This window comes from Micromonospora coerulea, assembly GCF_016598485.1.
Classification (GTDB): Bacteria; Actinomycetota; Actinomycetes; order Mycobacteriales; family Micromonosporaceae; genus Micromonospora; species Micromonospora coerulea.
The window spans coordinates 1-49,568 of the sequence record NZ_JAEMUW010000034.1; the positions used below are offsets into that span (position 1 = coordinate 1).

The window sequence follows — 49,568 nt, forward strand, 5'->3', positions numbered from 1 at the left end:
GACGCGCCCACCCGGCAAGCTTCATCAGACCGACACTAATACTCACAAATTCGCACGTCTGCTCACAGAGGGGTGAACTGCTGACTACCCCTGCACCGTGCCAGCGGCGTACGAGTCGCCGGAGCAGCCGTAGATGCTGCCGTTGTAGTACTGCATGTTCAGCCACCAGAGCCGGCCGTTGTCGACGTACCGCTTGATGATCGGCAGGTATGAACCCCAGATGGACCCGTAGGTGACGCTGCCGCCGGTGACATACGTGGTCTCGGGCGCCATGGTGAGCCCGAAGCCGGCGGGCATCTGGGCGAGCACCCCGTCGATGATGCGAACCAGGTTGGCCTGCGAGGTGGAGCCGGGTGATGTCGCCCCTGCCGGTGAGCCCGGTCTCGATGTCGATGTCGATGCCGTCGAAGTTTTACTTCTTGAGGATCGGCACCACCGTGGCGACGAACCGGTCGGCGACCGCGGCGGAGCTGAGGTCGATGCAGGCGGTCGCGCCGCCGATCGACAGCAGGATGGTCAGGCCGGCGGCCTTGGCCTGGCACATCTCGGCCGGGGTGGGCACCTTGACGCCGGCGTCCATGCCGTCCTCTCTGAGCACCGTGCCGTCGGAGCGGACGACCGGGAAGGCGGCGGTGACCACGTTGTAGCCGTGCCCGGGGATGCGGGAATCGGTGATCGGGATCCAGCCCAGTGGCGGGTGTACCCGTTGGCCGCGCCGTCCCAGCTCTCCCAGTACCCCCGGAGCACCTTGCCGGCCGGGGGCGGCCTGGTCGCGCAGGTGCGTGTGGGGGAGGACGTGGTCGGGTGGGGGACGGGGTGCCAGTGCAGGCGCCGAGGTCCGTCCACAGGGCCGGGGTGGCGGGCGGTGTCCAGCCGGCGCCCACCGGCGGGGTGTGCGTCACGAGCGCCTGGTGGAGGCGGCCGGCGTAGGTGGCCCGGCTGCCCGCGGTCCAGGTGACGCCCTCCGCCTAGGCGGGGGCGGAGCAGGCCGCCAGCGCGGTCTCGCCGGCGCTGGCGGCCAGGCCGGCGGCCCCCCGAGCAGGGCGGTCAGCCCAGGTCGAAGTCGCATCATATGGCTCCTCATCGATGTGTCGGAGGTTATCAGTTAACTTTGTTAAATGTAAACGGTCGATCTGGCTCGACGGCCGCTGTGTGTCGTACTCCGGTTGCCGCCTTTCTGGACGGGGCCTGTCACGATTGGCGCTCGACCGGACATGGGGTGCATGTGAGCTCCGGGACTGAGCACGAGGACCGCTTCCGACGCGTCTACGCCGGCGACTTCGAGCCTCTGCTGGCGTACGCCATGCGGCGCGTTGAGCACCCCGAGGACGCGGCCGACGTCGTCGCCGAGACCTTCCTCGTCGCCTGGCGCCGCAGAGACGAGATGCCGGTCGACGCCGAAGCCCGGCTGTGGCTGTACGGCGTCGCCCGACGCGTGCTCGCCAACCACCACCGCGGCGGCATACGCCGGCAGCGGCTGGGTGAGCGGCTACGGCAACGGATCACGGCTGCGATCGCCGCCGACCCGGGCAGTGAGGTGCCCGAACGGCTCGCCGTTCAGGCCGCGCTGGCCCGTCTCGGCGAGCGGGACCGGGAGGTGCTGATGCTCACCATCTGGGAGGGCTTGGAGCCGCGCGAGGCGGCCGCGGTCCTACAGGTGAGCCCAGCCGCGGTCCGTACCCGCCTTTCCCGCGCCCGAGCCAGGCTGCGCGATCTCGTCGGTGACGACCTCGGCCCACCCGGACATGTACTGGACGTCCTGACCGCACCCGCCCCGAAGGAGGGCAGATGACCGAGGAGCACCTCGAACGGATGGTTCGAGACGCCGACCCCTACCGACCCGATGTCATCGGGCACCTCGACGGGGCGAAGCAGTCCCTCCTGGAGGAGATCATGTCCGAGCCGACGCTCGATCGCGTCGTCGAACCACCGCAAACACGGTCCCGGGCGGGCCGCGGCATGGTTCGCCGCTTCGCCGGCGCGCTGACCGCGGCCGCGGTTCTCATCGGCGTCCTCGCCGTGTCCACCGTCCTTCGCGAGCACCCGGACGACCGCCAGGCCGCTCCCGCAGGTACGGCCAGTGCAGGTACCCCCGTCGCCTACTCGCCGGTGGCCATGAAGGCCGCCGAGGAGAACCCGCGACTGCTGATCGACCAGTCCGGTTGGAAGGTGACCACCGTCTACGGGTTCACCAAGCAGCAGGGCACCATCGCGTTCAGCAACGGCGGGCGGCAGTTGGAGATGAACTGGTACCCGGCTGGCCAGTACAACGGCTACCACGCCGACCGGCTCAACGTCAGCGACCCGGAATCGGTGCAGGTCGACAGCTGGCCGGGTGATCTGTTCCGCTACAGCGCCAACGACTTCGCGGTCATGCTTCGCCCCCGCGACGGTGTCTTCGTCGAACTCCGTGCCGGAGGCTGGACCCGGGACGAGTTCGACCGGGTTCTCGCCGACGTCGTTCGGGTCGACGTGCGCACCTGGCTGGCCGCGCTTCCGGCGGAGATCGTCACGCCGGCGCGGGTGGACGCCGAGGCGGCCAAGGTGCTCGCCGACGTGCCGCTTCCGCCGAACTTCGACGCCGCTGCGCTGAACGACGTGGGCACCAACGATTCCTACCAGTTCGGCGCGGAGGTAACTTCCCGGGTCGGCTGCGCATGGATCGCCGAATGGCTACGCGCGAAGCGGGCCGGCGACGACGCCGCACTCCAGCGGGCCGGCGATGCGTTGCGCAGCAGCCACAAGTGGCGGGTGCTGCACCAGATGAAGGACGAAGGCGGCTGGTCGGAGGTGTTCTGGGAGATCGCCGACAAGGTTGCCGCCGGACACCCGCCGGCCGGGTACGCCCAAGGGTTGGGCTGCGACTGACTGTCTTTGACCACGGCGCCTGCCCAATCAACGCCGGCACTCACCCAGCGTGAGTGCCGGCGTGGCCCACGTCCAGGCCGGCATCGAGCCGTGATTCCAGTGGCGCCGGTTCGTCCGCGAGACCCGGAACTCCGCCCCTGGTGGCGGTCAGGTGGCGGTCGCCGCCGGCGGGCGGGCGTACTGTGCGGCGGCGCCGCGAGCCTCATCGGCCACCCGGTCCCGGATCGCGGCGGGGCGGAGGACCTCGACGGCGGCGCCCAGACTGAGCAGGGCCGAGCACGCCCACGACTCGTTCTCGAACGGGACCGTCAGCTCGACCTCCGCGGTCGCCGTGACCGGGACTAGGGCCTGCCCGTGGACGGGCACCAGGCGGCGCAGCCGCGGCAGAACCCGGGCCGCCACGCGTACCGTGACCTCGACGCCCGGCTCCTCGTCCTCCAGCTCCCGGCGTGCGTCGGCCCAGCAGCGGGCGAGGTCGAACCCGGCCGGGCGCGCCACCGGCTCGTCGAGCAGCTCCACCTCGCGGACTCGAGAGACCCGGTAGGTGCGGCGCCGACCGGCGCGCAGGGCGACCAGGTACCAGTCACCGGCCGTGAGGACGAGCCCGAGGGGGTCGATCTCCCGGGTGGCCGCCCGCCCGTCCCGTACGTACCGCAGCCGCACCCGGCGGTCGCGCCAGACGGCGTCGGCGAGCTGGGTCAGGCACGGTACCGGCTCGGGTGTGCCGAACCAGCGGACCGGGTCCAGGTGGAACCGCTCCACGGTCCGCCCGGCGCGCTTCCGGGCCTCGCCGGTGAGGCTGGCCCAGACCTTGATCCGGGCGCCCTCCAGCAGCTCGCCCAGCCCGAGCTGTTCGGCCGGGCCGGCGAGGCCGAGGAACGCCAACGCCCCGGCCTCGTCCAGGCCGACCCCGGTCAGCCGGGTGCGGTAGCCGCGGTCCAGGCGGTATCCGCCCACCGGCCCGCGGGTCGACCGCACCGGTATCCCGGCCGCGACCAGCGCCTCCACGTCCCGCTGCACGGTCCGCTCGCTGACCTCGAACTGCCGGGCCAGCTCCCGCGCGCTGGCCTGGCCGCGCACCTGGAGCTGGAGCAGCAGGCTCATCATCCGCGCGGCACGCACGGCCCCATCCTGACCCAGATATACGACAGAGGGTGTCGGGAACCCGGGTGATACTGGGCCGCCCGGCGCCCGACGCCGGGCGGCGAGAGGAGTGACATGGCTGAGGTGTCGACGGACCCGACCGAGCGGATCACGCCGCGGCAGTTCCACGAGGCCGACAGGGTCGGGGACTGGCGGGTGCTGGGCGAGGGAGCGTGCGGGTACTTCCGCACCGGATCGTTCGCGGCCGGCGCCCGGTTCGTCCAGGCGATCGGTGAGTTGGCCGGCCTGGACGACCACCATCCGGACGTCGACGTGCGGCAGGCGGGCGTGACCGTCCGCCTGATCACGATCATTCCCGGCTTCTACGGGCTGACCGCGCGCGACGTGGAGCTGGCCCGGCGGATCTCGACGGTGGCGCGGGAGCTGGGCCTGCCCGCGGACCCGTCCGGCCTGCAGAACGTCCAGGTCACCATCGACGCGCTGGTCGGTGCCGACGTGCTGCCGTTCTGGCGTGCCCTGCTCGGCTACCTCGACCGCGGTGACGGCGACCAGGACCTGATCGACCCGCAGGGTCGTGGACCGCTGTTCTGGTTCCAGCAGATGGACGCGCCGCGCCCGCAGCGCAACCGGATGCACATTGACGTCTGGGTGCCGTACGACCGGGCCGAGGCCCGGGTGGCGGCGGCGGTCGCGGCGGGCGGCCGCCTGCTGACCGACGAGTACGCGCCGGCGTACTGGGTGCTGGCCGACGCCGAGGGCAACGAGGCGTGCGTCGGGACCGCCGGTTGGCTGGGGCCGGAGCCGGGCGCCCGGTGACCGGCGGCGGGACGAGCCACGCCCCGGCCCGGGGCGGCGTAGCGGGTCCCGCCGCCCGCGCCGGACGGCCCTATCCTTCGATGCTTGGTTCAACGCATTAATCTGGGTCGGGATGAGCCGCCGCGGGTGGTGACAGGGGAAAGGTGGCGGACATGGACGCCAGACGCACCACCGTGCGCGACATGCGCCGCGCCAACCGTTCGGTGCTGCTCACCCGGATCTGGCTCGACGGTCCGCTCAGCCGCCACGAGCTGGGGCAGAGCACCGCGCTGAGCCTGGCCAGCGTGAGCAACCTGGTCGGCGAGATGATCGCCGAGGGGATCGTCGAGGAGGCCGGCTCGGTGGAGTCCGACGGCGGCCGCCCCCGGGTGCTGCTGCGGGTCGCCCCCGGCTACGGCTACCTGGTCGGCGCCGACGTCGGCGAGACCCGCGTCCAGGTCGAGCTCTTCGACCTGGCGATGACCGCCCTGGCCAAGGCCGAGTATCCGATCGCCGCCGCCGAGCCGGACCCGGACCAGGTGGCGGATCACCTGCTGCACGGGCTGGCCGCGGTGGTCGAGCAGGCGGGCGTCGACCCGGCCGTGGTACTCGGCTTCGGCGTGGCCGTCTCCGGGACGGTGGAGCGGACCGCCGACGCCGTCGTGCACGCCCAGACCCTCGGCTGGGACGGGGTGCCGCTGGGCGCGATGCTGCGCGCCGGCACCGACATCCCGGTGCACATCGACAACGGCGCGAAGACCCTCGGCCAGGCGGAGATGTGGTTCGGCGCCGGGCGGGGCGCCCGGCACGCCGTCATCGCCCTGGTCGGCTCCGGCATCGGCGCCAGCGTGGTCGCCGACGGGGTCGGCTACCGGGGCGCGCACAGCAGCGCCGGCGAGTGGGGCCACACCACGATCGTGTACGGCGGTCGCCGGTGCCGCTGCGGCAACCTCGGCTGCCTGGAGGCGTACGTCGGGGCGGAGGGGGTGCTCGATCGGTTCCGGCAGGCCAACCGGGGTCGCCCCGCGGCCGGCGGCGACGAGGAGAGCGCCTTCGGCGAGCTGCTGCGCTCCCCGACCCGGACGGCGGCGAAGGTGCTCGACGAGACGGTCGGCTACCTGGGCGCGGGCGTGGCCACGCTGGTCAACCTGTTCAACCCGGAGCGGGTGGTGCTCGGCGGGTGGGCCGGCCTGGCGCTGGGGGAGCGGTACCTGCCGCAAATCCGGGAGGCGACCGCGCGGCACGCGCTGCGCCAGCCGTACGCGCAGACCTCGATCGAGCTGTGCCAGCTCGGACCCGACGCGGTCGCGATGGGTGCGGCCACCCTGCCGATGGCCCGGCTGCTGCGCGACGGCGGCGTGCCCCGCGACCCGGCCGCCGCCCGGGTGACCACGGCCCCGCCGCGACCGACCCGCCGTCCGCGCTCGCGCGCCCGCTGAACGGTCGGGCCGGCGGCGGTAGCGCCGCCGGCCCGACCTCGCTCAGGCCGGCAGGGTCCACTTCTGGTTGGCGCCGCCGGTGCAGGACCAGATCTGCACCTTCGTGCCGTCGGCGGAGGTGTTCCCGGTGACGTCGAGGCACTTGTTCGCCTGCGGGTTCACCAGGTCGCGCCCGGCGGTCCAGGTCCACTGCTGGGCGGGTGTGCCGTTGCAGGTCCACAGCTGCACCCTGGTGCCGTCGGCGGTGCCGCCGCCGGAGACGTCGAGGCACTTGCCCAGCGAGCGGAGCGTGCCGTCGGTGCCGCGGGTCCACTGCTGGTTCGGGCCGCCGAAGCAGGTCCAGATCTGCACCGGGGTGCCGTCGGCGCTGCTGTTGTCGGTCACGTCCAGGCACTTGCCACCGAGCCCGGTGATGGTGCCGGTCGGCGCTCCGCCGCCGGACTGGCTGCCGGACCAGGTGAAGGTGGCGGTGGTGCGGGCCGGGAGGGAGTAGGTGAAGGACTGGCCGCCCCAGACCACCTTGACCGACTGGGTGGAGGTGCCGCCGTTGTGCGCGATCAGCGCCTTGGACCCGTCCGGGTTGCGCCAGGCGACGTTCTGGACGGTGCCGTTGGCGGTGGAGGCGATCCGGTACGCCCCGGGCTTGACGAACTTCGTCAGGTGCCCGGTGGTGTAGTACTCAACCGTGTAGTCGACCTGTCCGGCGCGGTCGCCGCCCTCCTGGACGGTGATCAGGCCGGTACAGGTGCCGCAGCCGCCGTTGTGCGGGCCCATGAACTGGTTGACCGCCAGGCTCCACTTGACCACGCTGCGGCTCCAGTTCCGCGCGTAGTTGACGATGTCGGCCATGTCCTCGTTGTGCTGGTTGCCGATCCAGGTGCCGCCGGAGTGCTCGGTGCTGAACTGCGGCACGGCGGGGTAGTCGTTGTGGACCTGGGTGCCGACCGCCGGGTCGCCCCAGTACCCGTGCCAGGCGATGCCGCCGAAGAGCGGGTCGGTGCGCACCGCGCTGTCGGCCAGCAGCCCGGAGCCGATGGTGCCGTAGTCGCCGTAGTTCCAGTCGTGCACCAGGACCTTGGTGGTGATCCCGGCGGCCCGGAACGCCGGGTAGACGAAGTTCTTGGTCAGCTCGACCAGGCCGGAGGAGTTCCAGCTCATCCCGGGATAGTCCATGGCGGTGGGGTTGCCCGACTGGCAGCAGTTCGGCTCGTTCTGGACGGAGAGATAGTCGACCTTGACGCCGCGGGCCGCGTACGCCTGGATGGTCTTGACAAAGTACTGGGCGTAGGTGGCGTAGTACTGGTACTTCAGCCAGCCCATCTGGTCCATCCGGCCGTTGTCCTTCATCCAGCCGGGCGCGCTCCACGGCACCACCATCACCCGCAGCCCCGGGTTGAGCTGCCGGGCCTGCGCGGTGAGCAGCTCGACGTTGGTGTCGTAGCCGTTCGCGCCGAAGTCGTTCAGGTCGCAGCAGGTGTCGTCGAGTGAGACGTTGCCGGGCCGGGACAGGTCGGAGGCGCCGATCGGATTGCGGACGAAGGACAGCCCGATGCCGTCGGTGGGGCTGAACAGCTTGCGCATCACCTCGTCGCGGGTGGCGGCGCTGACCGGCCCGCCGCGCAGCAGGTACGCGGTGGTGTCGGTGATCGACGCGCCGGCGCCTTCGAACTGCTGGTAGCGGGTGTTCTCGTCGACGGTGACGGTGTGCGTGGCGGCCGGGCTGGTGGTGGCGAAGCTGAGCGGGCTCTGCGGTTGCAGGCCCCGGGTGACGGTCCGGCCGCCGGCGTCGGAGCTGGTGGTGAGCCAGACGTTGACGCTCTCCCCGGCGGCCTGGGCCGCCGGGGCGGGGGCGAGGGCGAGGGTGCCGGCGGCCAGGCTGAGCGCCAGGGTGATGCGGGCGGTGGCACGGCGGGCGGTGGTGGGGGGTGCGGGATGCACTGGTGCTCCCTTCGAGTCGACCAACAGATCGATGTTGATGACTGAGAAAACACCTTGTTCCGACTTATGTCAAGGAATGAAAAAAGTAGGGGACGGGCTGGGCGGGCACGGCGCAGCGGCCGCGTGGGAGTACCCGCGCGGCCGCTGCGCCGGTCGGTCAGCGCTCCCCGCGCACCCGCCGGACGGTGTCGCGGTACCAGAGCGCGCTGCGCTTCGGGGTGCGCCGCTGGGTGTCGTAGTCGACCCGCACGATCCCGAATCGCTTGTCGTACCCGTACGCCCACTCGAAGTTGTCCAGCAGCGACCAGGCGAAGTACCCGCGCACGTCCGCCCCGGCCAGCCGGGCCCGGGCCACCGCCCGCAGGTGCTCGGCGAGGTACGCCACCCGGTCGTCGTCGGCGACGAATCCGTCGGCGTCCGGCCGGTCGTCGAACGCCGCCCCGTTCTCGGTGATCACCATCGGCACGCCCGGGTAGTCCTGGCTGAGCCGGACCAGCAGCTCGGTGAAGGACTCCGGGACGATCTCCCAGTCCATCGCGGTGCGCGGCAGCTCCCGCCGGACCACCCGTTGCACCGGCCGGCCGTCGTCGTCCCGGTCCCGCCCCCGCTCGTCCAACCCGGAGAAGACCTGGCCGAAGTAGAAGTTGACCCCGAGCACGTCGAACGGAGTGGAGATCACCGCCAGATCACCGTCCTCGACGGGGATGCGCACCCCCTCGCGGGCCAGGTCGGCCACCACGTCCTCCGGGTAGCGGCCGTGGATCAGCGGGTCGAGGTAGAGCCGGTTGCCCAGCCCGTCGGCCGCCCGGGCGGCGTCCCGGTCGGCCGGGCTGTCGGTGGCCGGGTCGGCGGTGGCCAGGTTGACGGTGATGCCCAGGTCCACCGGCCCACTGGCCGCCGCCCGCAGCCGCTGTACCGCCAGGCCGTGGCCGAGCAGCAGGTGGTGCGCGGCGGCGATCCCGTCGCCCAGGTTCCGCCGGCCCGGGGCGTGCGCGCCGTAGGCGTAGCCGAGCATCGCCGAGCACCACGGCTCGTTCAGCGTGGTCCAGGTCTTCACCCGGTCGCCGAGCGCGTCGAAGACCAGCTCCGCGTAGTCGGCGAACCGGTACGCGGTGTCCCGGACCGGCCAGCCGCCGGCGTCCTCCAGTTCCTGCGGCAGGTCCCAGTGGTAGAGGGTGACCCACGGGTCGACTCCGCGGCCGAGCAGCTCGTCGACGAGGCGGTCGTAGAAGGCCAGCCCGGCCGGGTTGGCCGGGCCGCGCCCGCCCGGCTGCACCCGCGGCCAGGCCACCGAGAAGCGGTACGTGTCCAGGCCCAGGTCCGCGATCAGCGCGACGTCCTGCGGCATCCGGTGGTAGTGGTCGCAGGCCACGTCGCCGTGGTCCCCGTTGGCCACCGCCCCGGGCACCCGGCAGAAGGTGTCCCAGATGGACGGCGTCCGACCGTCCTCGGCGACCGCGCCCTCGATCTGGTACGACGAGGTCGCCACGCCCCAACGGAAGGTCGGCGGGAGGGTGTCGATCGGGTCGGCCTGCCCCATGGTGGTCGGGGCGGTGAGGTCGCTGTCCATGGTTCTCCTTGCGGTGGCGGGTGGATCGGGTACGGGGTGGTCGGGCCGCGTCACCGGGGTGCCGGTGCGGTCGCGGAGTGCAGCCAGCAGGCGACGGCGCGGCGCGGGTCGTCGTCGCCGGGCGGCCCGAGCGGCGGCAGCTCCGCGTCGCAGGGCGTAAAGGCCCGCGGGCAGCGCGGATGGAAGGCGCAGCCGGTAGGCATCGCGCGCAGGTCCGGCGGGGAGCCCGGAATGCCGGTCAGCTCGCGGCGCGGGCCGCGCAGCGCCGGGAAGGAGTGCAGCAACCCGTCGGTGTAGGGGTGCAGGGCCCGTCGGTACAGCTCGGCGGCGGGCGCCTCCTCCACGATCCGGCCGCCGTACATGATGGCGATCCGGTCGGAGAACTCGACCAGCAGCGACAGGTCGTGGGTGATGAACAGCACCGCGAAGCCGAGCCGTTCGCGCAGCTCGGCGAGCTGGCCGAGGATCTGCCGCTGCATCACCACGTCCAGCGCGGTGGTGGGCTCGTCCATGATGACGACCTGCGGTTCCAGCGCCAACGCCATGGCGATCATCACCCGCTGCCGCATCCCACCGGAGAGCTGGTGCGGATAGCTGTGCAGCCGGTCGGCCGAGATGCCGACGAGTTTCAGCAGTTCCCTGGCCCGGGCCAGCCGGCCGGCGGCCGTGCTCCGCGGTTCGTGCGCCCGGATCACGTCGAGCAACTGGGTGGAGACCTTGTGCACCGGGTTGAGGGAGTTCATCGCGCCCTGGAACACGATGGACGCCTCGGCCCAGCGGAACGCCCGCAGCTGCGCCGGCGACAGCGACAGCACGTCGACCGGGGGGCCGTCGACGGGGTGGTAGATCACCTCGCCGCCGCTGACCACGCCGGGCGGCGGGAGGAGCCGGGTCAGCCCGTACGCCAGGGTGGACTTGCCGCTGCCGCTCTCCCCGGCCAGCCCCAGCACCTCGCCCCGGTGCAGGGTCAGGTCGACGTCGCGAACGGCGTGCACCGCCGCGTCGCCGAGCCCGTAGTCGACGCGGAGCCCGCGGATCTCCAGCACCGGATCCCTCACGGGGCAACCTCCTCTCGGGGGGCCGGCACCGGACGAGACGGCGCCAGCACGGGGGTGAAGCCGACCCGCATCCGTACGGTGCGGCCGTCGGCGGTGCGGATCCGGGTCTTGCCGGCGCTGCGCAGCCGAGGGCTGACGAACTCGTCGATGCCGAAGTTGATCAGGGCGAGCGCGGTGCCGAGCAGCGCGATGGCCAGCCCGGCCGGCACGAACCACCACCAGGCGCCCTGCGCGAGGGCCTGCTGGCCCTGTGCCCAGAACAGGATGGTGCCCCAGTTCCAGGACGAGACCGACGAGATGCCGATGAAGGCCAGGGTGATCTCCGACATGACGGCGAAGATGACGGTGCCGACGAAGCCGGACGCGATGATCGCGGTGAGGTTGGGCAGGATCTCGAACAGGATGATGCGCCAGGTCCGTTCGCCGGTGGCCCGGGCCGCCTCGACGTAGTCGCGGCGCCGCAGCGACAACGTCTGTGCGCGCAGCACCCGGGCGCCCCACGCCCACGAGGTGCACCCGATGATGAGCGCGACCAGCGTGTCGCTGGCCTGCTCGACGATCGAGGTCACGATGATGATCAGCGGCAGCGCGGGAATGACCAGGAACACGTTGGACATTGCCGACAGGCCCTCGTCGGCGGCCCCGCCGAGGTAGCCGGCCGTCACGCCGATGAGGATGGACAGGATCGTCGCCAGCACGCCGGCGATCAGGCCCACGACCATGACGCTGCGCGCGCCGACCAGGATCTGGCTGAAGATGTCCTGACCGAGGTGGGTGGTGCCGAACCAGTGCGCCGTCGACGGCGGCTGGAGGACGTCGCCGCTGCGCGCGTCCGGGTTGTGCGGCGCCACCCACGGCCCGATGACCGCGAAGAGGCAGTAGACGCCCAGGATGACCAGGCCGGTCGCAGCTTTGGCGTTGGCGATGAACCGGAACCGGCGCCGTTTCGCCCGGCCCGGCGCGGCCGACGGCTGGGCCATCGCCCCCTGGCCGGGGATGACCTGCTCGATGCTCGACGGTGAGATTGTCATCGCTCAGCTCTTTCGGGTCCGCGGGTCGAGAAGCAGGTACGCGACGTCGGCGAGCAGGTTCGCCACCAGCACGGAGATCGTGATGATCAGGAAAATCCCCTGCATCAGCGGGTAGTCCTTGGCGCCGACCGCCTGGAAGAGCTGGTACCCGAGACCCGGGTAGGAGAAGACGATCTCCACAAGCAGCGTGCCGCCGACGATGAACCCGAGGGACAGGGCGAAGCCCGAGACGTTGGGCAGCAGCGCGTTGCGGGCGGCGTAGCTGAGGGCCACCCGGCGCTCCGACAGCCCCTTCGCGTGGGCGACCGTGATGTAGTCCTCCGACGAGACGGTGACCATCATGTTGCGCATGCTGAGGATCCACCCGCTCATCGAGGAGACCAGGATGGTGGCGGCGGGCAGGATGCTGTGCTGGATCGCGCTCGGGATGAAGTACTGGTCGAACGCCGGCACGAGGCCCGGCTCGTAGCCGCCGGAGGAGGGGAAGAAGCTCCCCGGGCCGGCGAACAGGGCGATGGCGACGAGGCCCAACCAGAAGTACGGGATCGAGGACAGGAACGTCGTGGCCGGCAGCAGCCCGTCGACCCAGGAGCCGCGCCGCCAGCCGGCGCCCACGCCGAGGGCGGTGCCGAGCAGGAAACTGATGATCGTGGTGATGCCGACCAGGCCGACCGTCCACGGCAGGCTGTCGCCGATCACCGTCGACACCGGCGCCGGGAAGAAGGTGAACGACAGCCCCAGGTCACCGTGGATGAGCTGCCGCCAGTAGTCGAGGTACTGCTCCCAGACGTTCTCGTTCTCGTCCAGCCCGAACAGCACGCGCAGCGACTCAATGGCGTCGGCGCTGATCCGGCCCTGGTTGCGGGAAATGAGGGACTGGACCGGGTCGCCCGGGACCAGCCGCGGGATGAAGAAGTTGAGCGTGATCGCCGCCCACGCCGTGAACAGGTAGAAGGCCACGCGCTGCAGGAGGAACCTCATCGTGCCTCCCCCAGGGTGGCGGTGTCTTCCCGCTTGACCAGCGCCGGAGGTGGCGGCACTGCCGGGTCGGCGTCAGGGGCGGCGGAGCCGGGGGCGTCGGCGGCGACGGTGGCCGGATCGTAGAGCCAGCACGCCGTCCAGTGGCCGGGTCGGTCGCCGACGGTCAGCCGCGGCGGCAGATCCGCGGTGCAGCGCCGCATGGCGTGCGGGCACCGGGGGTGGAACCGGCAGCCGGCGGGCGGACTGATCAGGCTCGGCGGCTCACCCTGACCGCGGTCCTTCCCGGCGGCCTCGTCAATGCCGGCACCGGCACCGTCGCCGGTGATCCGCTCGGGATCCGGTGCCGACGCAGTGAGCAGCCGGGTGTACGGGTGGGCCGAGTTCTGGGTGACGATCTCGCTGTCGCCGCCCTCGACCATGCGGCCGGCGTACATGACGATCGTCTCGTCGGCGAAGTAGCGGGCCGAGGCGATGTCGTGCGTGATGTAGAGGATGGCGATGTTGAGCCGTTCCTTGAGGTCCTGCAGCAGGTTGAGCACGCCGAGGCGGATCGAGACGTCGAGCATCGAGACCGGCTCGTCGGCGAGGAGCACCTCCGGGTCGGCGCCGAGCGCCCGGGCGATGGCGACGCGCTGCCGCTGGCCGCCGGAGAGCTCGTGCGGGAAGGCGTCCAGGTAGCGCTCGGGCGGGGTGAGGCTCACCCGGGTGAGCAGCTTGGCGAGGGCCTGCTCCAGGTCCTCGGCGCTGCGCCCGGCGTTGCCGTGGATCCGCAGCGATCGGGTGAGGTGGTAGCGGACGGTGTGCACCGGGTTCAACGACGCGAACGGGTCCTGCAGGATCAGCTGGACCCGCCGCACGTACGACCGGAACGGACGACCGCCGCGCACCCTGGTCGACGTGCCGTGCAGGCGGAGGTCGCCGGCGGTGCGGGGGTAGATCTGGGCCAGCAGCCGGGCCACCGTGGACTTGCCGGAGCCGGACTCCCCGACCAGCGCGGTCACCCGGCCGCGATGCAACGCGAACGATACGTCGTCGACGGCGTGCACGACTGCCGGCGTCCGGGAGAAGAGGTCACGCAGCCGTTTGCGGACGGGGAAGTGCTTGGTCAGGCCGACGGCCTCCAGCACCACCTCGTCGACCGGCGCCGCCGCGCTCTCGCTCAACGTCATGCCGAGTTCCTGTCTGGGATGGCGATGTCACGAACATCGGGTGCCGCCTCCCCGGCCGGCCGGGGCCGACCGGGGAGGCGGTGCGGGGGGTCAGCTACCGGCGGGCTTGAGGTGCAGGACCACGTCCAGCGCGTTGGGCTGGGTGGGCTGCATGGCGCCGTACGGGTTCGAGTCGTCCGGCCAGCCGGTCCAGTTCTTCGTGCTGTACGCGCCGCCGATGTTGTCCGCGCCGACCGGGATCATCGGCATCTGGTCGACGAAGACCTTCTGCAGCGTGTTCATCGCGGCGGTGCGGGCGGCCTCGTCGGTGGCGTTGGCGTAGGCCGTCAGGGCCTCGGTCGCCTGCTGGTTGTTGAGGCGGCCGAAGTTGCCCGCGGGGGAAGCGGTGCCGATCGGCTTGAGCTGCCGGCCGTCCATGATGGTCCGGTAGATGTCGTACGGCGTGGCGCCGCCCTCGGTCCACCGGAAGGTCGCCTCGAAGTTGCCCTGCTCGACGTTGCGGAACCAGGCGTCCTGGTTGGCCTTGTCGATCGTCGCGGCGATGCCGATCTTCGACAGGTTGTCCTTCACGATCTCGAGGCTGGTCTGGTAGTCGGACCACCCGGCCGGGTCGGTCAGCTTGATCGTGACGGCCTTGCCGGTCTTGTCCTTGAGGGTGTTGCCGTCGAGCTTGTAGCCGGCGCCGGTGAGCAACGCCTTGGCGCCCTCGAGGTCGACCTTGTGGTCCTGGCCCTTGAACTCGGGGGCGATGAAGGAGTCACCGGCGGGGCTGGGCAGACCGGTCACGCTCTTGACCAGCGGGTGGAAGTACCCGGCCTCGGCCGTGGTGAAGATGTCCTCGCGGTCGATGACCATGTTCATCGCGCGGCGCAGCGCCGGGTCGTCGAACGGCTTCTTGGTGGTGTTCAGGTAGAGGCCGTGGATGCCCAGGATCGCGGGGGCCCACACCTTGTGGTGTTCCTGGTCCTTGGCGACGAAGACGGTCTGGTAGTTGGGGATGAAGACGAAGCTCCACTCCGACTCGCCGTTGGCGAGGGCGGTGGTCTGCGCGCTGTTGTCCGTGTACGACGTGAAGCGCAGCTCCTTGACCTTCGGCAGGTCCTGCCAGTAGCCGCCGTCGCGCACCGTCAGGGTCGTGCTGGCCGGGGTGAACGACTTCAGGGTGTACGGGCCGCTGCCGACCGGCTGCTTGACGGCGTCGGTCGTCGGGTCGCTGATCTTCTCCCAGAGGTGCTTGGGCACGATCGGCACCCGCCACAGCACCTTCTGCTGGTTGACGAACTGCGGGCTGGCCATCTTGATCGTGACCTCGTTGCCGCTGGCGGTCGCGTCCGTGTAGGGGACGCCCTGGTCGTTGAGCGCCGGGTACTTCTTGACCAGGTTGTAGGTGAACGCGACGTCCTCGGCCGTGAGCTTCTGCCCGTCGGACCAGGTGGCGTTGTCGCGGATGGTGACCTTGACCGAGGTGTAGTCCGCCGACCACTCCGCCTTGGTCGCCAGCCACGGCTTGAACGGGTCGGCCGGCTTCACCGGGTTCCACATCATCAGCGGCTCGAAGATCTGCCAGCGGTAGCCCAGCGAGGCCGCGGCGGACGTGGTGAGGAACGGGTTGTTGTTCTCCGCCTGCGGGCCGTTCGGCATGCCGACGTTCAGCACGGTGGCCGCCTGGCCGTTCTTCTTGTTGGCGTTCGGGCTGTCGCCGCAGGCGGCCAGGGCGGTGGCCATTGCGCCGGCCAGTGCGACGGCGAGTAATTGCCTTGTTCTCATGGAGGTCTCCCTCGGTGTTCCCGCGATCCTCGAGCGGGATGTGGTGGATGGAGGGTGTGCGGTGTTGCCACCGGCGGTCGCGTGCCCCGCCGGTGTGGGTGCTGGATACGGCGGTGGAGGCGTCAGGTGGTGCCGGTCGAGGCGCGGACGGTGAAGCTGGTGGGGATGATGGTCGGCGTGTCGGGCAGGGGTGCGCCGGCGAAGTGGGTGATGAGCGCGCGGGCGGCGGCCGCGCCCATCTCCCGCAACGGCTGGCGCACCGAGGACAGCGGCGGGTGGGTGTGCCCGGCCAGGGGCAGGTCGTCGAAGCCGACCACCGCCACGTCCTGCGGCACCCGGCGGCCCGCGTCGCGCAGCGCTTGGAGGACGCCGGCGGCGGACAGGTCGTTGTGGGCGAACACGGCGTCGAACGGCACGCCGGCGGCGAGCAGGCGTTCCACCGCCGCCCGCCCGCACTCGAAGGTGAAGTCGCCCTCCACCACCAGGGCCGGGTCGATCGGCAGACCCGCCTCGGCGTAGCCGCGGGCGAAGCCGTCGAGCCGCTCCCGGGTGCAGCCGAAGCGGCTCAGGCCGGTGACGACCAGCGGACGTCGTCGTCCAAGCCCCAGCAGGTGCGCCGCGGCGGCGCCGGCGCCGGCCGCGTTGGTGGTGCGGACCGAGGGGAAGCCCGGCTGGTGACCCCGGTCGTCGATGAGCACGACCGGCAGGCCCCGCTCGTGCAGCGCGGTGATGTAGTCCAAGGTGCCCTCGGGCTCGACCACCAGCAGGCCGTCGAAGGACTTCGCCGAGACCTGGGAGGCGAACCGCCGCATCGACTCGTCACCCCGGTTGCAGGTGGACAGCAGCAGGCCGTACCCCTCGGACTCGACCACGTCGACCGCCCCCTGCAACACCTCACCCATCCAGGGCCAGGTGAGGGCGGGTACCAGCATGCCGACCACCCGGGTCCGGCCGCGGGCCAGCCCGACGGCCCGGGCGCTCGGCACGTAACCCAGGTCGGTGATGACGGCGCGGACCCGGTCCGCCGTCCGACCGTTCACTTCACCCTTGCCGTTGAGTACCCGGGAGACGGTCGTCTTGCTCACGCCCGCCCGGGTGGCGACGTCGGCGATGGTGATCGGCACGTGACGCTCCCGGGTCGCAGGGATTGAGGGCGTGTTGCGGAACCGGTTTCGGAAGCGGTTCCGTCGCAGTCAATCGAAGTGACGGCGGACACGTCAATAACGTGGAGGTAACGAAACACGGCTAATTTCAAGTCCTTAACAAAGCGACTGGCCAGGGCGGGTGGCGTCGCGGCCAGTCGAGGCGGCGAACTCCCGGCGAGGAAGGGTCGCTGACCAGGGTCGATGCCGATGTGGGGCCAGCGGCAACCCGCGGTCGACCAGCGGAACCGGTGCCGGTCGACCGGTGCTGGCAGACTCGGGCCCGTGACGCGGCCGGCGCGCCATGGTGGGAGGGGGACCGGATGGAGCAGGCCCGGGACGGTGTCGTGCTGTATTGGCGGCCGATGTGCACGTACTGCCTGAAGCTGTGGGTGAAGTTGCGCTTCGCCCGGCTGCCGTACCGGGCGGTCAACATCTGGCGGGATCCCGACGCCGCCGCGTTCGTCGGTCGGTCGCCGACGGCAACGAGACGGTGCCGACGGTGACGGTGGCCGGGCATCCGCTGGTCAACCCGTCGCTGCGCCGGCTGCGGGCGGCGGTCCGGGAGCACGCCCCGCATCTGTTGGCCTGAGCTAGGGCCACGCCCAAACGACCGTTAAGCTGGGCGGGTGGGAACCGACGAGCTGTACCCGGCCGACCGGCTGGCCGCCGCGCAGCGCGCCACCGCCGCCGCCGGCCTGGACGCGCTGCTGCTCACCCCCGGCTCGGACCTGCGCTACCTGACCGGGTACGACGCCCACGCGGGGGAGCGGCTGACCTGCCTGGTGCTGCCCGCCGAGGGCGAGCCGACGCTGATCGTGCCGGTGCTGGAACGCCCGGCCGCCGAGGCGTCCCCCGCATCGGCCACCGGTGTCCGGATCGTCGACCACGCCGACGGCACCGACCCGTACCCGCTGGTCCGCGCGGCGCTGCCCGGCCCGGCGGCGGCCGTCGGGCTGGCCGACCGGATGTGGGCCGAGCAGGTCCTCGCGCTGCGCGCGGCGCTGCCGGACGCGAGCCAGCGGCTCGCCGGCGAGGTGCTGCGCGAGCTGCGGATCCGCAAGTCGCCGGCCGAGGTGGCCGCCCTCGCCGAGGCGGGCGCGGCGATCGACGCGGTGCACACCCGGATGGGGGAGTGGCTGCGCGCCGGCCGGACCGAGGCCGAGGTGGCCACCGACATCGCCGCCGCGATCCGCGTCGCCGGCCACGTGACCGTCGACTTCGTCATCGTCGCCGCCGGGCCGAACGGCGCCAGCCCGCACCACGGCACCTCCGACCGGCCGATCGGCGCCGGTGAGCCGGTCGTGGTGGACATCGGCGGCACCATGCCGTCCGGCTACCGCTCCGACTGCACCCGCACCTACGTCGCCGGCGGCCCCGCCCCGGCGGAGTTCACCGACTACTACGTGGTGCTGCACGAGGCGCAGCGCGCGGCGGTCGAGGCCGTCCACCCGGGGATCACCGCCGAGGCGGTCGACGCGGTGGCCCGGGACATCATCGCCGCGGCCGGTCACGGCGACGCGTTCCTGCACCGCACCGGCCACGGGATCGGCCTGGACGGCCACGAGGAGCCGTACGTCGTGGCCGGCAACCCCCGGCCGCTGGAGGCCGGCATGGCGTTCTCCATCGAACCCGGCATCTACCTGGCCGGGCGGCACGGCGCCCGGATCGAGGACATCGTCGTCTGCACAACGGACGGCGTGCAACGGCTCAACACCACCCCCACGGAGCTCATCGCGCTATGACTGTCGACCGGATCCTCCCCACCGACGAGGCCCACGACCTGTTGGACCTCGCCACCGAGCTCGCCGACCGGGAGCTCGCGCCGAAGGCCGCCGGCTTCGAGGAGCGCGGCGAGTTCCCCCGCGAGGTGCTGCGCACCCTGGGCCGGGCGGGCCTGCTCGGCCTGCCGTATCCCGAGGAGCACGGCGGCGCCGCCCAGCCGTACGAGGTCTACCTCCAGGTGCTGGAGATCCTCGCCAGCCGCTGGCTCGCCGTCGCCGAGGCGGTCAGCGTGCACACCCTGTCCTGCTACCCGGTCGCCCAGTTCGGCACCGACGAGCAGCGCAAGCTGCTGCCCGACCTGATCGGCGGGGAACTGCTGGGTGCGTACTGCCTCTCCGAGCCGCAGGGCGGCTCCGACGCGGCGGCGCTGACCACGAAGGCCGTCCGCGACGGCGACGATTACGTGGTGTCCGGCACCAAGGCGTGGATCACGCACGCCCGGGTCGCCGACTTCTACAACATCTTCTGCCGCACCGGCGGCCCCGGCCCGAAGGGCATCTCCTGCCTGCTCGCGGATCGGAACACGCCGGGCGTCCACCCGCAGGCCGCCGAGCGGACCATGGGGTTGCACTCCTCCCCGATCGCGCAGATCGCCTTCGACGACGCCCGGGTGCCCGCCGACCGGTTGATCGGCGGCGAGGGGATGGGCTTCACCATCGCCATGTCCGCGCTGGACTCCGGCCGGCTCGGCATCGCCGCCTGCGCGGTCGGGCTGGCCCAGGCCGCGCTCGACTACGCGGTCGGCTACGCCAAGGAGCGGCAGCAGTTCGGCCGCGCGATCATCGACTTCCAGGGGCTGGGGTTCACCCTCGCCGACGCGGCCACCCAGATCTCCGCCGCGCGGGCGCTGACCCTCGCGGCCGCGCGGCTGCGCGACGCCGGCCGGCCGTACTCCACCGAGGCGGCGAAGGCGAAGCTCTTCGCCACCGACATGGCGATGCGGGTGACCACCGACGCGGTGCAGGTACTCGGCGGCGCCGGGTACGTCGCCGACCACCCGGTCGAGCGGTACATGCGGGAGGCGAAGGTGCTGCAGATCGTCGAGGGCACCAATCAGATCCAGCGGCTGGTCATCTCCCGCGCGCTCGCGAAGGACTAGCCTGTCGCGGTGACCTTCCCCCGGATCACCGTCGACGCCGAGGTCATGGGCGGCGCGCCCTGCGTGCGCCAGTCCCGGATCCCGGTCGCCACCCTGCTGGCCATGATGGCCGAGGGCATGTCCGTCACCGACATCCTGACCGACCTGCCGTTCCTCGACGAGGAGGACATGGCGGAGGTGCTGAACTACGCGGCGGACGCGGTGCGCGACCGCACGGCCCGCTGAGCGTCGCGCCCGGCGGGCCGGGTGCGGCGGTGCCGCAGTTTTCCAGGTAGGTTGCACCGCGTGGAGGAGATCGACCGCGCCATCGTCGCCGCGCTGACCGGGGACGGTCGGCTGTCGTACACGGACCTCGCCGAGAAGGTGGGGCTGTCGGTGTCGGCTGTGCACCAGCGGGTCCGCCGGCTGGAGCAGCGCGGCGTCATCAAGGGGTACGCCGCCCGCGTCTCGTTCGAGGCGCTGGACCTGCCGCTGACCGCGTTCGTGGCGATCCGGCCGTTCGATCCGTCCCAGCCGGACGACGCGCCGGAGCGGCTGGCCCACCTGCCGGAGATCGACTCCTGCTACTCGGTGGCGGGGGAGGACTTCTACCTGCTGCTGGTGCGGGTGGCCAGCCCGGCGGACCTGGAGCGGGTGCTCCAGGAGATTCGCACGTCGGCGAACGTCACCACCCGCACCACCGTGGTGCTCTCCACGCCGTACGAGAACCGGCCGCCGAAGATCAGTGCCGAACTCCCGGGCCGGGGTCGGTCCCGGGCGGCGGCGGAGACGGCTGGTTCCAACGCAGGATGACCTGCCGCCCGTGCTCGTGGCCGAGCACGCTGACGGTGGCGGTGTCCAGCCGCAGTCGGGCGCCGGCCGACGGCGGCAGGCCGATCCAGCGGGCGCCGAGCACCCGCAGGCTGTGGCCGTGGGCGACCAGGGCGACGTTGCCCCGGTCGAGCAGGGGAGCGACCCGGGCGAGCACCCGGTCCAGGCGTTCGCCGACCTGCGACGGTGACTCGCCGCCGGGGCAGCCGTCGGTCCAGAGGTTCCAGTCCGGACGGTCCTCCTGGATGTCCGCGGTGGTGCGTCCCTCGTACTCGCCGTAGTTCCACTCGGCCAGGTCGGGTTCGGCGGCGTCGACGTCGAGGCCGGCGAGGTGCGCGGTGCGCGTGGCCCGCTGCCGGGGGCTGGACAGCACCCGGACGAACCGCCGGCCGGCGAGCATCACGCCGAGCGCGCGGGCCTGTCGCTCGCCGTCGGGGGTGAGCGGCAGGTCGGTGTACGAGGTGTGCCGATGGCTGGCGGTCCAGGTCGTCTCGCCGTGCCGGATCAGCAGGATCTCTCCCATTGGTCCAGTTAACCAGCCGGCGCGCATCCCCGTTCACCTAGTGTCCTAGGACGCCCTACGGGTAGTGCCCGGCACCACCCAGGGAGCACCCGTTTCACCAACCAACAGCCGGGGACGCATCGACCGAGGGGCCGACCGGCCCCGGATGCCGCAGCAGCGGAGGGAGTCCTCGATGAGCTTCACCGATAAGGCGAAGAACAAGGCCCAGGAGCTGAGCGGAGTAGCCAAGGAGCGGATCGGCGACGCCACCGACAACGAACGATTGCGGGCGGAGGGCGCCACCGAGCAGAGCACGGCGCGGGCCCGACGGTCCGGCGAGCAGGCCGGCCGCGACGTCAAGGACGCCTTCAACAAGTGATCCGTTCGGCAACGGGCCCCCGGGATCCCGGGGGCCCGTTGCCGTGGTCCGGGCTTGCATCCGATTCCGCTCCACGTCGGCGGAGCGCGGCGTCGAGGTGCGGTGAACCATGGCGACCCGGTGCCCGTGCGGCGTCGGTAGGGTCACGCCGTGACGATCGCCCGGTCTCTGCTGCTGTTCGTGCTGGCCGCCCTGGCCGAGATCGGGGGAGCGTGGCTGGTCTGGCAGGGCTGGCGGGAGCACCGGGGGCTGTGGTGGGTCGCGGCGGGGGTGCTGGCGCTGGGGGCGTATGGGTTCGTGGCGACGTTTCAGCCCGACCCGCACTTCGGCCGGATCCTGGCCGCGTACGGGGGCGTGTTCGTGGCGGGGTCGCTGGCGTGGGGGGTGCTGGTGGACGGCTTCCGGCCGGACCGGTGGGATGTGGCGGGCGCGGTGATCTGCCTCATCGGGGTCGCGGTGATCATGTATGCGCCGCGCGGGTGACGCTGGCTCGGGACGGGGTGGAAACGCGTCACCCCCGCCGCCGGTGGTCGGCGTCGGGGGTGACGGGTTGCCGCTGGGTCAGTCGTTGCGGTGGTCGGCCCACCACTGCTGGCCGGAGGCGGGCAGGGTGTCGATCGGGTCGTAGTAGGCGTAGCGCTTGTTGAGCGCCTCCAGGTCGGCCGACTCGATGGAGGTGCGGTAGTTCTTGGTCCAGTACGAGATGCCGCGTTCGCGGTCGTACTCGGTGAGCATGTGCACCCAGCGCTTGCCGACGAAGGGGACGTCGCAGACGATCCGCGGGGTGGCGTAGCCGGGCAGGTAGCCCATGATGTCGTGCTGGAGCTGCTGGGCGTGCCAGACCGGGACCCGCCAGTGCTCGGCGTTGGGGATCATGTCGCACATGTAGAAGTAGTACGGCAGGATGCCCGCCTCGCCCTGCAGGGCGAAGCAGAGGTCGAGCAGGTCGGGGGCGGTGGCGTTGACGCCGCGCATGAGCACGCCCTGGTTGCGGACGTCGCGGACGCCGACGTCGAGGGCGGTCTGGGCGGCCTTGGCGACCAGCGGGGTGATCGACTGGGCGTGGTTGACGTGGGTGTGGATGGCCAGGTTGACGCCGCGCCGGCCGGCGGTGCGGGCGACCCGCTCGAGGCCCTCGACGACGTCGGCCTGGAGCCAGTGCTGCGGGAGGCCCATGAGGGCCTTGGTGGCGAGCCGGATGTCGCGGACGGTCTCGAGGTCCAGCAGCCGCATCAGGTACGACTCGAGGTTCTTCCAGGGGACGTTGGCCACGTCACCGCCGGAGACGACGACGTCGCGGACGCCGGGGTGGGCCTTGAGGTAGGCGATGTGGGCGTCGTACCGGTCGACGGGCTTGAGGGTGAGCTTGAGCTTGTCGACGGCGGGGGTGGAGTTGCCGACCAGGTCCATCCGGGTGCAGTGCCCGCAGTACTGCGGGCAGGTGGAGAGCAGTTCGGCGAGGACCTTGGTGGGGTAGCGGTGGGTGAGGCCCTCGGCGACCCACATGTCGTGCTCGTGGAGGCTGTCGCGGCTGGCGTAGGGGTGGGAGGGCCAGTCGGTGCGCCGGTCGGAGGCGACGGGGATCATGTAGCGCCGGATGGGGTCGGCGAGGAACGCCTCGGTGGTCATCGGCGCGAACGGCACCATCGTGTTGATCATTTGTGGCGGCACCAGCATGGACATGGTGGCCAGGGCCTTCTGGTCGGCCTCGAGGTCGGCGTAGAAGGTCTCGTCGACGGTGTCGCCGAGCACGGTGCGTAGCTGCTTGATGTTCTTGACGCAGTTGACCCGCTGCCACTGGGCGTTCTCCCACTGTTCGCGGGTGACGTGGCGCCAGCCGGGGAATCGGGTCCAGTCGGGTTCGACCAGGGGGCTGCGGCGGTATTCGTACGGCTGCCCGGCGGTCGGCACCGCGACCGGGGCGTGACGGGGCTGAGGAATGGTCTCAACCGGTTGGGTCTGGGTCACGGCCCCTCCTGACGGGTGGTGCGGTTGATCAGCGATCCCGAAGGCTACTGGAAAATATCCGGTGAAGAAATTAGTCTGCCGGAAGTTTTCCCGCTACGCGAGTCCTGACCGGGGCTTCGAGCGGCTGACGGAGGGGGTTGGCGTGACGTCACCGGTGGGTCTGCACCGCGTCGTGGAGCCGGCGGGAGTGCTGCCGCAGGCGGCGTGGCGGCTGGACGCCGACCCGCGGGTCGGCGCGAACGAGGTCCGCATCCGGGTGGAGCGGCTGAACCTGGACGCCGCGAGTTTCCGGCAGTTGTCGGAGAAGCACGGCGGGGACGGGGAGAAGGTCCGCGCGGAGGTGCTGGAGATCATCTCGACCCGGGGGAAGATGCAGAACCCGGTGACCGGGTCCGGTGGCATGCTGATCGGCACCGTGGAGGAGGCCGGCCGTCGCTCCCCGCTGGGGCTGAAGGCGGGCGACCGGGTGGCCACCCTGGTATCGCTGACCCTGACCCCGCTGCGGATCCTCGACGGGCTGGCCCGCTGGGACGGGCGCAGCGAGCAGGTGCCTTGCGACGGATACGCGATGCTGTTCGCCCGGTCGATCGCCGCGGTGCTGCCGGCCGACCTGCACCCGGAGTTGTCGCTGGCGGTGCTGGACGTGTGTGGCGCGCCGGCGCTGACCGCCCGGGTGGTGGCCGAGCACGTGGCGCGCCGGCAGCGCGCGGGGGACCCGCGGCCGGTGACCGTGGCGGTGATCGGCGGCGCCGGTAAGAGCGGGTCGCTGTCGCTGGCCGCGGCGCGGCGGGCGGGCGCCGGTCGTACGGTCGGGGTGGTGCCGGTGGCGGCGGAGCGGGACGCGCTGGAGCGCGCCGGGCTGGCGTCGGTGGTCGCGTTGGCCGATGCCCGGGACCCGGTGGCCCTGTCGACGGCGGTGACCACCGCGCTGGGTGCCCCCGTGGATGTGACGGTGGTCTGCGTGGACGTGCGGGGCTGCGAGCACGGCGCGGTGCTGGCCACCGAGGACGGCGGCACGGTGATCTTCTTCTCGATGGCGACGAGCTTCGCGGCGGCGGCGTTGGGCGCGGAGGGCCTGGCGGCGGACGTGACGATGCTGGTGGGCAACGGGTACGTGCCGGGGCACGCGGAGCTGGCGTTGGAGCTGCTGCGCTCCGAGCCGGGGGTGCGTGGTCTCTTCGAGTCCCGGCTGGCGGCAGACTGAGAGCCATGACGAACCCCTCGACCTTGTACCGCGGCGGTGTGCTGCACTGTCCCGCCGACCCGAGCGCGACGGCGTTGCTGGTGCGCGGCGGCCGGATCGCCTGGCTGGGCGCGGCCGCGGACGCGCCGGCCGCCGACCGGGTGGTGGACCTCGACGGCGCGCTGGTGACGCCGGCGTTCGTGGACGCGCACGTGCACGCCACGGACACCGGGCTGGCCCTGGCGGGGCTGGACCTGGTGGCGGTGCGGTCGGCCGGTGAGCTGCTGGAGGCGGTGTCGGCGTTCGCGGCGGGCCTGCCGGCCGACGCGGTGGTGCTGGGGCACGGCTGGGACGAGTCGAACTGGTCGGATCAGGCCCTGCCGGACGCGGCGGCGCTGGACCGGGCGGCCGGGGGTCGGCGGGTGTACCTGTCGCAGGCGTCGATCCATTCGGCGCTGGTGTCGGCGGCGCTGCTGGCGGCCTGTCCGGAGGCGGCGGGCGCCCCCGGGTACGACCCGTCGGGGTGGCTGCGGCGCGACGCCCACCACGTGGTGCGGGCGGCGGCGCTGGGCTCGGTGTCGGCGGCGCAGCGGGTGGCGGCGCAGCGGACGGCGTTGCGGCACGCGGCGTCGCTGGGTATCGCCGCGGTGCACGAGTGCGGCGGGCCGGGCACGTCGGACGAGTCGGATTTCACCGGCCTGTTGGCGATCTCCGGCGACGGGGTGCCGGAGGTGTACGGGTACTGGGGTGAGCTGCTCGGCGCGGCGAAGGCGCGGGAACTGGGCGCGGTCGGCGCCGGTGGTGACCTGTACGCGGACGGGGCGTTGGGGTCGCGGACGGCGCACGTGTCGGCGGCGTACCTCGACGGTGAGCCGGGCGGCTGCGGGCACGGCTACGTCACCGCGGAGCAGGTGCGCGACCATCTGCTGGACTGTGCGGCGCACGGCCTGCAGGGTGGCTTCCACGCCATCGGTGACGCGGCGATCGGCACGGTGCTGGCGGGGTTCGCCGGGGCGGCGGAGAAGCTGGGCACCGACCGGGTGCGGGCGGCCCGGCACCGGGTCGAGCATGCGGAGATCATGAGTAAGCGGCTGATCGCCGGGTTCGTGGAGTACGGGATCGTGGCGAGCATGCAGCCGGCGTTCGACCGGTTGTGGGGCGGCGCGGGCCGGATGTACGAGTCGCGGTTGGGGCTTTCCCGGTCGTTGGAGTCCAACCCGATGGGTGCCATGCATTCGGTCGGGGTGGCGTTGGCGTTCGGGTCGGATTCGCCGGTGACGCCGCTGGACCCGTGGGGTTCGGTGCGGGCGGCGGCGGCGCACCACAATCCGACGCAGCGGATGAGCGTGCGGGCGGCGTTCGCCGCGCACAGCCGCGGCGGGTGGCGGGCGGTGCACCTGGACAACGAGGGTGTGCTGGCCCTGGGGGCGCCGGCGACGTTCGCGGTGTGGTCCACCCCGGCCGGGGTGGATCGGGGACTGCCGGTGCTGCTGGCCGAGGACCCGGAGCTGCGGGGTCCGGCGGACCCGACGCCGCTGCCGGTGTGCCGGGCCACGGTGCTGCGGGGTGACGTGATCTATGAGGAAGGGTCTTCGTGAGCGAGCGAACCATCGGTACGGCACGGCGGCGCGTCGCGCCGGCACCGAGCGAAGCGAGGTGACGGCGTGACGGGCAAGCTTGAGCTGGACCCGGCGTTGGTGGCGCGGGCGCGGGAGTTGGCGCGCCGGGCCGGGCAGCCGGTGGTGGATCTGGCGCGCAGCCACACCACGGTGTCGGTGGAGCGGGCGGTGCTGCGGCTGGCGGGGGTGACCGGGGCCGACCCGGACGGCATCCCGTGGGTCAATCGCCTGGTCGACGCGGTGGTCGCCGACGTGGGCCTGGGGCACGGGGTGGCGGCGCCGGTGTTCGAGGCGCTCGACCGCGAGGGCGTCACCGACGTGACGTTGCTGGCGCAGAAGGCCGCCGCCGGGTCGGTGCGGTTCAGCCAGCCCACCGGCAAGGCCGCCACGGCGGCGCGCCGGGCCGCGCGGCGGGCGGTGGCCGCCGGGATCCGGCAGGTCGACCGGCGTCGGGCCGAGCGGGACCGGCTGGTGAAGCGGTACGGGGATCCGAAGCAGCGGCCGTGGATCTACCTGATCGTGGCCACCGGGGACATCTACGAGGACATCCCGCAGGCGCAGGCCGCGGCCCGCGCCGGCGCGGACGTCATCGCGGTGATCCGGTCGACGGGGCAGTCGCTGCTGGACTACGTGCCGGAGGGCGCCACCCGGGAGGGCTTCGCCGGCACGTACGCCACGCAGGAGAACTTCCGGCTGATGCGGGCGGCGCTGGACGAGTCGTCGAGGGAGCTGGGCCGGTACGTGCGGCTGACGAACTACGCGTCGGGTCTGTGCATGCCGGAGATGGCGGCCCTGGCCGGTCTGGAGCGGCTGGACATGATGCTCAACGACTCGATGTACGGCATCCTGTTCCGCGACATCAACCCGATCCGCACGTTCGTCGACCAGCGGTTTTCCCGGCAGGTCCACGCCCGGGCGGGGATCATCATCAACACCGGTGAGGACAACTACCTGACCACCGCCGACGCCGTCGACGAGGCGCACACGGTGACCGTGTCGCAGCTGCTCAACGAGTACTTCGCGCACGAGGCCGGGCTGGCCGACTGGCAGCTGGGCCTGGGGCACGCGTTCGAGATCAACCCGGACGTGCCGGAGTCGTTCCGGCTCGAGCTGGCGCACGCGCTGCTGGCCCGGGAGCTGTTCCCCGATGCGCCGCTGAAGTGGATGCCGCCGACGAAGCACATGACCGGTGACGTGTTCCGCGGCAACCTCCTCGACGGGTTCTTCAACCTGGTCGGCACCATGACCGGGCAGGGCATCCTGCTGGTCGGCATGATGACCGAGGCGGTGGTCACGCCGTGGCTGTCCGATCGGGACATCGCCCTGCAGAACGTCCGGTACGTGCTCAACGCCGCCGGTGGGTTGCACGAGGACTTCGTGCCGGCGCCGGGCGGGTTCATCCAGCAGCGCGCCAACCGGGTGCTCGGCGAGGCCCTCGACCTGCTGGAGCGCATCGGCGACCAGTCGCTGTTGACGGCGATCGCCGAGGGCACGTTCGGCATCATGAAGCGGCCCGCGGACCGGGGCAAGGGCCTCGACGGCGTCGCCCGGCACGAGGCCGACTACTACAACCCGGCTACCGAGATCCTGGAAGGGCCGGCCGCATGAGCGCTGCGCAGACGGGCGCCGCCGGCGCCGACAAGACGATCGTCCGGCCGTACGGGGACACCACCGGCGACGGCATGGTGCAGGTGTCGTTCACCCTGCCGGTGCCGCACGACAAGCGCGCCGAGGGCGCGGCGGTGCAGCTGGCCAACAGGATGGGCATCGACCCGGCGATGCTGGTGCACGCCAAGCCCATCGGTGAGGGGTTCACCTTCTTCGTGGTGTACGGGCGGGTGAACCATCTGGTGGACCTCTCCGCGGTGCAGGTGGTGGAGCGGGACTTCCCGCTGCTGTCGGCCAAGGAGGTCAACGCGGTGGTGAAGCAGCAGTTGCGGCGAAAGCTGTCCGTGGTGGGGGCGTGCATCGGCACCGACGCGCACACCGTCGGCATCGACGCGATCCTCAACGTCAAGGGCATCGCCGGGGAGAAGGGCCTGGAGTACTACCGGGAGCTGAAGGTCACCAACCTGGGCGCGCAGGTCAGCGTCCCGGAGCTGGTGGAGGCCGCCCGGGCGGAGAAGGCCGACGCGGTGCTGGTGTCGCAGGTCGTCACCCAGCGCGACGCGCACCTGCACAACACCCGGGAGATGTCCGCGGCGTTCCGCGAGGCGCTGCCGGCGGGGAAGCGGCCGCTGCTGATCGTCGGCGGGCCGCGGTTCGACGAGTCGATGACCGGCGAGCTGGGCGTGGACCGGATCTTCGGCCGCGGCACCACCCCCGGTGAGGTCGCCAGCTACCTGGTGCACGCGTTGATCACGAGCAAGAAGGTGAAGGCATGAGCGATTCCCGGGTCGGGCTGACCGTCACCCACCGCCGGTACGTGCCGTACTCCCACGCCCACTACGCGGGCAACCTGGTCGACGGGGCGTACGCCCTGGGGCTGTTCGGGGACGTCGCCACGGAGGTGTGCATCCGCACCGACGGCGACGAGGGGTTGTTCGCCTCCTACTCCGACGTGCAGTTCAAGGCCCCCATGAAGGCCGGGGACGTCCTCGAGGTGAGCGCCACGGTGACCCGGGTGGGCACCCGCAGCCGCACCATCGACTTCGCCGCGCGGGTGGTGTGTCGGGGTCGGCCCGACAAGGGCGAGTCGGCCGCCGAGGTCCTCGCCGAGCCGATCGTGGCGGTCACCGCGACCGGCACGGTGGTCGTACCGCCGGCGGCGTGAACGTCGCCGTCTGCGCCGACGTCGGGTCCACGTACACCAAGGCGGCGGTGGTGGACCTCGACGGCGGCGCGCTGGTCGCGGCGGCGTCCGCGCCCACCACGGTCGGCACGGACGTGCTGCGGGGCCTGGACAGCGCCGTCGGCGCGGCCACCGCCGGGCTCGGTGTCGGCGACGCGCCGTGGTACGTCTGCTCGTCCGCCGGCGGCGGCCTGCGGCTGGCGGTCGTCGGCTACGAGCCGCTGGTCACCGCGCAGGCCGGCCGGCGGGTCGGCCTGTCCGCCGGGGCGAACGTGGTGCACGTGGCCGCCGGGCGGCTCGGCGCGGCCGAGCTGGCCGCGTTGCGCGCCGCCCGCCCCGACGTGGTGCTGCTGGTCGGCGGCACCGACGGCGGCGACGCCGACACGCTGACCCACAACGCGACCCGGCTGGCGAAGGCCCGCTGGCGGGTGCCGGTGGTCCTCGCCGGCAACGCCGACGCCCGCGCCGACCTGCGTGCCGTGCTGGCCGCCGCGAACGTGCCGGTGACCGTGGCCGACAACGTGCTGCCCCGCATCGGGGTGCTCGCCCCCGCCTCCGCGCGGGCGGCGATCCGGGAGGTGTTCCTGCGGCACGTCATCGGCGGCAAACGGCTCTCCCGGGGCACCCGCTTCGCCCGCCTGGTGCGGGCGGCCACCCCGGACGCGGTGCTCACCGGGGTGGAGGTCCTCGCCGACGCCCTCGGCGGTGACCTGGCCGTCGTCGACGTGGGCGGCGCGACCACCGACGTGTACTCGGTGCTCACCCCCGACGAGCGGGACAGCGGGCCGGGTCGGGAGGTCGCCGGCACCCTGTGGCGGGCCCGCACCGTCGAGGGTGATCTGGGCATGCGGTGGAGCGCCCCCGGCGTGGTCCGCGCCGCCGCCGAGGAACGCCTGCTCACCCCCGCCGAGCAGGAATCGCTGGCCGCCGCGGCGGCGGTGCGCGCCGCCGATCCGGCGCTGCTGCCCGGCGGCGCCGAGGACCGGGCGACCGACGCCCGCATCGCGGCGCTCGCCGCCACGGTGGCGCTGCGCCGGCACGCCCGCGGCGCCGCCACCGGGGAACGCGCCGGGCGGGACCTGCGCGACGTGCGGCTGCTCGTCGGCTCCGGCGGGGTGCTGCGGCACGCCGCCCCCGCCGACGCCGCCGGGGTGCTCGACGCCGTGCTGACCGACCACGCCGGCGGGTGGCCCCTGCCGCGGGCCGCCCGGCCCATCGTCGACGTCGACTACGTGCTCGCCGCCGGCGGACTGCTCGCCGCGGAGCATCCGGCGGCGGCGCGGGATCTGCTGCGGCGGCACCTCGACCGGTGACCGCGCGTCGCGCCGGGACGCCGGACCGCCACGCATCGAGACGCGCCGACGCGACACGCCGTGGCGCAACACACGACAGGCCCGGGTGGGTTGACAGCGGCGGGGGTCCACGCCGTACCGTCTTTGAGTCCTACCACGGGAAGCGGCTGTTGTTCGCTTCGTCCCTTCGTCCGCTGGCCGAGCGACACTTATGCACCTCGTCGCGGCGGCCAGGTCCAGCGGGCGGGGGTCGGCGGGGCGGCGCGAACCGGCCGCGGTTACCGGTGTACGGGCAGGGTGAAAGGCACGGCCAGTAGACAACGGCCAGGCGGGGGCAGCCAGTCCACGTCGGGTCGGTCCGAAGGTCGGCGTCGATCACTCTCGCCCCACCGGCCGGGAAGGGCCTGGGAGCATCGGGGCGCGGCGCGAGCCGCGCCCCGATTTCGTCGGTCCACGGAGTATCACGGCCTGGCCGTGGGCGCGCTACGCCGCGACCGCCGCGACGTCGACGGCGAACTGCTGGCCAAGACCTACCCACCACGAGAACGTGCAGTTCTACGGCAACCCACTGCGTCGACATCGACGGCGAACTCGCCCAGCTCGACGCTGACGGCTACCGGCCGCTGCGGCTGCCAAACTGGCGGCGCGAGGTTGACGCTCCTGAGCGATAAGGGATCCGGTTGTGAGCGAGGGTGACAGGTTGTAGCCGTTCGCCCCTGGGTTCGCGCCGGTGACGCCGTAGTCAGCCCGGCACAGCGACCGGGGCGGTGGTTGGAGCCGGCCGGTTCATCAGCCGCCAGGTGTGCCTGCGGATCAGGGGGTCAAGGGTGACCAGCAGATACGCCGTTCCCACGATGAGGATGCCGCCGGTGGCGCCGAGCGTGGACGCGAGCACGCCGCCGACGAGCCCGCCGAGCGGGATACCGGCCCACGCCAGGCCGCCGACCGCGCCGAGGACACGCGCCCGCAGGTCGGCTGGGATGCGTTCGAACTCCGCAGCGGACAGCAATGGGTTGATGGCCCCGATCAGCACCCCGCCGACGAGCGCGACGCCCGCGATGACGGGCAGTCCGACGGGCAGCGCCAGCACGAAGATCCGCGGGACGGCACCGAGCAGGAAGGCCACGGCGTACGTGCGCCACCGCGGCAATCGGGCGCCGTACACCGACACGAGCAGCGACCCTACGAAAGCTCCGGCGCTCACCGCGCCGAACACAAGCCCGACTGGTGCAGCGTCATCAAAACGCTCGGCCGCCCACACCGGGATCAGCACCGCCGTCATTGCCTGGTCGAGCAGGTTGGTCAGCAGCACCATCGCGACGATCGCCCGTAGCAGCGGATCACGCCGGACGAAGCGCAGCCCGGCCCCGAGGTCGGCGAGGTAGCCGCCGACACCGGTGCGGTGGCCCACCTCGGCCGGGTCGGGTTCGGCCCGCCGGACCCGGACCAGTGTCGCCACCAGCGCGGCGGCGAGCAGGAAGCTGGCCGCGTCCAGCGCGATGACCGCGGGAGCGCCGACCAGAGCGATCAGCACTGCGCCCAACGGCGCCCCGATCAGCGACCCGAGGCGCTGCACGCTGTCGGCCAGCCCGGCGGCACGCTCGTTACTCCAGCCGGCGGCGGCCGCGACATCGGGCACCATCGCGTACTTCGCGTTATCCGACGGCCCGCGGAACAGCCCGACCACCCCGACCAGCACGAGCAGGACTGGAAAGGCGAGCAGGCCAGCGGCGTACAGCAGGGGCACCACGCCGAGCACGAGCCCGGCGATCAGGTCACCGCCGCCGCTGGCCATCCGCGGCCCCACGCGGTCGATCAGCGGTCCGCCGAGTACGCGCGCCGCGACCAGGGCGCCCATCTCCACGAACGCGGTGACGCCGGTCAGAAGGGCGTCGCCGGTGGTCTGCAGCACGAACCAGGGCACCGCCACAACCGACATCCGGGTCCCGGTGACCGAGACCGCCTCGGCGATGAGCAGCCCGTACGCGGACCGCCGCCTCACGGTCGGTCCCCGCCCACTGCGTCGGAGGGTTCATCGGCTGTGGTGCCGGACGATTCAGTACCCGCGTTGACGGGCCCGCCGACGGACGCGGTTCGCGTAGCCAACAGTGCGTCCAGTTGGCCGCGCCGGGGGAAGATCTGGAACTGCGTGGTCATCGCGACGCGTTCCGATCCGTCACTGGCCCGGTCCGCCGCCCGGTCCCGATACCGCACCAGCAGGGCCATCACGTCGTCGGCGAGTTCCTGCGCCTCGGCGGCGCTGAGGCTGACCGTGAGGTCGCTCATGCTGGCCGCCCGTACCCACTCCTGCGGCCAGTCGGCCAGCTCGGTGATGGACCGCTCGACGTTCTCCGCGTACATCCGCGCGACCGTGCGCAGGTACGCCTCGCCGAGTTCACGCTCCGGCGCGTCCCGGTCGGGAGCGTCGAACCAGGTCGAGCGATGCACGGCGCGCCAGAAGCGTTCCCGGCCGCGGCCCAGCTCGGGCGCGTCGGTGACGAAGCCGTGAGCGGCCAGTGTGCGGAGGTGGTAGCTGGTCGCTGCGCTGGACTCACCGAGTCGGGAGGCCAACTGGGTGGCGGTCTGCGGTCCTTCATGGCGCAGCGAGCCGAGCAACCGCAGGCGCAGTGGATGGGCTACACCGCGTAGCGTCCGTGCGTCGAGAACTACGTCCTGCGTGGAGTCGTACCCAGGCTTGTGCGGATCCTCGGTCGTCATCATGCCAAGATAACTATGCAAAGGATTCGTTGCAACGGGTTGTTGGCATGGTCTGAGTCGCGACTGCGGACCGTTCGATCGAGACGCTTCGTAGAAGTAGCCGACGGCCGCACCCCGGTAGCCGCTGGCGCCGGCGCCCCGGGATCAACACGTACGTCGTCGCGCCACCGGGTCCGACAGGCGGCTCAGCTGCCGGCCGGGCGGGCCCGTACGTGCAGCCGCTCACCCTGCGGGCCGAACAGGGTGAGCAGCTCCGCCGGGTGCGGATCGGGGTTGGCGACCGCGTGCGGCAGTCGGGTGTCGAACTCGGCGACCTCGCCGGGGCTCAGCAGCAGGTCATGCTCGGCCAGCAGCAGCCGGACCCGCCCGGACAGCACGTACAGCCACTCGTAGCCCTCGTGGGTCTGCTGTTCCGGCTCGGCGGGAGTGTGCGGCGGCAGGATCTGCTTGAACGCCTGCAGGCCGCCCGGACGGCGGGTCAGCGGCAGGAACGTGATGCCGTGGCGGACGATGGGGCGCGGATGCACCCGAGGGTCACCGGTGGCGGGCGCGCCGACCAGCTCGTCCAGCGGCACCTGGTAGGCCCGGGCCAGGGGCAGCAGCAGCTCCAGGGTGGGCCGGCGGCCACCGGACTCCAGGCGCGACAGGGTGCTCACCGAGATGCCGGTGGTCTCGGCGAGTTGGGCGAGGGTGACGCCGCGGCGGGTCCGCAGCGCGCGCAGCCGGGGACCCACCGCGGCCAGCACCGCCGACTCCTCGTTTGCCATACCGGCAACATTACTTGCCGCAGCTGCCGGGCCGGGGCACGGTGGGCCCCGACGACGAAACGAGGGAGGCGACGATGCGCGACAGCTACGACGTGGTGGTGATCGGCGGAGGCGCGGCCGGGCTCGGCGGGGCGCTGACCCTGGCCCGCGCGCGGCGGTCCGTGCTGGTGGTGGACGCGGGACAGCCGCGCAACGCGCCCGCCGGACGGATGCACAACTACCTGGGCCGCGACGGCACCCCACCGGGCCAACTGCTGGCCGACGGCCGCGACGAGATCAGCCGGTACGGCGGCGAGTTCGTCGCCGCGACCGCCGAGGACGTGCGCCGCGACGGCGACGACTTTCTGGTCCGCCTCGACGACGGGCGGGCGGTGCGGGCCCGCCGGCTGCTGGTGACCACCGGGCTGGTCGACGAACTGCCGGACGTGCCCGGGCTGGCCGAGCGGTGGGGACACGACGTGCTGCACTGCCCGTACTGCCACGGCTGGGAGGTCCGCGACCAGCGCATCGGCGTGCTGGCCACCGGGCCGCTCGCGGTGCACCAGGCGCAGTTGTGGCGGCAGTGGAGCCGACACGTGACGCTGCTGCTGCACGGCCTGGCGAAGCCGGAGGGCGAGGAGGCCGAACGGCTGGCCGCCCGGGGCATCGCCGTCGTCGACGGCCCGGTCGCCGGACTGGCGGTGACCGGCGACGCGCTCACCGGGGTGCGGCTGGCCTCCGGCGAGGTCGTGGACCTCGACGCCGTGGTGGTGGCCGCCCGGCTCACCGCCCGCTCCGGGGTCCTGCGCTCGCTCGGGCTGAAGCCGGTCGACGTGGAGCTGGGCGGTCACGTCGTCGGCGCGCAGATTCCCGCCGACGCGACCGGCGCCACCGCCGTACCCGGGGTGTGGGTGGCGGGCAACGTCGCCGACGTGCGGGCGCAGGTGATCACGGCCGCGGCGGCCGGACTCAACGCCGCCGCGGCGATCAACGCCGACCTGATCGCCGCGGACACCGACGACGCGGTCGTCCGCTACCGGCACGATGCGCACCGGATGTTCGAACGGGCCGCCTGGGAGGAGCGCTACCAGGCGCGGCCGGCGCTGTGGAGCGGACGGCCCAATCCGCAGCTGGTGACCGAGGCCGCCGAGCTGGCACCCGGGCGGGCGCTGGACGTGGGCTGCGGCGAGGGCGCGGACGCCATCTGGCTCGCCGAGCGGGGCTGGCAGGTCACCGGGGTCGACATCGCCGAGACCGCGCTGCGACGGGCCGCGGACCACGCCGCCGCAGCCGGTGCGGACGTCGCCGGGCGGATCACCTGGACCCGGGCGGACCTGCGCGAGCAGCCGCCCGCGGCCGGCCGGTACGACCTGGTGTCGGCGCAGTTCATGCAGCTGCCGCCCGACGCGCGGCGGGCGTTGTTCGCCCGGCTGGCCGACGCGGTGGCGCCCGGCGGGACCCTGCTGATCGTTGGGCACCACCCGTCGGACCTGCGCACCAGCGCGCACCGCCAGCACTTCCCGGACATGATGTTCACCGCCGAGGAGGTGGCCGCCTCGCTCGACCCCGGGCAGTGGCAGGTGGGCGCGGCCGAGACCCGGCCGCGAGCCGCGGTGGACCCGGACGGCCGGGACATCACCATCCACGACGCCGTGCTGGTGGCCCGCCGCCGCTGAGGGCCGACGCCCGGGGGAGCGGCCGCCTCTCCCGGCCGGGCGGAAGGCCGCGGCGGGCCGGCGCCCGGCCGCACCCGGCCGCGGCGGCGGTGGACCGCCCCGGCCGGGTAGCCTTCGGCGCGTGATCGTGGTGAGGTGCCGGTGACGACGCTCGACCGGGAAGACACGCGTGCCACCGACGGGGCACGCGAGGGCGGACACGCGCGTCCGCTGCCGCTGAAAGTGGCCGCGCCGATGGCCATCGTGGCCGGGCTGGCGCTGCTGGGCGCGTTTCCCCCGTACGGGCTGTGGCCGCTCGCGCCGGTCGGCGTGGCACTGCTGGCCGCCGCGACGCACCGGCGGCGGCTGCGCGCCGGCGCCGGGCTGGGCTTCCTGACCGGGGTGGCCCTGTTCGCGCCGCTGCTGGAATGGACGAACCTGCACACCGGCTACCTGCCGTGGGTGCTGCTGTCCCTGCTGCAGGCCGGCTACCTGGCCCTGCTCGGCGCGGCCACCGCCTGGGTGACACCCCTGGTGCAGCGGCACCGGTGGGCGTGGCCGGTGGTGACCGGGCTGCTGTGGGTGGGGCAGGAGGCGCTGCGGGACCGCACCCCGTTCGGTGGGTTCCCGTGGGGGCGGCTCGCGTTCAGCCAGGACTCCTCGCCGCTGCTGCCGCTGGCCGCGCTCGGCGGCGCCCCGCTGGTCACCTTCGCCGTCGCGCTCGCCGGCGGGCTGCTGGTCGCCCTCGGCTGGCGCGACTGGCGCCACCAGGCCGGGCAGTGGCGGCCGGTGGCCGGGCTGCTCGCCGCGCTGGCCGTCGTCCTCGGCGCCGGCTCGGCCGTGCCGGTCGGCGTGCGCGGCGGCGGCGACCGCGTCACGGTGGCCATCGTGCAGGGCAACGTGCCCCGGCTGGGCCTGGACTTCAACGCCCAACGCCAGGCCGTGCTCAACAACCACGTCGACGCCACGCTGACCCTCGCCGCGCAGGTCGCCGCCGGCGCGCAGCGCCGCCCCGACCTGGTGGTGTGGCCGGAGAACTCCAGCGACATCGACCCGCTGCGCAACCCCGGCGCCGGGGACCGGATCTCCCAGGCCGCCGATGCCATCGGCGCGCCGATCCTGGTCGGCGCCGTGCTGCTCGGTCCGGGCGTCGGGCAGGTCCGCAACGCGGGCCTGCTGTGGCGCCCCGGCAGCGGCGCCGACCTCGACCAGCTGTACACCAAGCGGCACCCGGTGCCGTTCGCCGAGTACGTCCCGCTGCGCGCGATCGCCCGCAAGATCAGCGCCGAGGTCGACCGGGTCCGCTCCGACTTCGTCGCCGGCACCAGCCCCGGCGTGCTCGACCCGGGGCCGGCGGTGCTCGGCGACGTGATCTGCTTCGAGGTCGCCTACGACGGCATCGTCCGGGACACCGTCACCGGCGGCGCGCAGCTGCTGGTGGTGCAGACCAACAACGCGACCTTCGACGTCGCCGAGGCCCGCCAGCAGCTGGCCATGGTGCGGCTGCGGGCGGTCGAGCACGGCCGGTCCGCGCTGATGGCCTCCACCGTCGGGGTGTCCGGGTTCGTTACCCCGGACGGGCGGGTAGACGGTGCGACCGGATTCAACACCGCGGCCGTGGTGGTCCGGCAGATGCAGCTCGGGGACGGTCGTACGGTGGCCACCCGGGTGGGGGTGTGGCCCGAGCTGGCCCTCGCCGCGCTCGCCGTCGCGGCCCTTGCCGGCGCGGCGGTACTGCGCCGCCGCCGGGAGGACGCCCCCGGCTAGGACGACGGGAGCCGGTACGTCGGCGGAAGGCGGTAGCACGGTGGGCGAGGCAGCCGACGGTCGTACGGTCGGCCATCCCGGGGTGGGGCGGGTCCTCGTGGTCATCCCCACCTACAACGAGGCCGACAACGTGACCCGGATCGTGGCCCGGGTCCGCGAGGCCGCGCCCGGGGTGGAGATCCTCGTCGCCGACGACAACAGCCCCGACGGCACCGGTGCGATCGCTGAAACCCTCGCCCGCATCGACCCTCAGGTGCACGTGCTGCACCGCGAGGGCAAGGAAGGGCTCGGCGCGGCCTACCTGGCCGGTTTCGCCTGGGCCCGGCGGCGCGGCTACGACGCCGTGGTGGAGATGGACGCCGACGGCTCGCACGCCCCGGAGGACCTCCCGGCGCTGCTGGACGCCGCCCGCGACGCCGACGTGGTGATCGGCTCCCGGTGGACGCGCGGGGCGCGGGTGGTGAACTGGCCCCTGCGCCGGCTGCTGCTGTCGCGCTGCGGCAACCTGTACGCGCGGCTCGCGCTGCGCATGCCCGTCTCCGACGCGACCGGCGGCTACCGGGTGTACCGGTCGACGGCGCTGGACGCGATCGACCTGGCGTCGGTCTCCTCCCGGGGGTACGCCTTCCAGGTGGAGCTGTCCCGGCTGGCGCACCGCGCCGGGGTGCGGATGGTCGAGGTGCCGATCACCTTCGCCGAGCGGGAGCACGGCGACAGCAAGATGAGCCCGCTGATCGTGGCCGAGGCGCTGTGGCGGATCACCGGGTGGGCGGTGCAGGACCGGCGTACGGCGGTGCGGCGGGGCCTGTACGGCACCGCCGACGGTCAGGTCCGGTGGCCCTGAGCGGTGTCGTGTCATGCTGGACAGGGCGGGTTTCCGGCCGCCCCAGGCAGATGAGGTGACATGCGCCGAGGACTGAGGTTCGTACCGCCGGCCCTGCTGCTGCTCGCGGTGCTGGAGCTGACGGTGTTCGTGCTGGTGGGCCGGGGGATCGGGTTCGGTGCCGCGGTGCTGCTGGTGTTCGCGGCGTCCCTGCTCGGGCTGGTGCTGTTGCGCCGCGAGGGGATGCGCGCGTGGCGGGGCTTCCGGGCCGCCGTCGAGTCCCGGCAGCCGCCGGGCCCGCAGGTGACCGACGGGCTGGTGGGGCTGGCGGGGGCGTTGCTGCTGGCGACGCCGGGGCTGCTCAGCGGTGTGGTCGGGCTGTTGCTGCTGGTGCCGCCGCTGCGCCGGCTCGCCCGCGTCGGCGTGCAGCGTGCCGCGGAGCGCCGGGTGTCGTCGATGGTCGCCGGTGACCTGTTCGGCCCGCGCCGGGTCCGGGTGCGTCGGGGCGCGCCGCGGCACGAGCCGGCGCCCCCGCAGCCGGTGACCGACCCGGGTCGGGCCATCGAGGGTGAGATCATCGAGCCCGGCCGGTCCTGAACCAGGCATGACGAAGCGCCCCCGGGAGAAACTCCCGGGGGCGCTTCGGCGTTTGGTGGCTCAGGCGCGGCCGCGGCGGGTGCGGACCTCCTGCAGCCGCTCGGCCAGGATGTCCTCCAGCTCCGCGATGGAGCGGCGCTCCAGCAGCATGTCCCAGTGCGTACGCGGCGGCTTGGCCTTCTTCTGCTCAGGCTCGTTGCCGTCGACCAGCCGGGCGACGCTGCCGTCGAACTTGCACTCCCAGGTCATCGGGACCTCGGCGTCCACGGCGAACGGCACCTCGAACTGGTGGCCCTTGGCGCACAGGTACTCGCGGGTCTGCCGCGGCGCGAGCTCGGTGTTGCGATCGGATTCATAGCTCACCGCGCCCAGGCGGCTTCCGCGCAGCATACGGTCGCCCATGATCGACTTCCCCTCGTTCGTGGTGCTGGTCTACACGTGTAACGGTCCGTCGCCGCCGAGGCATTCCCGCCCGGGTGGGTGATCCGGCCCCGCGACCCCTGCAAGGGTAGCCGGCCATGACCGGAACCCGGCGGGGTCGTCCCCGGCCGGGTCGAAACGGTGGAGTGTTTCTGCCGTCAAAGGGGATGTTAGCCGCCCGAGGCGGCCGGCAGCGCGGGTGTCAGCCGTGCCAGGTGTGCGGGAGGTGACGATGACCAGTGACGCGCCGGTCGAGGCCCGGCCGCCCGGCGGGAAGACCTTCTTCGGTCACCCGCGGGCGCTGTCGACGCTGTTCCTCACCGAGATGTGGGAACGGTTCAGCTTCTATGGCATGCGGGCGATCCTGGTGCTCTACCTCACCGCTTCGGTCGCCGACGACGGCCTGGCCATCCGGGAGTCCACCGCCAACGCCGTGTACGGCACCTACAACGCGATGGTGTACCTGATGGCGCTGCCCGGCGGTTGGGTCGCCGACCGGCTGATCGGGGCCCGGCGCAGCGTGCTGTGGGGTGGCGTGGTCATCGCGGCCGGCCACTACGTGATGGCGATCCCGGCCCGGTGGACCGTCTTCGCCGGGATGGCGCTGATCGTGCTCGGCACCGGGCTGCTCAAACCCAACATCTCGACCATGGTCGGTGACCTGTACGACCGGGACTCCCCGCGCCGCGACGCCGGGTTCTCCATCTTCTACATGGGCATCAACCTGGGGGCGTTCATCGCGCCACTGGTCACCGGCTTCCTCGGCGAGAAGATCAACTGGCACCTGGGCTTCGGCGCCGCCGCGATCGGCATGACCTTCGGGGTGGCGCAGTACGTCCTGGGCCGGCGCAACCTCGGCGAGGCCGGCGCCCGACCCGTCGACCCGCTGCTCGGCGCGGACCGGCGCCGGGCGCTGACCCGCATCGGCCTGGTCACCCTGGCGGTGCTGGTGCTGCTCGCCGTCCTCGCCCTGGCCGGGCTGTTCACCGTCAACAGCGTGGTGAACCTGCTCACCATCGTCACCGTGCTGGTGACCATCGGCTACTTCGCCCGGATCCTCACCGACCAGGAGATCAGCGGAACCGAGCGCAGCCGGATGAAGGCGTACCTGTGGCTGTTCGTCTTCGCCGCGGCGTTCTGGCTGATCTACGACCAGGCCGGGTCGGTGCTGAACATCTTCGCCGCCGACAAGACCGACCGGGACGTGCTCGGGTTCACCTTCCCGGCGTCCTGGCTGCAGTCGGTCAACCCGATCCTGATCATCATCGGCGCGCCGCTGGCCGCCTGGCTGTGGCTGCGCCTCGGGCACCGGGTCTCCACCCCGGTGAAGTTCGGCGTCGGTCTGGTCCTCAACGGACTGTCGTTCGTGCTGATGGCCGCCGCCGCCCAGGCCGCCGTGGGCGGTGACCTGGTCTCCCCGTGGTGGCTGGTGGCCGTGTACGCCATCCAGGTCGCCGGCGAGCTGTCCCTGAGCCCGGTGGGCCTGTCGGCCACCACCAAGCTCGCCCCGGTCAAGTACGCCAGCCAGATGCTGGGCCTGTGGTTCCTCGCCACCGCCGTCGGTGACGCGATCGGCGGTCAGGTGGCGCGGCTGGCCGAGTCGTGGCCCGAGCCGACGTACTTCCTCACCTTCGGCCTGGCGTCGGTGGCGCTGGGCCTCGGCGCGCTGATGTTCGCCCGGCAGATCCGGCAGTTGATGGCCGGCATCCACTGACCGGCCCGGCCGTCACACCATCGGGGTCGGCGGTAGCGGTAGCGGCAGCCCGGGCAGCCCGTCGATGCTGGTCGCCACATGCTCCTTGCCGGCGAAGTACGCGCTCAGCGACGCGTCGTCCTCGCGGGCGAAACGCCTGCCGTGCAGGTCGCGGTCGGCCTCGTAGGCCATCAGCGGCACCGCGTAGCCGCAGGTGTCGCGGATCAGCTCGGCGTGGACCACCACGATCGCCCGCAGGCCGTGCACGCTGGCGTCGACGTCGGGGAAGAGCCGGAACAGCCCGGCCCAGCGGGGATCGTCGCGGAACACCGGCTCGCCCCGCCCGTGCACCCGCACAATGTTCGGCGGGCCGGAGAAGGCGCACCACATCAGCGTGATCCGGCCGTTCTCCCGCAGGTGGGCGATCGTCTCGGCGTTGCTGCCGGCGAAATCCAGGTAGGCGACCGTGCGGTCGTCGACCACGGCGAGACAGCCGCGCAGGCCCTTCGGGGACAGGTTGATCGTGCCGTCGCCGGCCAGCGGCGCGGTGGCGGTGAAGAACATCGGCTGCTCCTCGATGAAGGAGCGGAGCCGGCCGTCGATGCGTTCGTACGTCTTTCCCACCCCGGCATCATCGCCGCCGGCGGGGGCGTTCCGCTGTCCCGTCCCAGCCTGCGGTGACGTGCGGGCGATCACTCCCGGCGGGTGCCCCGGTGACCGCGTGGGGGTGGCGAGGCGAGGCCGACCGGGTGGCGGCGTGGGTGTCAGGCGTTGTCCGGTTGGCGGGAGCTGAGCCGGGCCAACGCGCCGGCGAGGTCGCTGACCTGGTCGGCGAGCTGCGCGGCCCGCCGCTGGGCCAGGTCCCGGTCGGCCTCGGCGGACTCCAGCCGTACGGTCAGCTCCGCCAGCCGGGCCTGGACGGCGGCGGCGGCCTCGCGCGCGCCGGCCAGCTCGGCCGCCAGGCCGTCCCGCTCACCCGTCCGGCCCGCCAGCTCCGCGCCGATTGCGGCGGCCGCCGCCACGGCCTCCTGTCGTGCGGCCTCCGCCCGGCCCCGGGCGTCGTCCGCCTGCCGCCGAACGTTGTCGGCCTCGGCGGCGTCCGCGCGGGCCCGCGCCGCCTCGGCCCGGGCGGCGTCGGCCTCCGCGCGGGCCTGCGTGGCCTCCGCGCGCAGCCGCTCGGCCCGCTCCAGGGCCGCACCGGCCGAGCGGGTGGCCCGCTCGGCGTCCCCCCGCGCGGCATCCCGCTCGGCGGTCAGGTCGGTCAGCCGGCGCCGTTCGCCCGCCAGCTCCGACCGGACGGTACGCAGCTCGGCGCGGGCGGCGTCGCGGTCCCGTTCGGCCTGCACCCGCAGCGCCTGCGCCGCGCTGGCCTCCCGCCGGGCCTCGTCCCGAGCCGTCTCGGCCTGCTCCGCCCGCCCGACGGCGCGGCCGGCCTCCTCGCCGGCCCGCTCCGCCCGTTCCCGGGCCGCATCCCGGTCGGCGGCGGCCGCGCGGGCCTCCTGCCGGGCGCGGACCGCCGCCGCGGCGGCGTCCTCGGCGTCGCGGCGGGCCTCGTCCCGCTCGGTGTGCGCGGCCGCCACCTGGGCGGCCGCCTCGGCGCGCAGCTGCGCGAGCTGCCGTTCCACCCCGGCGGGGGAGAGCTCCGCGTGCAGCGCCTCGGTGAGGGTGTCCACGATCTGGTCGAGCCGGTCCACCGCCTCCCACGTGCGGGCGACCTGGCCGGGCAGGCCCGGGGAGTTGCGGTGGCGCATCCGGGAGTTGCGCGACGCCCGCTGGCAGGCGCCGTCGTTGTCCCGGCAGTACCGGAACGGCCGGCCCGCACCGGCGCGCTGCGGCACCTCCCGTCCACAGTGGGCGCAGGGGCGGGTGTCGGCGGGGGTGGCCTGGACGTCCATCGAGCGCGAAGTCTAGTGGTGGGCCGGTCCGGGTCAGCCTTCGGCGCTGGCCCTGGCCCTGCCCCGGCACGCGCCCGCGCCGGCCGACCGGCTGGTGCGGCGTACCGTCGCGGCGCGGATCGCCGCCGGTGACCTGGATGGCACCGTTGGCCGGCACCATGGTCCGGCGCCACCACGACACCGGCCGGTAGGGTGCCGGGGTGCCCCTCTCGCCGTACATCGCGCGGATGCGCAAGCTCATCGGCCACGATCTGCTCCTGCTGCCCGGCGTGACGGCCGTCGTGCGCGACGACGCCGGGCGGCTGCTGCTGGCCCGCCGCGGTGACAACGGCCGATGGTCGCTGCCCGCCGGGGTGGTCGACCCGGGCGAGCAGCCGGCCGACGCCGTGCTGCGGGAGGTCTTCGAGGAGACCGGGGTGCGGGTCGAGATCGAACGCGTCGGCGGCGTCGCCACCCATCCGGTGGTCTACCCCAACGGCGACGCCTGTGAATATCTCAACGTCTGGTTCCGCTGCCGCCCGGTCGGTGGGACGGCCACCGCGGACGGCGAGGAGTCCCTCGAGGTCGGCTGGTTCCACCCCGACGGCCTGCCCGAGCTGGACGACTGGTCACGGCTGCGGATCGACACCACCATCGGCGAGGACGCCCCCACCTGGCACGCCCGGCCGGGCGAGCGGCACCCCGCGCTGGGGCAGCCCGACGCGCTCTGACCCCGGCCGCCTGGCCCGCGTCGGCGCGGTCAGGGGGTGGCGACCGCCGCGCGGGACCGGTCGGCGGCGATGCGTACGGCCAGGGCGGCCAGCACGCTGCCCATCACGTACCGCTGGGCGCGCGCCCACGCGGGCCGCCGGACCAGGAACGCCGACACCGTTCCGGCGGTGAGCACGATCAGCCCGTTCACCGTCAGGGCGATGACGATCTGGGTGAAGCCGAGCAGCAGGCTCTGCACCGCCACGTGCCCGCGCGTCGGGTCGATGAACTGCGGCAGCAGCGACACGTACAGGATGGCGATCTTCGGATTGAGCAGGTTGGTGACCAAACCCATGGTGAACAGTCGCCGCGGCCGGTCCGGCGGCAGCGGCGGCGCCGGGGTGAACGCGGACCGGCCGCCGGGGCGCAACGTCCGCCAGGCCAGCCACAGCAGGTACGCCGCCCCGGCCAGCTTCACCGCCGCGTACAGCGGGGGCACCAGCACGAACACGGTGGCGATGCCGGCGACCGCCGCGGCCAGGTAGACCAGGAACCCGACGGCCACGCCGAGCAGCGACACCAGCCCGGCCCGGCGGCCCTGGGTCACCGACCGGGACACCAGGTAGACCATGTTCGGGCCGGGCGTGAGCACCAGGCCCAACGCGACCAGACCGATTCCCACCAGCGCGCCGACCGTGACCACGTGCCCTCCCACCGCTTCGCCTGCCGCGACCCTACGCGCCCGCGCCCGTGCCCGGCGGTCCCGGCCACGCCGGCTCAAGGGGCGGGCCTGGCCCGCGCCGCCATCGAATTCCTCGCCAACGGCGCGCGAACAGTTGCGGGCCTGCGGTCACCGCCGACGGCGGCCGGCGATCTCGCCCGTCTCGTCCTCCCGCCAGGTGCGCAGCAGCAGGCTCACCCACGTCCGGTACGGTGGCCACCCGTCGCTGATCCGGGTCAGCGTGTCGTCGTCGACGTCCCCGTCGAGGCGGTACGCGTCCCGGACCGCCTGGCGCAGCCGCGGCTCGTGCCGGGGCGCCACGTCCGGGGTGCCGGCGCCGCGCAGCAGGATCAGCTCGGCGGAGAACGGACCGATCCCGGGCAGCGCCGCCAGCTCGCGCAGCGCCTCGGACGGCGGCAGCTCCCGCAGCCGGCCCGCGTCGAGCCGCCCGTCCAACGCCGCCGCGGCCAGCCCGCACAGCCACTCCGGTTTCCGGCCGGCCAGGCCGCCCATGCTGGTCAGGGCTTCGACGCCGCGCAGCAGCTCGGCGGGGCCGGGGAACGCGGTGACCGGCCCGCCGGGCAGCTCCACCGGGGTGCCGAGCCGCTCGGTCAGCCGGGCCTTGACCGTGGCGGCCTGGGTGATCCGGATCCGGTGGCTGATCACCGCCCAGCACGCCGCCTCGTACGGGGACCAGAACGTCACCGGGCGCAGACCGGGGTAGCGGCGCTGCAACCCGCCTACCACCGGATCCCGCTCCCCGATCGCGGTGAAGTTGGAACCGTCGACGTCCAGGGAGAGGATCCGGCGCAGCTGCGCCCGCACGGCCGCCCCGTCGGGCGGGTCGGCGGGGGAGTGTGCCTGCGCGTGCACCACGCCGTCGGCGTCCTGCCGGACCCGCAGCCCGACCGGGGTCCACCGGCCGTCGAGCGGGAACGCCAGGCGCAGCACCGGGTCGCCCGCGCCGACGTACCGGGCCGGGGCGAAGCCCTCCAGGAAGCGGATGCTGGCCGCCAGCGAGAACGGCCCGCGCGGGGTCAGCGTGAAGGTGATCGGTGTCGAGGTCATCACCGCAGGTCTACCAACCCGTACCGACATTCCCGGGCGGCGCGCCGCACCGACGGCTGCGCGGGGGGACTCGCCAGGACCGGCTCGGCGGGCGACACTACCGAAATGTCGATCGAGCTACGTGCCGCGTCCACCCCCACCGCGCCAGGTCTGCTGCTGCGCCCGTGGCGGGACGACGACGTGGCCGCGCTGCTGGCGGCGTACCGGGACCCGGTGCTGCGCAGCTGGACCCGGTACCCGGTCAGCACCACCGCCGACGCCCGCGCGTTCCTGCGGCGCAGCCGGCAGGGCTGGGCGGCCGGCCGGCGGTTCAGCTTCGCCGTGCTGGAGCCGGGGCCGGACGGCGAGCGGCTGGTGGCCAACGTGGTGCTCAAGGACGTCACCCCCGGGCGCCCGTACGCGGAGGTGGGTTACTGGACCGCCGCGCCGGCCCGGGGGCGGGCCGTGGCGCCGCGCGCGGTCACCGCCGTCAGCGACTGGGCGTTAGGCCGCTTCGCGGCGGGCGGGCTGACCCGGCTGGAGTTGCTGCACCAGGTGGACAACCCCGCCTCCTGTCGGGTGGCGGAAAAGAGCGGGTACGTCTTCCAGGAGGTGCTGCCGGCCCGGCCACCGTTCCCCCGCGACGGGCACCGGCACGTGCGCTGGCGGTCTAGCCGCGCCCGGCTGGCACACCCTCCGGTCGTCTCCTCCACATTCGACCAGGATTGACCATGCCGGGAAGCCGACTACATTTTCGCGGCGCGCGCGCTCGGCGCTGTCCTTCCTGGGCATCGGCCTGAAGACCCCGGTCGTGTCGTGGGGCATCATGATCAGTGAGGCGCAGAACTACATCCGGGTCTCGCCCTTCCTGCTCTTCTTCCCCGCCGCGTTCCTCGTCACCGCCGTGCTGAGCTTCGTGATGCTCGGCGAGGCTGTCCGCGAGGCCCTCGACCCGAAACTCCGCTGAGCCGTCCGACGATCCGGGCGATCCGCCACGCTGATCCTCACTCCTCGCCGACGGTCTCCGTCTCGTCGTCGTGCATGAACTGGACGGCGAGGTGCTCGTCCGGCTGCGGCGCCTGCTCCAAGTGGTGGTGGGGATCCCCGTCGGTGGAGAAGAGCACGTCGTCGGTCTTGTGGGTCTTCTCGCGGTTCTCGTCCGGATCTGTCACGTCCACTCCTCCCGGATGCCGCACCGACCATGAACGGTCCTGCCTGCTCAGGTCAGCCTTCTGCCACCCACCCTAGGCCGGTCGGGCGGCCATGGCAGGGGTTCGGCGAGCCGGTCACCGGCCGGCGAGCAGGAGTGCCGCCGCGACGACCAGCCCGGCCTCGACGAGGACGACGAAGACCCGGTCATTGATCCGGCCGACGACGCGGCGGCCCACCCACGCGCCGGCGAGGGTGGCCGGGGTGAGCGCCGCGCCGAGCAGCAGGACGTCCCGCACGATCAGCCCGGCGGCGGCGTACCCGACGGTCTTGGACAGGTGCAGGGTGAGCGCGGCGGCGGCCTCGGTGCCCACGTACCCCGGCTCGGGTCAAGCCGTAACCCAGGAAGAAGGGGACGGTCAGCGACGCCCAGGTCGTTAGCCGCGCAGCGCGCCGCGTCCGCCGCCCCGCCGGCCGACCGCGCCGCCTAGCCTCGTATCTCTGGCAAGGACCGGCAGCACGCCGCCGCCCCCGAAACCGGTCACCGTCGACAGCAGGCCAGTAGGAACGCCGCCGCCGAGGTGGCCAGCAGCGTGCCCACCGGCGGGGTCAGCGCTGCGCCGGCTCGGCGCCGGTCGGGCCGTTGCCGGCCGGGCCGAGCAGCCGCAGCAGCAGGCGCGGCTCACCGGGCCAGGCGTCGAGCAGCACCTGTCGGGGCACCTGACGGCCGGCGTAGCGCAACGCGAGGGCGACCACCACGATGTCGTCGAGCGGGCCGATGATCGGCAGGAACTCGGGGATCAGGTCGATCGGGCTGGCCAGCCAGAGCCCAGCGACGACGATCGCGATCCTGGCTCGGCGAGGCACCCGCGGGTCCCGGCGCAGCCGGCGCACCGTGGTCAGACAGTCGGGGATGAACGCGGCCAGGTCGCGCAGGATGCCCGGCGGGAGCCGCCGGGCCAGCAGCACCAGCAGGGCCCAGCTCGCGATCAGGCAGGCCAGCGCCACGCCGAGGCCGATGAGCCAGTCGCGCACGGGGGTGTCCTTTCTGCGGGTACGAGCACCGCCGACCCACGCCAGGAATGTACGCCGGGCCACCCGCGTCCGCGCGCCGCGGCGGGAATGCTCGGCCGCTGGCACGCGCTGAAAATCGAGCGCGAGCAGCCGATACGGTGGATGCGGGAGGTGACGGCGGTGACGACGGGCTGGGAGGCGGCGGTCGAGGCGCAGATCCGCGCGGCTCAGGAGCGCGGCGAGTTCGACAACCTGCCTGGGGCGGGCAAGCCGATTCCCGGCCGGGACCTGCCGTACGACGAATCCTGGTGGATCAAGAGCTTCCTGGAGCGCGAGGCGCTCCCCAGTGACCTGCTGCTGCCGACTCCGTTGCAGCTGCGCCGCCGCGTGGAGCAGGTGCCGGACGAGGTGCGGGACCTGCCCACCGAGGAGTCGGTGCGGGCCTTCGTCGCCGACCTGAACGCGCAGATCGTGGCGTGGCTGCGGACGCCCACCGGCCCGCGGGTGGTGGTCCGGCCGGTCAACGCCGACGACACCGTACGCCGGTGGCGGGCCGACCGGGAGCGGACGGCGGCCGGGCGGGTCGCGGCGGCGCAGCCTGGACAGGTGGCGCAGGCGGCCAAGCCCACGACCCGGTGGCGCTGGCGCCTGCCCTGGCGGCGGCGCGGCTGAGCCGGGCGGCGGGTCCAGCAGGACCACTCCAGATCGCCCGCGGAACCGGACCAGTCGCGCGCGGACTCTCAGCTCCTGGCCGACAGCGCCGCAGGTCTGCTCGCCATCTCGGCCACGTGCGCGCTGAAAAACCAACGGATATGGCTGACCTGGCGGATTCCGGGGGCTGATCTTGGGTTAAGGGTGTGCCCGGTCGCCCGATGCGGTGAGGATCATGCCGGCCGAAAGTCAGGCTGGTTGGATCAATGCGCCACTCAGCCGTTGGCCTGGAGTAGTTGTCGTGCCCGGGTCAGGAACGCTTGGCGCACCTCGTCGGGGTGCAGTATTCGTAGCGGCCGGCCGAGGCTTAGCAGGTAGCGGGCCAGGCCATCGGCGTCCGGCCCGCCGATGTCGACGATCGTGGCGTCATCGCCGTCGGGATGGTGGACACCGACGGTGGGTGGCACCACACGCAGGGCTTCGTCAGCGGATGCCTCGAGCCGGATGGTGACGCGTACTGGGTAGGGGCCGACGGCGATGCCCCTGCCCACCATGTCGGCCGAGTCTGGTTGGTCGGGCAGGATCGCAGGTTGGCCGGTGCTGGTGGCTTCGACGATCCGGTCGGCCCGGAAGGTGCGCCAGTCCTGCCGGGACTTGTCATGGGCGACGAAGTACCAGCGGCGGCCGGTGTAGACGAGACGGTAGGGGTCGACCTGGCGGCTGGATGTTGCGCCATGACGGTCGCGGTAGGTCAGCTGGATCCGTTCGCCGCGTCGGCAAACGGTCGCCAGGTCGAGTAACAGCGCGGGAGAGAATCTGTTGTTCGTCCGGTCGGGTGTGGTGTGGGTGACCGCGACGTCGAGTTCACCGAGCCGGTCGGCGATCCGGGCGGGGAGCAACTGGCGCAGTTTCAGCAGCGCGGACAGGGCGGCCTGGTCACTGCCGGCAACGCCACTCAGTGCGGCCGTACGCAGCCCGACCGCTACCGCCAGTGCCTCCTCGTCGTCGAAGATCAGCGGCGGCACCTGTGTACCGCGGCCGAGGCGGTAGCCACCCCACGGGCCCATGGTCGATTCGATGACGTAGTCGAGTTCCCGCAGCCGTGCGATGTCACGCCGCACAGTGCGTTCGGTGATCCCGAGCTGTCCGGCCAACTCGGCGCAGGTCCATGACCGCCCCGTTGACAGCACGGTCAGTAATCGCAGCAGTCGGCCTGAGGTGTTCACCACAGCCGCCAGTCTGCCCGATAACCAGGACCGTTTCTGACCGGGTCAGATCCTAGAGTTGCCGACCATGAGCGAGAAGACAGCCACGACAACGACAACGTCCGCCGGAATGTCCGCCAAGGCCCGTTACGGGGGAGTCGGCTTTGACTGCGCCGACCCAGCCGAATTGGCCCAGTTCTACGGCACCGCGCTAGATCCTTGGTCGCCAGATTCTCGACGTTTGTGTCAAGTTTTTGAGCGGGCGTAACGTTGTGTTGCCCGCTCCACATTTTGCAGACATAGGTTCTGACCAGCCACTTTGGGTGGCACAGCCGGTCGCCACGGCGGCCGGACATCGGCGCAGCGGGTGGCGGCGGCCGGCCAAGATCGGGCCGCAGGTCCCTGCGTGAGCTTGGCCCGAGGTGGGCCACAGGCTATTTGTCCAGCTCAACTGGCCTGCTCGGCGGTCCGAGGCGGAGCCTCTCTG

The 49,568-nt window shown here is 72.9% G+C and carries 51 protein-coding genes; 26 read left to right on the plus strand and 25 right to left on the minus strand.

All coding sequences use genetic code 11. The features are described 5' to 3' along the window. Window positions 1–84: 84 nt before the first annotated feature. The gene (locus tag I8N68_RS33275) at window positions 85–309 is read right to left on the minus strand and encodes a glycoside hydrolase family 18 protein (protein ID WP_234040775.1); all 225 of its coding nucleotides are present in this window, start codon (window positions 307–309) and stop codon (window positions 85–87) included. A gap of 103 nt (window positions 310–412) precedes the next feature. After that, window positions 413–640 (minus strand): glycoside hydrolase family 18 protein, encoded by a 228-nt coding sequence (locus I8N68_RS33280; protein WP_234040776.1) that lies wholly within the window; start codon window positions 638–640, stop codon window positions 413–415. A gap of 585 nt (window positions 641–1,225) precedes the next feature. Between I8N68_RS33280 and I8N68_RS28650 the strand changes: the two genes are divergently transcribed. Continuing rightward, a complete protein-coding gene (locus I8N68_RS28650; RefSeq protein ID WP_200215719.1) occupies window positions 1,226–1,792 on the plus strand; it encodes an RNA polymerase sigma factor in 567 nt (188 codons plus the stop codon). Continuing rightward, on the plus strand, window positions 1,789–2,868 hold the full coding sequence (locus tag I8N68_RS28655) for a hypothetical protein (protein WP_200215720.1): 1,080 nt from the start codon (window positions 1,789–1,791) through the stop codon (window positions 2,866–2,868). The genes I8N68_RS28650 and I8N68_RS28655 overlap by 4 nt, the downstream gene beginning before the upstream one ends. 147 nt (window positions 2,869–3,015) lie before the next feature. Here the strand turns inward: I8N68_RS28655 and I8N68_RS28660 are convergent, their stop codons facing one another. Next, on the minus strand, window positions 3,016–3,990 hold the full coding sequence (locus I8N68_RS28660) for a helix-turn-helix transcriptional regulator (protein ID WP_200215721.1): 975 nt from the start codon (window positions 3,988–3,990) through the stop codon (window positions 3,016–3,018). A 96-nt stretch (window positions 3,991–4,086) separates the two neighbouring features. Between I8N68_RS28660 and I8N68_RS28665 the strand changes: the two genes are divergently transcribed. Continuing rightward, window positions 4,087–4,788, plus strand: a complete 702-nt coding sequence (locus I8N68_RS28665) for a 4a-hydroxytetrahydrobiopterin dehydratase (protein ID WP_200215722.1) — start codon at window positions 4,087–4,089, stop codon at window positions 4,786–4,788. Between the two features lie 152 nt (window positions 4,789–4,940). After that, on the plus strand, window positions 4,941–6,206 hold the full coding sequence (locus I8N68_RS28670; protein WP_200215723.1) for an ROK family protein: 1,266 nt from the start codon (window positions 4,941–4,943) through the stop codon (window positions 6,204–6,206). A gap of 42 nt (window positions 6,207–6,248) precedes the next feature. On the opposite strand, the gene I8N68_RS28675 is transcribed toward I8N68_RS28670, so the two are convergent. The 8 genes from I8N68_RS28675 to I8N68_RS28710 form a co-directional block, all read right to left on the minus strand. After that, a complete protein-coding gene (locus tag I8N68_RS28675) occupies window positions 6,249–8,144 on the minus strand; it encodes a ricin-type beta-trefoil lectin domain protein (RefSeq protein ID WP_307813013.1) in 1,896 nt (631 codons plus the stop codon). Window positions 8,145–8,301: 157 nt separating this feature from the next. Continuing rightward, a complete protein-coding gene (locus I8N68_RS28680) occupies window positions 8,302–9,714 on the minus strand; it encodes a GH1 family beta-glucosidase (protein WP_200215725.1) in 1,413 nt (470 codons plus the stop codon). A 50-nt stretch (window positions 9,715–9,764) separates the two neighbouring features. Next, window positions 9,765–10,772: an ABC transporter ATP-binding protein gene (locus I8N68_RS28685; protein WP_200215728.1), complete on the minus strand. Its 1,008-nt coding sequence runs from the start codon at window positions 10,770–10,772 to the stop codon at window positions 9,765–9,767. Beyond that, window positions 10,769–11,803, minus strand: coding sequence for an ABC transporter permease (locus tag I8N68_RS28690; protein ID WP_200215730.1), 1,035 nt, complete (start codon window positions 11,801–11,803; stop codon window positions 10,769–10,771). Before I8N68_RS28690 ends, I8N68_RS28685 begins: the two co-directional genes overlap by 4 nt. A 3-nt stretch (window positions 11,804–11,806) precedes the next feature. Next, the gene (locus tag I8N68_RS28695) at window positions 11,807–12,784 is read right to left on the minus strand and encodes an ABC transporter permease (RefSeq protein WP_200215732.1); all 978 of its coding nucleotides are present in this window, start codon (window positions 12,782–12,784) and stop codon (window positions 11,807–11,809) included. Continuing rightward, window positions 12,781–13,953, minus strand: coding sequence for an ABC transporter ATP-binding protein (locus tag I8N68_RS34375; protein WP_200215733.1), 1,173 nt, complete (start codon window positions 13,951–13,953; stop codon window positions 12,781–12,783). The genes I8N68_RS28695 and I8N68_RS34375 overlap by 4 nt, the downstream gene beginning before the upstream one ends. A 90-nt stretch (window positions 13,954–14,043) precedes the next feature. Then, window positions 14,044–15,720 carry an ABC transporter substrate-binding protein gene (locus I8N68_RS28705; RefSeq protein ID WP_200215734.1) on the minus strand — a complete coding sequence of 559 codons (1,677 nt, stop codon included), beginning with the start codon at window positions 15,718–15,720 and terminating at the stop codon, window positions 14,044–14,046. A 122-nt stretch (window positions 15,721–15,842) separates the two neighbouring features. Continuing rightward, window positions 15,843–16,844 (minus strand): LacI family DNA-binding transcriptional regulator, encoded by a 1,002-nt coding sequence (locus I8N68_RS28710; protein ID WP_200215735.1) that lies wholly within the window; start codon window positions 16,842–16,844, stop codon window positions 15,843–15,845. 341 nt (window positions 16,845–17,185) lie between these two features. On the opposite strand from I8N68_RS28710, the gene I8N68_RS28715 reads away from it, so the two are divergent. The 5 genes from I8N68_RS28715 to I8N68_RS28735 all read left to right on the plus strand — a co-directional run bounded on the left by I8N68_RS28715 (window position 17,186) and on the right by I8N68_RS28735 (window position 20,538). Continuing rightward, window positions 17,186–17,368, plus strand: a complete 183-nt coding sequence (locus I8N68_RS28715; RefSeq protein WP_200215736.1) for a glutaredoxin domain-containing protein — start codon at window positions 17,186–17,188, stop codon at window positions 17,366–17,368. 123 nt (window positions 17,369–17,491) lie between these two features. Next, on the plus strand, window positions 17,492–18,607 hold the full coding sequence (locus I8N68_RS28720) for a M24 family metallopeptidase (RefSeq protein ID WP_200215738.1): 1,116 nt from the start codon (window positions 17,492–17,494) through the stop codon (window positions 18,605–18,607). Then, window positions 18,604–19,746 carry an acyl-CoA dehydrogenase family protein gene (locus tag I8N68_RS28725; RefSeq protein ID WP_200215740.1) on the plus strand — a complete coding sequence of 381 codons (1,143 nt, stop codon included), beginning with the start codon at window positions 18,604–18,606 and terminating at the stop codon, window positions 19,744–19,746. Before I8N68_RS28720 ends, I8N68_RS28725 begins: the two co-directional genes overlap by 4 nt. Window positions 19,747–19,755: 9 nt before the next feature. Next, window positions 19,756–19,971 carry a DUF433 domain-containing protein gene (locus I8N68_RS28730; RefSeq protein WP_200215742.1) on the plus strand — a complete coding sequence of 72 codons (216 nt, stop codon included), beginning with the start codon at window positions 19,756–19,758 and terminating at the stop codon, window positions 19,969–19,971. A 60-nt stretch (window positions 19,972–20,031) separates the two neighbouring features. Further along, entirely contained in the window at window positions 20,032–20,538 is a 507-nt protein-coding gene (locus tag I8N68_RS28735) for an Lrp/AsnC family transcriptional regulator (RefSeq protein ID WP_200215744.1), read from the plus strand. Here I8N68_RS28735 and I8N68_RS28740 read toward each other — a convergent pair. Further along, the gene (locus I8N68_RS28740; RefSeq protein WP_200215746.1) at window positions 20,468–21,079 is read right to left on the minus strand and encodes a histidine phosphatase family protein; all 612 of its coding nucleotides are present in this window, start codon (window positions 21,077–21,079) and stop codon (window positions 20,468–20,470) included. The two genes, I8N68_RS28735 and I8N68_RS28740, sit on opposite strands and share 71 nt — an antisense overlap. 172 nt (window positions 21,080–21,251) lie before the next feature. Between I8N68_RS28740 and I8N68_RS28745 the strand changes: the two genes are divergently transcribed. Further along, on the plus strand, window positions 21,252–21,437 hold the full coding sequence (locus I8N68_RS28745) for a CsbD family protein (RefSeq protein ID WP_200215749.1): 186 nt from the start codon (window positions 21,252–21,254) through the stop codon (window positions 21,435–21,437). Between the two features lie 150 nt (window positions 21,438–21,587). Then, window positions 21,588–21,920, plus strand: coding sequence for a YnfA family protein (locus I8N68_RS28750; RefSeq protein WP_200215750.1), 333 nt, complete (start codon window positions 21,588–21,590; stop codon window positions 21,918–21,920). A 78-nt stretch (window positions 21,921–21,998) separates the two neighbouring features. Here the strand turns inward: I8N68_RS28750 and I8N68_RS28755 are convergent, their stop codons facing one another. Beyond that, window positions 21,999–23,405: a KamA family radical SAM protein gene (locus tag I8N68_RS28755; RefSeq protein WP_200215752.1), complete on the minus strand. Its 1,407-nt coding sequence runs from the start codon at window positions 23,403–23,405 to the stop codon at window positions 21,999–22,001. Between the two features lie 142 nt (window positions 23,406–23,547). Between I8N68_RS28755 and kdd the strand changes: the two genes are divergently transcribed. The 6 genes from kdd to I8N68_RS28785 all read left to right on the plus strand — a co-directional run bounded on the left by kdd (window position 23,548) and on the right by I8N68_RS28785 (window position 30,311). After that, window positions 23,548–24,609, plus strand: coding sequence for an L-erythro-3,5-diaminohexanoate dehydrogenase (gene kdd / locus I8N68_RS28760; RefSeq protein ID WP_504739826.1), 1,062 nt, complete (start codon window positions 23,548–23,550; stop codon window positions 24,607–24,609). 5 nt (window positions 24,610–24,614) lie between these two features. Continuing rightward, on the plus strand, window positions 24,615–26,186 hold the full coding sequence (locus I8N68_RS28765; protein WP_200215754.1) for an amidohydrolase: 1,572 nt from the start codon (window positions 24,615–24,617) through the stop codon (window positions 26,184–26,186). Between the two features lie 66 nt (window positions 26,187–26,252). After that, entirely contained in the window at window positions 26,253–27,815 is a 1,563-nt protein-coding gene (gene kamD / locus I8N68_RS28770) for a lysine 5,6-aminomutase subunit alpha (RefSeq protein ID WP_200215756.1), read from the plus strand. Then, the gene (gene kamE, locus I8N68_RS28775; RefSeq protein ID WP_200215762.1) at window positions 27,812–28,591 is read left to right on the plus strand and encodes a lysine 5,6-aminomutase subunit beta; all 780 of its coding nucleotides are present in this window, start codon (window positions 27,812–27,814) and stop codon (window positions 28,589–28,591) included. Before kamD ends, kamE begins: the two co-directional genes overlap by 4 nt. Next, a complete protein-coding gene (gene kal, locus I8N68_RS28780) occupies window positions 28,588–28,980 on the plus strand; it encodes a 3-aminobutyryl-CoA ammonia lyase (RefSeq protein WP_200215764.1) in 393 nt (130 codons plus the stop codon). The genes kamE and kal overlap by 4 nt, the downstream gene beginning before the upstream one ends. After that, window positions 28,977–30,311 carry a glutamate mutase L gene (locus I8N68_RS28785; protein WP_200215766.1) on the plus strand — a complete coding sequence of 445 codons (1,335 nt, stop codon included), beginning with the start codon at window positions 28,977–28,979 and terminating at the stop codon, window positions 30,309–30,311. Before kal ends, I8N68_RS28785 begins: the two co-directional genes overlap by 4 nt. Window positions 30,312–31,032: 721 nt before the next feature. Here I8N68_RS28785 and I8N68_RS28790 read toward each other — a convergent pair. From I8N68_RS28790 to I8N68_RS28800, 3 genes are all read right to left on the minus strand, one after another. Continuing rightward, the gene (locus I8N68_RS28790) at window positions 31,033–32,292 is read right to left on the minus strand and encodes an MFS transporter (protein ID WP_200215768.1); all 1,260 of its coding nucleotides are present in this window, start codon (window positions 32,290–32,292) and stop codon (window positions 31,033–31,035) included. After that, the gene (locus I8N68_RS28795) at window positions 32,289–33,008 is read right to left on the minus strand and encodes an ArsR family transcriptional regulator (RefSeq protein ID WP_200215770.1); all 720 of its coding nucleotides are present in this window, start codon (window positions 33,006–33,008) and stop codon (window positions 32,289–32,291) included. The genes I8N68_RS28790 and I8N68_RS28795 overlap by 4 nt, the downstream gene beginning before the upstream one ends. Window positions 33,009–33,193: 185 nt before the next feature. After that, complete coding sequence (locus tag I8N68_RS28800; protein WP_200215772.1) at window positions 33,194–33,775, minus strand: helix-turn-helix domain-containing protein; 582 nt, start codon at window positions 33,773–33,775, stop codon at window positions 33,194–33,196. Window positions 33,776–33,849: 74 nt separating this feature from the next. Between I8N68_RS28800 and I8N68_RS28805 the strand changes: the two genes are divergently transcribed. The 4 genes from I8N68_RS28805 to I8N68_RS28820 all read left to right on the plus strand — a co-directional run bounded on the left by I8N68_RS28805 (window position 33,850) and on the right by I8N68_RS28820 (window position 38,596). Continuing rightward, window positions 33,850–35,430 (plus strand): bifunctional NAD(P)/FAD-dependent oxidoreductase/class I SAM-dependent methyltransferase, encoded by a 1,581-nt coding sequence (locus I8N68_RS28805; RefSeq protein ID WP_200215774.1) that lies wholly within the window; start codon window positions 33,850–33,852, stop codon window positions 35,428–35,430. Between the two features lie 141 nt (window positions 35,431–35,571). Then, complete coding sequence (gene lnt, locus I8N68_RS28810; protein WP_200215815.1) at window positions 35,572–37,176, plus strand: apolipoprotein N-acyltransferase; 1,605 nt, start codon at window positions 35,572–35,574, stop codon at window positions 37,174–37,176. 40 nt (window positions 37,177–37,216) lie between these two features. After that, window positions 37,217–38,020, plus strand: a complete 804-nt coding sequence (locus tag I8N68_RS28815) for a polyprenol monophosphomannose synthase (protein ID WP_200215776.1) — start codon at window positions 37,217–37,219, stop codon at window positions 38,018–38,020. Between the two features lie 60 nt (window positions 38,021–38,080). Next, window positions 38,081–38,596 carry an FxsA family protein gene (locus tag I8N68_RS28820; protein ID WP_200215780.1) on the plus strand — a complete coding sequence of 172 codons (516 nt, stop codon included), beginning with the start codon at window positions 38,081–38,083 and terminating at the stop codon, window positions 38,594–38,596. A gap of 60 nt (window positions 38,597–38,656) precedes the next feature. Here the strand turns inward: I8N68_RS28820 and I8N68_RS28825 are convergent, their stop codons facing one another. Beyond that, complete coding sequence (locus I8N68_RS28825; protein WP_200215782.1) at window positions 38,657–38,998, minus strand: RNA polymerase-binding protein RbpA; 342 nt, start codon at window positions 38,996–38,998, stop codon at window positions 38,657–38,659. Between the two features lie 250 nt (window positions 38,999–39,248). Between I8N68_RS28825 and I8N68_RS28830 the strand changes: the two genes are divergently transcribed. Further along, window positions 39,249–40,730 (plus strand): peptide MFS transporter, encoded by a 1,482-nt coding sequence (locus tag I8N68_RS28830; protein ID WP_200215785.1) that lies wholly within the window; start codon window positions 39,249–39,251, stop codon window positions 40,728–40,730. 12 nt (window positions 40,731–40,742) lie between these two features. Here I8N68_RS28830 and I8N68_RS28835 read toward each other — a convergent pair whose 3' ends face one another. Both I8N68_RS28835 and I8N68_RS28840 read right to left on the minus strand, forming a co-directional pair. Then, window positions 40,743–41,333 (minus strand): pyridoxamine 5'-phosphate oxidase family protein, encoded by a 591-nt coding sequence (locus I8N68_RS28835; RefSeq protein WP_200215788.1) that lies wholly within the window; start codon window positions 41,331–41,333, stop codon window positions 40,743–40,745. A gap of 140 nt (window positions 41,334–41,473) precedes the next feature. Beyond that, on the minus strand, window positions 41,474–42,604 hold the full coding sequence (locus tag I8N68_RS28840) for a coiled-coil domain-containing protein (RefSeq protein ID WP_200215791.1): 1,131 nt from the start codon (window positions 42,602–42,604) through the stop codon (window positions 41,474–41,476). Between the two features lie 200 nt (window positions 42,605–42,804). Here I8N68_RS28840 and I8N68_RS28845 point away from each other — a divergent pair, with 200 nt between their 5' ends. Further along, window positions 42,805–43,314 (plus strand): NUDIX hydrolase, encoded by a 510-nt coding sequence (locus I8N68_RS28845; protein WP_200215793.1) that lies wholly within the window; start codon window positions 42,805–42,807, stop codon window positions 43,312–43,314. Between the two features lie 29 nt (window positions 43,315–43,343). On the opposite strand, the gene I8N68_RS28850 is transcribed toward I8N68_RS28845, so the two are convergent. Beyond that, complete coding sequence (locus I8N68_RS28850) at window positions 43,344–43,997, minus strand: LysE family translocator (protein ID WP_200215795.1); 654 nt, start codon at window positions 43,995–43,997, stop codon at window positions 43,344–43,346. A gap of 147 nt (window positions 43,998–44,144) precedes the next feature. Next, on the minus strand, window positions 44,145–45,083 hold the full coding sequence (locus I8N68_RS28855) for a DNA-3-methyladenine glycosylase family protein (RefSeq protein WP_200215797.1): 939 nt from the start codon (window positions 45,081–45,083) through the stop codon (window positions 44,145–44,147). Window positions 45,084–45,188: 105 nt separating this feature from the next. On the opposite strand from I8N68_RS28855, the gene I8N68_RS28860 reads away from it, so the two are divergent. Then, window positions 45,189–45,791, plus strand: a complete 603-nt coding sequence (locus I8N68_RS28860) for a GNAT family N-acetyltransferase (RefSeq protein ID WP_200215799.1) — start codon at window positions 45,189–45,191, stop codon at window positions 45,789–45,791. A gap of 97 nt (window positions 45,792–45,888) precedes the next feature. Beyond that, the gene (locus I8N68_RS28865) at window positions 45,889–46,029 is read left to right on the plus strand and encodes a hypothetical protein (protein WP_234040778.1); all 141 of its coding nucleotides are present in this window, start codon (window positions 45,889–45,891) and stop codon (window positions 46,027–46,029) included. Between the two features lie 37 nt (window positions 46,030–46,066). On the opposite strand, the gene I8N68_RS28870 is transcribed toward I8N68_RS28865, so the two are convergent. The 3 genes from I8N68_RS28870 to I8N68_RS28880 all read right to left on the minus strand — a co-directional run bounded on the left by I8N68_RS28870 (window position 46,067) and on the right by I8N68_RS28880 (window position 47,246). Beyond that, window positions 46,067–46,234 carry a hypothetical protein gene (locus I8N68_RS28870; protein ID WP_200215801.1) on the minus strand — a complete coding sequence of 56 codons (168 nt, stop codon included), beginning with the start codon at window positions 46,232–46,234 and terminating at the stop codon, window positions 46,067–46,069. Window positions 46,235–46,348: 114 nt separating this feature from the next. After that, window positions 46,349–46,585 (minus strand): hypothetical protein, encoded by a 237-nt coding sequence (locus I8N68_RS28875; RefSeq protein WP_200215803.1) that lies wholly within the window; start codon window positions 46,583–46,585, stop codon window positions 46,349–46,351. A 235-nt stretch (window positions 46,586–46,820) separates the two neighbouring features. Continuing rightward, window positions 46,821–47,246: a DUF1232 domain-containing protein gene (locus I8N68_RS28880; RefSeq protein WP_200215805.1), complete on the minus strand. Its 426-nt coding sequence runs from the start codon at window positions 47,244–47,246 to the stop codon at window positions 46,821–46,823. A gap of 159 nt (window positions 47,247–47,405) precedes the next feature. Here I8N68_RS28880 and I8N68_RS28885 point away from each other — a divergent pair, with 159 nt between their 5' ends. Further along, the gene (locus tag I8N68_RS28885) at window positions 47,406–47,897 is read left to right on the plus strand and encodes a DnaJ family domain-containing protein (RefSeq protein ID WP_307813014.1); all 492 of its coding nucleotides are present in this window, start codon (window positions 47,406–47,408) and stop codon (window positions 47,895–47,897) included. A 254-nt stretch (window positions 47,898–48,151) separates the two neighbouring features. On the opposite strand, the gene I8N68_RS28890 is transcribed toward I8N68_RS28885, so the two are convergent. Beyond that, entirely contained in the window at window positions 48,152–49,105 is a 954-nt protein-coding gene (locus I8N68_RS28890; RefSeq protein WP_200215809.1) for a helix-turn-helix transcriptional regulator, read from the minus strand. Between the last annotated feature and the right edge of the window lie 463 nt (window positions 49,106–49,568).

Coding starts and splice junctions, on each gene's coding strand:
- I8N68_RS28705 (WP_200215734.1), bottom strand. CDS start 15,720: ATGAGAACAAGGCAATTACTCGCCGTCGCACTGGCCGGCGCAATGGCC.
- I8N68_RS28825 (WP_200215782.1), bottom strand. CDS start 38,998: ATGGGCGACCGTATGCTGCGCGGAAGCCGCCTGGGCGCGGTGAGCTAT.
- I8N68_RS28830 (WP_200215785.1), top strand. CDS start 39,249: ATGACCAGTGACGCGCCGGTCGAGGCCCGGCCGCCCGGCGGGAAGACC.
- I8N68_RS28800 (WP_200215772.1), bottom strand. CDS start 33,775: ATGGCAAACGAGGAGTCGGCGGTGCTGGCCGCGGTGGGTCCCCGGCTG.
- I8N68_RS28655 (WP_200215720.1), top strand. CDS start 1,789: ATGACCGAGGAGCACCTCGAACGGATGGTTCGAGACGCCGACCCCTAC.
- I8N68_RS28805 (WP_200215774.1), top strand. CDS start 33,850: ATGCGCGACAGCTACGACGTGGTGGTGATCGGCGGAGGCGCGGCCGGG.
- I8N68_RS28865 (WP_234040778.1), top strand. CDS start 45,889: ATGATCAGTGAGGCGCAGAACTACATCCGGGTCTCGCCCTTCCTGCTC.
- I8N68_RS28855 (WP_200215797.1), bottom strand. CDS start 45,083: ATGACCTCGACACCGATCACCTTCACGCTGACCCCGCGCGGGCCGTTC.
- I8N68_RS28670 (WP_200215723.1), top strand. CDS start 4,941: ATGGACGCCAGACGCACCACCGTGCGCGACATGCGCCGCGCCAACCGT.
- I8N68_RS34375 (WP_200215733.1), bottom strand. CDS start 13,953: ATGACGTTGAGCGAGAGCGCGGCGGCGCCGGTCGACGAGGTGGTGCTG.
- I8N68_RS28665 (WP_200215722.1), top strand. CDS start 4,087: ATGGCTGAGGTGTCGACGGACCCGACCGAGCGGATCACGCCGCGGCAG.
- I8N68_RS28840 (WP_200215791.1), bottom strand. CDS start 42,604: ATGGACGTCCAGGCCACCCCCGCCGACACCCGCCCCTGCGCCCACTGT.
- kal (WP_200215764.1), top strand. CDS start 28,588: ATGAGCGATTCCCGGGTCGGGCTGACCGTCACCCACCGCCGGTACGTG.
- I8N68_RS28715 (WP_200215736.1), top strand. CDS start 17,186: ATGGAGCAGGCCCGGGACGGTGTCGTGCTGTATTGGCGGCCGATGTGC.
- I8N68_RS28695 (WP_200215732.1), bottom strand. CDS start 12,784: ATGAGGTTCCTCCTGCAGCGCGTGGCCTTCTACCTGTTCACGGCGTGG.
- I8N68_RS28690 (WP_200215730.1), bottom strand. CDS start 11,803: ATGACAATCTCACCGTCGAGCATCGAGCAGGTCATCCCCGGCCAGGGG.
- I8N68_RS28860 (WP_200215799.1), top strand. CDS start 45,189: ATGTCGATCGAGCTACGTGCCGCGTCCACCCCCACCGCGCCAGGTCTG.
- I8N68_RS28795 (WP_200215770.1), bottom strand. CDS start 33,008: ATGACGACCGAGGATCCGCACAAGCCTGGGTACGACTCCACGCAGGAC.
- I8N68_RS28725 (WP_200215740.1), top strand. CDS start 18,604: ATGACTGTCGACCGGATCCTCCCCACCGACGAGGCCCACGACCTGTTG.
- I8N68_RS28680 (WP_200215725.1), bottom strand. CDS start 9,714: ATGGACAGCGACCTCACCGCCCCGACCACCATGGGGCAGGCCGACCCG.
- kamE (WP_200215762.1), top strand. CDS start 27,812: ATGAGCGCTGCGCAGACGGGCGCCGCCGGCGCCGACAAGACGATCGTC.
- I8N68_RS28765 (WP_200215754.1), top strand. CDS start 24,615: ATGACGAACCCCTCGACCTTGTACCGCGGCGGTGTGCTGCACTGTCCC.
- I8N68_RS28740 (WP_200215746.1), bottom strand. CDS start 21,079: ATGGGAGAGATCCTGCTGATCCGGCACGGCGAGACGACCTGGACCGCC.
- I8N68_RS28745 (WP_200215749.1), top strand. CDS start 21,252: ATGAGCTTCACCGATAAGGCGAAGAACAAGGCCCAGGAGCTGAGCGGA.
- I8N68_RS28820 (WP_200215780.1), top strand. CDS start 38,081: ATGCGCCGAGGACTGAGGTTCGTACCGCCGGCCCTGCTGCTGCTCGCG.